This is a genomic window from Actinoplanes sp. NPDC026619 (genome assembly GCF_040638295.1).
In the GTDB taxonomy this organism is placed as follows: Bacteria; Actinomycetota; Actinomycetes; order Mycobacteriales; family Micromonosporaceae; genus Actinoplanes.
Genome location: NZ_JBEZYA010000027.1, coordinates 56,169 through 113,296, shown reverse-complemented (window position 1 = coordinate 113,296; position 57,128 = coordinate 56,169). Strand labels below are relative to the sequence as shown.

Below are 57,128 nucleotides of genomic sequence, written 5' to 3'. Positions count from 1 at the left end.
TGCTCACCGTGCTCCTCGACGGGGTCGCCGCCCAGATCGGCATCTGGATCGCGCTGCGCCGCGCCGAGCGTCTCGGCCACGAGCTGGGTCGCGCGCAGGACGACTTCATCACCCTGGTCGGCCACGAGTTGCGGACGCCGCTCGCCTCGATCACCGCGCACGCCGGCATGCTGCACGACGAGGCGGACGACCTGACCCCCGATCAGCGGGAGATCGTCGCGGCGATCAACCGCAACGCGATGAGCCTGCAGAGCACCGTGGACCTCCTGCTCGACCTGGCCGGCCTGGAGTCCGGCCACCTGCCGGTGCGGACGGAACGGGTCGACCTGTGCCGGTTGATCGCCGACGCCACCGGTGCGGCCCGCGCCGACATCGCGAAGAGCGGGCTGCGCCTGCACACCCGGCTGCCCGAGACGCTCTGGCTGACCGGCGATCCGGCCCGGCTGCGCCAGGTCATCGACGACATCCTCGCCAACGCTGTGCTCTACAGCCCGATCGGCGGCGAGATCCAGATCAGCGCCACCGTGGACGACACGTCGGCCCAGGTCCAGTTCACCGACACCGGCATCGGCACGCCGACCGACGAACGCGCCCGCGTCTTCGACCGCTTCTACCGCGGCAGCAACGTGCGCCACCACGGCACCGCCGGCAGCGGCCTCGGCCTGAGCCGGGCCCGCGCGATCATCACCCTGCACCACGGCCACATCTGGCTGACCGGCAACTCCCCAACCGGCACCACCGTCACGATCCGCCTGCCTGCCTCTCCTGCTTTATGATCTTGGCGCCGCGCGACCACGAGGTTGCCGGATCCTGGGGAGGGTCCCGGCAAGGGCTGCAAGAAGGTCAAAGGCGACAAGACCAGGGTCAGGTGTACGCCGAAGAAGACGCCCATCCGGGTCCGGGTCTACACCTACGACCGCAACGACTCCATCGTCGACCGGACCGACCTGGCGATGACCGCGGACGGTGGCACCGGCAACGACCGGATCGCCGGCGGGCCGCGCGGCGACCGTGGCAAGGAGCCGGCAACGACAAGTACTACGGCGACGACCTCTTCCAGCCGTTCGAGCCGTACCAGGAGCGGATCTAACGACTGGCTCGACGGCCGCGACGCCGGCACGAGCAACGACAAGGACCTGCTCGACGGCGGCGCCAACACCGAGGGCGGCGACAGCTGCGCGACCACCCGCAGCGACACCACCGTCGGTTGCGAGGTGGTCAACTAGCGGGGCGCGGCGAAAGCGGACACGCCCATCTCGCCGAGCACCGCGGTGGCGGTCGTGTCCGCGGTGTGGTTGAACGCCTCCAGCACCATGCGCTGGGCGGCCGGCGCGACCACGGTCCGGCGCGGCCGCTTGCCGTTCGGTGTTTCGACCAGGGCCACGACCGCGTCGGAGACCTCGCTCGGGTCGCCGGCGACGCCGTTTCCGTGGGCGACCACGGCGGCCACGTAATCGCCGAACGCCGCACCGTACGGCGCCAGCCGACGAAGATGCCGCCGGCGTTGTTGACGACGACGTCGAGGCGGCCGGCCGCCTCGATCACCGCACCCACCGCCCGGTCCGCGGAGGCCTGGCCGGTCACGTCGAGCTCGACGACGCGCAGGTCGACGCCCTCGGCCGAGGCGAACGCGGTGAGTTCGGCGGTGGCTTTCTCGTTGCCGCCGCGCAGGCCGGCGAAGACCCGGTGGCCGCGGCGCGCCAGGGCTTCCGCGGTCAGCCGGCCGAAGCCGGTGCTGGCGCCGGTGACCAGCACTGTCTGGGGAGTCATCATGGCCTCCTGAATGAAATGGGGTGGCACCCCGCTTTCGCCTAAGACGCTATCCGGGGTGGCCCCCCGTTTGTCAACCCACTACGATCATCGGCATGCGGGCGGACGCGCAGCGCAACTACGAGCGGATTCTGGCCGCCGCCGTCGCCGAGGTGGCCCGGACCGGGGCGGACGCGTCCCTGGAGAAGATCGCCCGCGATGCCGGCGTGGGCTCGGCCACCCTGCACCGGCATTTCCCGAGCCGCCGTGACCTGCTCGAGGCGATCTTCCACGACCGCGTCGACAACCTGTGCGCACAGGCGCGCGAGCTCGCCGCGGCTGCGAAACCGGGGGAGGCGCTCGCCGACTGGCTCCGCGCCCTCGCGGTCTATTCCGCCACCAACCGCGGCCTCGCCGCATCGCTGCTCGCGCTGGCCCGGGAGCCGGCGCCACCGGCGATGAACAGCTGCGAGGTCCAATTGCACGAGGCCGGCGGCCGGCTGCTGCGTTCGGCGCAGGACGCCGGCGCCGTCCGGCCCCAGGTCGCCATCGACGACCTGCTCACCGTGGTCAACGCGATCTCGCTGGCCACCGAGGACGGCGCCACCGCCGCGCGCCTGGTCACGCTCGCCATCGAGGGGATAAATCCGTAGATGAAGGTAATCGGCCTGGTGGGTGCCGGGCACATGGGTTCCGGGCTCGGCTGGGCGCTGCGCGCGGGCGGGCACGACGTCGTGACCTCGCTGGCGGGCCGGTCGGCCCGGACGGCGGGCCTGGCGCGGGAGGCCGGGCTGCGCACCCTTCCCGGGCTGGCCGACGTGGTGGCCGAGGCGGACGTGATCCTCGTGGTCACGCCGCCCGGCGCGGCGATCGACGCGGCCACCGAGATCGCCGCGACGGGGGCGGGCGCCACCCGGAAGCCCGTGGTCGACCTGAACGCCATCTCGCCGATGACGGCCGGGGCGGCGGCCGAGGTGATCACGGCTGCCGGCTTCGACTTCGTGGACGGCTCGATCTCGGGGCCGCCGCCGACGGTGCGGCCGGGAGCGACGCTCTATCTGTCCGGGCCCCGGGCCGCCGAGATCGCGCAGCTGCGCTGGACGCACGCCCGGCCGGTGGTGGTCGGCGACCGGATCGGCGCCGCGAGTGCGGTGAAGATGTCGACCGCGTCGGTCTACAAGGGATTGATGGGCCTGATGGCGCAGGCGCTCCGGTCGGCGGCGGCGCACGACGTGCTGGCGCCGGTGATGGCCGACCTCGGCGAGGGCTTCGGAACGCCGTACGAGATAGCTCTCGCCTCGACCAAGGCCCACCGCTACGTCGCCGAGATGCGGGAGATCGCCGCCTCCCAGGCGGCGGCGGGCCTCACCCCGGCGCTCTTCGAGGCGTTCGCCGAGGTCTGGGCCGACATCGCGGATCGGCCGCTCGCCGAGGGCCGGCCCGAGACGCTCGCCCGAGAGATCACCGCCCGAGAGGTGACCGACGGCCTCAGCTGAGCACGGCCGTGATGACCGTTTTCAGGCCGGCGGAGAGACGCTCGCCGCCGCCGTCGGCCGCCAGCATCCGCTGGATCGGGTCGCTGTGCAGCGAGGCCAGGATCAGGTGCGCGGTCAGGTCGGCGTCCAGGCCGGGGCGGGCCTCGTGGATCAGGTCGGCGATGTGCCGGTGCCAGATGGCGTGCAGCGGGGGCGGTTCGTCGCCGGGAAGCCGGGCCTGCACCACGGCCTCGGCGTGATCCAGCGCGGCCAGGAGCCCTTTGTTGCGGGCGACGACCGCGATGACGCCGTCGATGAACGCGAGCAGCCGCTCCCGGGCGGGCGCGCCGGGGCCGAGCGGCGGCGGCCCGTCGACCACGGCCTGTTGCAGGGTCATCGCGCGCTCCTGCATCAGGGCTCGCATCAGGCCGGCGCGGCTGCCGAACCGGTGGAAGACCGTGCCCTTGCCGACCCCGGCCGTCGTGGCCACCTGCTCCATCGAGATCTGCTCCGGGGGCAGCCGGGTCAGCAGTTCCTCGGTCGCCAGCAGGATGGCCTGCCGGTTGCGGGCCGCGTCGGCGCGTTCCCGGCGCACTTCGGTCATGGAAAGTCCCTCAAGTAACTGGACCGGCGGTCAAGTTCTGCTATACGGTCGACGGAAGTTGACCGCTGGTCCAATTTAGCAGGGAGGTAGCTGTGCGACGCGTCCGCTATTACCGATACGGTGGCCCCGAGGTGCTCACGGTCGAGGAGGCCGAGCTGCCGGTGCCCGGCCCGGGCCAGGTCCGGCTGCGCGCCGAGGCGATCGGGGCGAACTATGTCGACACGAAGATCCGGGCGAACGCCGGCTCGATCTTCGTCCGGCCGCTGCCCGGCTCGCCCACCGGCGACGTCGTCGGCACGATCGATGCGGTCGGCCCCGGGGTCGACGCCGCACGGCTGGGCGAGCGGGTCACGGCGCTGGTCGACCCGGACGCGTTCGCCGACTTCGCGCTGGCCGACGCCGCGTGGCTGGCGCCGGCGCCGGCCGGCCTGGATGCCGGCCCCGCCAGCCTGCTGACGGTCGCCGGGCCGGTCGCCCTGCGGGTGCTGCGCGCCGGGCGGCTCGCCGCGGGCGAGACCGTGCTGGTCCACTCCGGAGCCGGCGCCATCGGTGGCCTGGCCATCCAGCTGGCCAAGCTTCTCGGCGCGGGGACGGTGATCGCCACGGCCAGCACCGCGGACAAGTTGCGGCACGCCCGCGACCTCGGCGCCGACGTCGGCGTCGACTACACCGCGAGCGACTGGCCGGAGCAGGTCCGCGCGGCGGCGCCCGGCGGCGTCGACCTGGCCCTGGACGCGGTCGGCGGCGAGACCCTGTTCGCGAGCATCGGCCTGCTGGCTCCGCTGGGCCGCGCGGTGACCTACGGCGCGGCCGGCGGCGACCTGATCAGCATCCCGGTCCAGTCCCTCTTCGGGCTCAAGACGGTAACCGGCTTCTCCCTGCTCGCCTGGCGGGCGGCGCGCCCGGAGCAGGCCCGGGCCGAGATGACCGAGGTGGCCGGCTACCTCGAGGACGGCCGGCTGCGCACGGAGGTCGCGGCGACCCTGCCGCTGACCGAGGCCGCGAAAGCCCACCACCTGCTGGAGGATCGCTCCACCATCGGCCGCGTCCTCCTGGTGCCCTGAGAGGCTCAGATCCGGGGCGGGCTCGAGCCGACCGCGACATACCCGGGACCGGCTACTTCACCAGCTTTTTCGCCGCCAGGTTCGCGCCGATGCCGGCGGCCGCGGCGACCCAGCCCGGGCCAGGGATCAGCAACAGAAATCCGATGGTCACTACCGCCTGGGCGCCCCCGGTCACCAAGCCTTTGCCTCCCGCCCAAGCGACATCGCTGCCCGTGGCGTCCGGATTGTCGCGCTTGGCCTTCACCATGGCGGCCACCGGATCGATCAGCAGGCTGCCCACCTGCCCGATGCAGGCCGAGGCGGCCTTCGCTGCGGCGACGTTGACCGCGGCGGTCTTCGATGCCTGCATCAGCGCGACGCTCGCGGCCTCACCGGCGGCCCTCCTGGCCACCGCCTGCACCGGGGCGGCGGCCAGAGCCCGGGCCGTCTCGGCGGCGACATATGCCGCCCCGGCTTTGGCCACCCGGTCGTTGACCAGCCCTTTGAACATTTCCTTGCCGACCTCGAACGGGATGTCGTCCTCGTTGGCCATGTCGGCTCCTCTCAAGCTTGAGAATGACCGTGCCGGCGCCACGTCGTCGTGGGCAGCAGGCGGTGGGCCGGACCGTCACCGTGGAGGTGACCCGGTCTGGCGTTGACAGCGTAACTACTGAGAGAGATCGACTGACTACCCAACGTGTCGTGTTCTCTGTGGGCAGAACGGCGCCGTCAGGAGCCGTAGTCCTCCATCACCTGGGCGGCCGGGCCGCCGTTCCAGTACGCGGTGATGGTGGAGGCGTGGCCGAAGGTGGCCAGGCGGACCACGACGATCGTGTCGCTGCGGCGGGCGGCGCTGACCGCGTAGCCCGGCTCCGGGTCGGCGTCCACCACGTCGACGCGGGTCGACGAGTAGGCGACCAGGATGCTGCCCCCGTCGGCCGGCACCCGGTAGCGGGGGCGGCGGTCCACCGTCGGGGTGGGGGACGGGGACGCGGACGGGGTGCGGGAAACGGTCGGGTGGGTGGTCGGCGCCTTGGTGTGGGACGGGGTGGGGCGGGCCTTCGAGGTGGTGGTGGCCGGGGTGGGCAATGTGGTGGTCGCGGCCGGCTCGGGGTCGCCGAAGCGGAGCTCGGTGTAACGGCGGTTGGCGTCGATCGCCACCGGGGGGTCGGCGGTCAGCGTGGGGGCGACGCCGAGGCGGACACCGAACCAGGTCACAGTGACGGCAGTGACTGTCACGCTGAGCCATGCGGCGATATATTTCCAGCTCCGGCCCATGATTACATTCTGCCTCAGCGATACCGTGGATAGATGTCGCGAGTGCTGGTGATCGAAGATGACGCGGATGTACGCGAAGCACTGGGCCGACTACTGAACGCAACCGGCCACCTGGTCCGGCTGTGCGAGCGGGCTCTCGACGGGCTGCGTGACGCCGCTCAGTGGAATCCCGACGTGGTGGTTCTCGATCTCGGTCTGCCGGATCTGGACGGCGCCACCGTGCTGCGCAACATCCGGCTGGTCTCGCAGGTGCCGATCGTGGTCGCGACCGCGCGGGAGGGCGAGTCCGAGATGATCCGCCTGCTGCGGGCCGGCGCGGACGACTACGTGGTCAAGCCGTACTCGGCAGAACAGATCGAGGCGCGGATCGCGGCGGTGCTGCGCCGCAACCATGTCGCCGAGTCCCGGGTCCTGACCGTGGGCGGGCTGACGCTCGATCCCGACGCGCGGGCGGCCTCGCTCGACGGCGCGCCACTGCAACTGTCCCGGCTGGAGTTCGACCTGCTGGCTTACCTCATGCAGCGGCCGGGCAAGGTGGTCAACCGCCGGCAGTTGCTCGCCGACGTCTGGCCGTTGGAGAGCCGCTCGGTGGAGACGGTCGACGTGCACGTCACGTGGCTGCGCCGCAAGCTGGGCGAGCGGGCAGCGAATCCCCGCTACTTGCACACCGTCCGCGGAGTGGGCATCCAGTTGTCCGCGCCTAAGGAGGGCTAGATCCGGGCGTGTGCGCCGCCGCCGAGCCGCCACCATCGGCGGCGTGGCGGTTCAGATCCAGGAGAAACCGGAGAAACGACCCCGAGTGCCAGTACGACCCGGGCCCCGCCCAGGTCGCTGCGCTCGATCCGCAGCTCCCCGCCGGTGTCCACGGCCAGCCGCTGGGCGATGTTCAGGCCGATCCCGGTGGAGTCGGCGCCACTGACACCCCGGGCGAGCGCGGCGGCTGGGTCGGCAAAACCCGGCCCGGCGTCCTCCACCACGACCTCGGTCGATCCTTCCGAAGACCGGACCGCCACGTGGCACGCGGCGTCGTCGGGGCTGTGATGGAAGACGTTGCCGAGCAGCACGTCCAGCGCCTCGGCGACCACCGAGAAGGCGGCCGGCACGGTGATCCCGGCCGGCGGCGGCGCGGCCTGCCACGGCCGGCCCTGGTCCTCGGCGAGGGCGCCCCAGAACGCGGTGCGGTCGGCCACCACCGCGCCGAGGTCGCACTCGAGCCGGGGCCGGGCCACCAGCGGCCGCCCGGCCTCGGTGATCACCGCGTTGATCTCCTGCTCCAGCCGGTCGACGACGCGCAGTTGACGCTCCCGGTCGTCGCCGGTGGGCATCGCCTCGGCGTTGAGCCGCAGCGCGGTGAGCGGCACCCGCAGCCGGTGCGAGAGGTTTCCGGCCAGCGCGCGTTCGGCCGCGAGCAGTTCGCCGAAGCGGTCGGCGAGCACGTTGAGAGCGGTGCCGACCTCCTCGATCTCACTCGGGCCGCTGGGCCGGGTGCGGGCGTGCAGGCGGCCGGCGCCGAGGTTGGTGGCGGTGCGGGCGAGGTCGCGGGTGGCCCGCACGACCTGGGCGGCCAGCCGGTCGGCGAGGAAGGCGCAGAGGGCGATGAGAACGACGGCCACCAGGACAAGGACGGCGAGCGCGGTGTCGACGCCGGCTCGCAGCTGGGTGGCCGGGACGTACACCTCGATCACCGCGATCAGCCCGCGGGGCAGCGCCACCGGCCGCAGGTAGACCCGGCCGCCGGGAACGTCGGCGGTGCCGGCCACTTGGCGTTGCCGGACCACGGCGATCTCTGCCTCGCCGGCCCGGGAGGTGCCGATCGTGCCCAGGCCGGGCAGATGCGCGGCGACCCGGCCCTCGCGGCCGGCGTCGGTGCTCAGGATCGAGCTGAGGACCAGGTCCCGGGTGGTGGCCACCACCACGACCGGGGAGAGGCCGAGCGCCTGCCGTTCGGCCTCGCGGAGGGCGCGGTCCTGCGCGGCGGTGATGACGAGCATGCCCAGCGGGATGCAGAACGCCAGGGCCACCAGGGTGGTGACGGCGAGGGCGACAAGGACGTAGCTGCGTCTCATTCCGACGGACCATAGCCGTCCGCGGTGTGCCGGCGCCATGGTCAGCGCCTGCACACCGCGGCGCCGTCTCAGAACGTCAGACCCCACGCGTTGAGCGTTCCGGTGTCGCCGGAGTAGAGGTCACGGACGCGCAGCCGCCAGGTTCCGGAGGCTTGCACGGCGGAGGCGTCGACGGTCGCGGTCAGCTTGACGTCGTCGCCCCGATCAAGTCGGCTCGCCTTCTTGATCGAGAATTCGGCGCCGTCCGGCGCCACCAGCTGGATCTGCAGGTCGCCGCGGTAGCCGTGCTGGATGTCCACGTCCACCTTCAACGCGGCGGGCGCGGCGCCCGGGCGCTGCACGGTGATCGGCGACTCGATGGCCGACTTGTCGCGGATGAGGAAGTCGGCGCCGTTATCCAGCCGGCTATTCAAAGAAGATCCGGTCAAGGTCCAGGCTGCGTACGCCGCGACATCGGTGTGCCGGTCGAGCGCGGTCGCGTTGACGTTGGTCCGCACGTCGCAGCTCTGGTGGTAGCACGAGTCGTACGGCTTCCCGGCGGTCCCGCCCCAGCGGGCGGCCTCGGCCGCGCTCATCGCCGAGGCGAGGCTGAGCGTCGCGGTGCCACCGGTCGGGATGCCGGCCGCCTTGAACGAGGCGTGGTCCGATCGGCCCTGCACGTCGACGTCCGCGGTGACGATGTTCTCGGCGGTGAAACCGGCCTTGAGAGCCGAGGCGATCGCGGTGCCCCGGGAGTCGTCGTTGTAGACGAAGTAGCCGGCGTTCGGCGACCCGATCATGTCGAAGTTGACGTAGCCGGTGATCTTCGCCCGTTCCGCGGTGGACAGCGACGCGACGTACGCCTTCGACCCGACCAGGCCCAGCTCCTCCGCGCCCCACCAGCCGAAGCGGATGGCCTTGTCGCCCTGGGCGCCACTGCTGGCGTAGGCGAGAGCGACCTCGAGGATGCCGGCCGAGCCGGTGGCGTTGTCGTCGATGCCGGGACCGGCGGCGACGCTGTCGAGGTGCGCGCCGAGCATGACGACCTGGTTCGGGTCGCCCCGCCCGGGCAGATCCGCGATCAGGTTGTAGCCGGTGGCCCCGTTGGCGGTGAACTGCTGGATCCGGGTGGTGAAGCCGGCCGCGTCGAGCTTGCCCTTGACGAAGTCGACCGACGCTTGGTACCCGGGCTGGCCGTGCGCCCGGTTGCCGCCGTTGGCCGTCGCGATCCGGGCGAACTCGTCCAGATCGGCCTCCACCTTGGCGCGATCGATGTCGGGAACAGCGGCCGCCGCAGGAGAAGAGGAAGGGGACGGAGCGGCCGTGGTGGGAACGGGGGAAGAGGGAGCGGCAGTGCACGTCGGGTCGCCCTGGGCGGGCACGGTCACCGCGTCCCAGGCCGCCTTGATCGCGTCGAACTCGGCGCATCCGGACGGGTGCAGCTCGAGGGTCGCTTCCAGGGTGGCCTTGCGGGCCTTGGGGTAGGTCCAGCCGGAGGTCTTGCGCAGCAGCGCGTGATAGAAGACCTCGCCGGCTTTCCACAGGCCGATGCCGGTGACCTTGCTGTTGTCGCAGGTCGGGCTGGCCGGTCCGGTGGCCGGTGCGGAACCCTGGGCGGCCAGGTAGAACCAGTGGTTCAGCGGTCCGGCGGCGGAGTGCACCTCGGTGCCCGGGATGGCGGTGGAGAAGCAGTTCGGTTCGCCGGCCCGGGACGGGTCGAACATGTTGCGGATCGGTCGGTTGCCGGCCAGGTCGACCCGGTCGTTCGGGTTGGCCGCGAAGGCCTCGGCGAGAGTGTCGAAGATGTCGCCGGTCGCCTCGTTGAGGCCGCCGGTCTCGTTCGAGGTGCCACGGCTGCCGCCGGGGGTGTGGCAGAAGACGCCGTGGCCCAGCTCGTGCGCCACCACGTCGATCGCGTTGACCTGGCGGGCGCCGTCGCTGGTCTTGCCGTACTCGGCCTGGTCCTTGCTCGCGTCGGTGGTGCCGGCGCAGTCGGCCGAGATCTCGTCCCACGAGCCGGCGCCGGCGCCGGTGATCGCGTTCACGTAGACGTGTGCCCGGCTCGGGCGGGCAGCATCGCGCGTCTCGGCGAGGACGTCCCAGACGAGCGAGCCACCCGCCCCGGCGACCACGCCCAGCGTCGCCTTGCCCGCGACCGCGCCCGGCCGCCCGCTCAGCGCGAGGGTCTTGGCCTTGTCCGAGGTGATCTTCGGGTCGACCGGCACGCTGATCGGCACCAGCCCGGCCGCGTTGCTGCTGCGCACCTTGCCGTCTTTGTCGGTCACCACCACGACGTCACCGCCGACGAACACCGGCAGGTTCTTGTAGACCCGGGCGTAACTGATGTAGTTGAGGCCCTGGTCGGTTGTAACGACGTCCTGCCGGGTGAGGGTCTCGTCCGGTGACTTCGTGAATCCGGTGGATGTGCCGGTCACGTACTGGTCGGCGGAGGCTACGGCGGTGGTCGCGGCGTCCGACTGCGGCACCGGCCCGGCCGCGGTGTAGCCGGCGGTGATGGCCGCCCCCGCGAGCAGCGAGACGAGCGTGACACTGCTGAGCGTGATTACCCGCAGTGCCTTTCTCCTGGAACGCCTCAACGGTTCCTCCCCAAGGCTGGTGTGTGCCGTGGAGTCTCACCGGGTGTTCCTTAAGGGCGCCGGAAGCCCTGCTATCGGACCGGTAACAACGAGATCTCGACCGTCGCCACCGGGGTGCCGGCCTGGCAGGCATTGACGGCCGGCGAATCGAACGTGAGCTCCACCGGTTCGTCCAGTTCGGCGAAGGCGTGGAAGGTCGCGTTCATGCCGGTCATGATCGTGGCGCACGGAGAGCGGTGAAGCGCGGTCGCGAGCTGGCGGGCCGCCTCGATGAGCAGCGTGCCCGGGATGTGATCGAGCGGGTGATCGAACAGCCCGGTGTGCTCGACCGGCACCAGCAGCCGGGCGCGGTTGCCGGTCAGGTCGGCCAGCACGACGTCGGCCGGATGGGTGCGGCCGACCAGCAACGGGTCGACACCGCCGGTGCGGTCCAGCGGTGGCAGATCGTCCGAGCTGATCAGCGGGCCGGCGCGATGGCGCGTGCGCAGCGCACGGTAGGCGGCCGCGGACAGGTAACCCACCGTCATCCGGGACGAGCCGATCGGCGTGCCGGATATGGCCAGGTCGAAGGACAAGCCGAGGCCGCGGGTGCGCCGGCCGAGCAGCTGCGGCGCCGGCTTCGGCAGCGTCATGGTCAGCAGGCCGGGCCCGGTCGGCGGCAACCGGGTGTACGCGTCCGGAGCGACCCGCAGCGAGAAGGAGTTGAGGATGAAGGCCGCGTCCGCCTCGACCCCGAAGTAGGTGTGGGCCAGGTAGTTGTGGGCCTGCCGGCAGGCTTCGAGAACCAGCATCGGGTCGAGCCGCCGGTTGGCCGCCGCCGTGTGCGCGGAGTAGTAGAAGTGCTCGTCCGGCAGGACCGCGCCCGCCACGAAGCCGTCCGCGCCGTCGGGCTGGACGTCGGTCAGGAACACGGTTTCGGCGTGCCGGCGATGGATGGACGACGGCTCGACAGTGGTGTCAGTCCTCATCGGCAATTCCTCCCAGAAGTGACAACGCCCGCAGGTGCTCTTTCCACGAGGTGAAGCCGGCGCCGAGCGTGCTGACCGCCAGGTGGGTGGCGCCGGAAACCCGCCAGCGCTCGGCGGCCGCCGGCACGTCGCCGTCGGTGATCCGGACCCGGCCGTGCATGCCGATTGCGCCGGGCGACCGGCCCGCCGCCACGGCCGCTTCCCGAACGACGTCCTTGGCCGCCTCGAGCCCACGGCCCGGCGGGACCCGGGGCAGCCAGCCGTCGCCGATCCGGCCGGCCCGCCGGTAGGCCGCGTCCGACGTGCCGCCGATCCAGATCGGGATCGACCGGCCGGGCAGCGGGTTGATCCCGGCGGTGACGCCCGCGAAGGCGACCGACCGCTGTGTCCACAGTGCCCGGAGCAGCGCGATCTGCTCCTCGAGCCGGGCGCCGCGGCCGCGCATCGGGCACTCCAGGGCCGCGTATTCGACGGCGTTCCAGCCGAGTCCGACGCCGAGCCGCAGCCGTCCGCCGGAGAGCAGGTCGACCTCGGCCGCCTGCTTGGCGACCAGCGCGGTCTGCCGCGGCGGCAGCACCAGCACACCGGTGACGAATTCCAGCTCGCAGACCCCGGCCAGGTAGGCGAACAGCGTCAGCGGCTCGTGGAACGGATCATCCACGTCATAGGCCCCGGACCAGCCCGGATGCCCCTCCGGATCGGCGCCGAGCAGATGGTCGTAGGCCAGCAGATGCCGGAACCCCAGCTCCCGCGCCGCCATCGCGAAGTCCCGCAACTCGCGAGGGCCACCGTGCAGCTCCCCCTGCGGAAGCACGACGCCGACCTCCATCAGCCGACCGCCCCGTCGACGATCAGCCCGGCATAGAGCACGATCAGGAACAGCATCGCGGCGGGCTTCGGCCAGGCGGCCACCCGGCGGCTGAGGAACACACCGGCTCCCCAGAGCGGAAAAACCAGCACGGTGTACGCCCACAGCAGGCCGGTGAGGGCACACGCCGCGACCGCGAAACCGAGGGTGAGCAGCGCGCACCCGGTGGCCCCGAGCCCGGTGGACGAGTACATCCGCGACCCTGGCGCCGCATCCCGGGCCGTTTTGCGCGCGAACTCGAAATGCAGAAAAGCAAACGCAAAGACCAGCAGCTGACGTACGCCGTAAGAGCCGGCCGAGACGGCGAGGAAAGCCCCGATCAGCAGCTGGACCGGGTAGACGAAGGCGATGTTGACCAGGGGCCGGTCGCGCAGCAGCGAGAACCGGCGTTCCAACGGGGTCACTACCGCCGCGTAACCGAAGAACGCCGCCGCCACGACCGCCGACGACGGTGCGTAGAACACGTTGGCGGCCAGCACGATGACGATGACGATCCGGCCGGCCCGCCTGAGCTCGGCCGCGGTGACCAGCCCGATCACCAGTGGCCGGTCCGGGTTGTGCACCCGGTCGTAGGCCTCGTCCTTGTGCTCGTCGATCAGCCGCAGATACAGCAACATCGCCAGCACGGTCGCGGCGCGCAGCGCGGTGCCGCCGGTGGGCCGCCAGCCGCCGCCGTGGACGAGCGCCTCGTAGGCCGCGGCCCACAGAACCGCATAGGTGACATGCACGTGAGGAGCGAAGACGGCGCCGACGAAGGCCGCAGCCCGCCCGAGCCCGCCGAACCGGGGCGCCGGAACCGGCACGGCCGCGGCGTTTCGATCGTCTTCGAGCGCGGCGGACCGGAAGGCTGGAACCGGCGCGGCCGCGGCGTTTCGGTCGCCTTCGAGCGCGGTCACGAGAGGGCGGCGTCGGCCGGCTCGCGCCAGCGGCTGATGTCGGTGCCGCGCAGCAGCTGGGCGTATTCCGGCCGGGACAACGGCAGGGAGCCGCAGCCGACGATGGTGAGATCCCAGCCGGTCAGCGGCAGGCCGGACCGCCAGATCAGTTCGACCAGGCCACCCCAGTCGGCCGCGTCCAGGCAGGCGCGCAGCTCGGCCCGCGGACCCGGCGGGAGATCCAGCGCCTCGGCGGCTGCGGCGAGCCTGGCCGCGGCCGGCGCGAAACGGAGGTCCTGAGCCGGGATCTCGGCGTAGAGCTGATCGGCGAGGGCGGCAGCGGCATGATGCCGGTCGGCGCCGGGCAGCGTCACCCCGGCGAGCGCACGGCGTTCGGCAGTGCCGGCGAGTGCCTGCTGGACCAGCTGACGGCGTTCGTCGGCGTCGAGCAGGATGCCGAGCTCGCGCAGCACGTCGGCCGGCTCGTCCGAGGCGTGCACCAGGTTGAGCAGGAAGCCGAAGTTGCCCAGCCGGGAGCGCAGCTGGTCGGGGTGGCGCCGGGCCGGGTCGGCCGGGCCCTTGCGATGGCTGAGCGCCACCGACGGCGGCACGCTGCCACCCGCCGGCGCGTCGAGCAGCAGCACCAGCGAGTCGGAGGCCTGGCACAGGGCGTCGGCCAACCGGCAGCGCGCCGGGGTCGCCCGGTTCAGCTGGTAGTGCCACATCGCGCGGACCGCGCCGCGGGTCATCCGGAACCGGCGGGCGGCGACGATCCGGAAGCCGGACGCCCGCACCCAGTCGAGCACCGGGCCGACCGAGCGCGAGGCGATGGCGTCCGGCTTCAGCAGCAGCAACGCGTGGCCGGCGGCGAACTCGACCGCGTCGCCGGTGAGCTCACCCAGCTGCTCGTACGACTCCAGGAAGTAGCTGTCGGTGCCGAAGTAGCGCTGCTTGTCGGCGTCGTGGGTCAGCCCGTCCGGGAACGGCGGTCCGTAGCTCATCGCGCCCCGATCCCGGCCAGCGCTTCGGCGATCCCGGGCAGCGGCGTGCCGAGATATCCCGCCCGTACCGCGTAATCGATGATCTTCCGCAGTTGATCCGGTCCGGCGGCGGCGCGTTTGTGGCGGCGGAAACCGGCCGCGACCGAGTCGTCGAAGTGCTGCCGGCGGCGGAAGTAGCTCTCGTAGAGCGACAGCATCCGCTCCCAGTAGGCACGTTCGGTGGCGGTCAGCGAGGCGGCCGAGAAGGTCGCCGGGGCCACGTAGCGCGGGACCCGGAACGACGGATATTCGGCGAGCACGTCCGACATGTTCCGCATCGACACCGACGAGCCGACCGCGTGCAGGGTCAGCCCGTCCGCCCGCTCGAGGTTCTCGGTCACGTCGGCGATCAGCGCCGCGACGTGGTCGACTCCGACCAGGTCGACGCACGCGTCGAAGTGGCCCGGGATGGAGGTGACCCGGCCCTCGGAGAGCAGCTTCAGGACCACGTAGATGTTCTTGAACTCGCGGACCACGCCGGTGCGGGCGGCGCCGACGACGACGCTGGGGCGGACCACGGTGACCGCGAGCCCGTCCGCGGCGGCCTTGCGGACCAGCAGCTCGGCGTCGAACTTGCTCTGCTCGTAGTGGTTGCCGAAGCGCTGCCCGGCGTCCAGCGAGGACTCCAGGATCCGGCCGTCCTGCTCGCCGCACACGTAGGCGGTGCTGACGTGCACGAGCCGGGCGTCGCTCGCCGCGGCCAGTTCCAGCACGTGCGCCGTGCCGGTGGTGTTGACCGCCTGATAGACCTCGCGCGGCCGGCCGAAGTCGGTGATCGCGGCCGAGTGCACGATCAGGTCGACCTGCTCGGTGAGCATCCGCCAGGTCGGCTCGTCGAGACCGAGCCGGGTCTGGGTGACGTCGCCGGGAATCAGGTCGACCTGACCCTTGACCGGGCGGCCGTTGTTGGCGACGAGTTCGCGGACGTGGTGGACCAGCCCGTACACCTGATGGTTGTTCTTGATCAAGCGCGCGCAGACCTCGGCGCCGACCAGTCCGGCGGCGCCGGTGACCAGGATTTTCATGCCTTCACCCGGCGGACCAGGTCGGCGACGTCGCCGGCGGTGACCACGTCGACGCTCTCGCCCATGTCGAGCGGGGGGAGCCCGAAGTGCTGTTCCAGGGCCATCGCCAGCTCGATCAGCCGCAGCGAGTCGAACATCAGCTCGTCGCGCAGCCGGGTGCTCGCGCCGATCTCGTCGAGCCGGTTCGGCGCCATCGCCCCGATCACGGCATACACCTCGGTCGTCATCCGGCCTCCTTCGCGCTGGTGGGGTGCGGCTGCGCGCCTCCGCTGGACAGCAGGTCCTGTGCCTCGTCGAGGGGGAGCTGCTGGTCGAGGTAGGCGCCGAGGCGCAGCCAGTCGTAACCGATGTCCAAAGTGCGCTGCCAGCCGTCGGCCGAGTCGAACGAGGAGGGGAACGCCTCGCCGCCGGCCGCCGCCCGGACCGCGGCGATGAATTCGGCCAGCTCGTCTCCCCGGTTGCCGGCGTCCGGCAGGCGCCGAGCCGGCTCGTCTCCGCGGTGGTCGGCGTTCGGCAGGTCGTGTCCGCGGGGGTCGGCGTTCGAGAGACGCCGGGCCAGTTCGGCGATGCGCGGCTGCGGTGCCGGCAGCAGGTCGAGGCAGCCGATCAGCTCCGGGTCGCTGGGCAGCGGGCTCACGCCGTGGGCGCAGAGCAGGGCCCGCAGACCGCCGTTGACCGCCCGCGCGGTAGCGAGCGCGGCGACCCGCCATTGCTCGCGGTCCAGGGCGCCGCGCAGGTCCTCGACGGCGTTCTCGACCATGACGTTGCCCCAGATCAGGGCCATCGCCGCGGCGGCGAACCGGGGCGCCGGGAGCGGCACCAGGTCGATCGAGCGCGGGTGCGCGGGTGTGGCGCCGGCGATGCTCAGGATCGGCATCGTCATCGCCGGCGGGGGAGTGACGCTGCCGAGCGGCGCGGCCATCGGCAGTCGCGGCGTGATGGTGGCGCCCTTCCAGGACACCCGGATGAGTCCGTAGCGGACGAACGTGGCGATCAGATCGCCCTCCTCGCCCAGCGTGCTCAGCGGACGGCCCCAGACGATCCGGCGCCACACCCGGGCGGCCGCGGCGCCCAGCACGAATACGTCCTGCCGGTCGCGGACCAGGTGCACCCGGTCACCGATCTGCCACGTGGTCACCTCGCGGGGGCGTTCCACGAGGAGCCGGTCGGGGGTGTCGGCACAGCCGGTCACCCCGAGAGCCGCGGCGAGGCGGATGCGGTCGGCGGTGGTCTCGGCCTGCCAGTAGCGCGCCACCAGCGGGTCGGCGGCGAGCCGGTCGAGCTGCAGGGACAGCCACTTCGGTTCGAGGTAGGTCTCGCCGTTGCGGGCCGCCCAGCTCTTCGCGGCCTGCTGGAGCCCGGCCTTCGCCCACACCGCGGCCTGCTCGTCCTGCCCCAGGGAGTTGAGCACGACGGCGTGCCGGACGGACTGGCGGGCGTACTCGGCCCACCACTTCGTCATCACGGTGGCGAAGGCGTCGTAAGCCAAATTCTCCCGGACCTTGGTGATCAGGTCGGGGCGCCGCACCGGATAGCCGCGCAGGACGCGCTGGCACCGGTTGAGCAGGTGTTCGTCGAGCTTGGTGACGCGTCCTTTATGTCCGCCGACCTCGAGGAGATGGCGGGTGATCTGGCCGACCGACCGGGTGCGGATCTCCACCCGGCGGCCGTCGATGAAGAAGATCGTCGGCATGGTCGGCATGTCGGCTTCCTGATCGGCGATCAGCAGGAAGTCGATGTCGGACCGGGAGTTGCCGAAGCCCTCCGCGATCGAGCCTTCGAGCAGCAGGGCCGCGTCGGCCGGGGCGTCGATGCGCGCGAGGGTCTGCTCGGCCAGCGACTCGATCTGCGCCTCGGAAAGGATCATCAGGAGACCTCGATGGTTTCGGCGGCGCCGTCCTGAAGCTGCTGCCAGAGCGCTCGGCGGCGCGGCTTTCCGCTGGTGGTGCGCTTGATCAGACCGGGCCGGCCGAGCACGAACCGGAGCCGGGCGCCGGGGCCGAGCCGGGCCCGGAGCACGTCGCGGGCGGCGGTCTCCCACTCGCCGCCGCGGCCCTCGACGAACAGCGCCACGCCGGCCCGGTCGGTCTCCGGCGCGCTGACCACCACGCAGCGCGACGCGGGCAGGCCGGTCGCCTCGATCACCGCGGCCTCGAGATCCTCGACGTAGACGGCGCGGCCGTTGACCTTGAGGCTGTCGCCCATCCGGCCGAGCACGAACAGCTCGCCGTCGTGCCGGAAGCCGGCATCGCCGGTGTGCAGGCGCCCGGGGGCGAAGCGGGTGCCGCTCGCGCCCGCGTCGCCGAGATATCCGCCGGTCAGGGTGGCGCCGCTGACCACGATCTCGCCGAGGTAGTCGTCCGGCAGGGCCGAACCGTCCTCGTCGACGATCCCGACCGCGGTGTCGAATCGGGGGGTGCCGCAGCCGGTGAGCCAGCCGCTGCGCGCCGGAACCGGCCGCTCACCCAGCCGGAACTGGCTCTCCAGCTTGACCGGCCGGCCGAACCGCAGCGTGTCCGGCTCGGGCTGCACCACGAGCGGCCGGGTGCCGGGCACGGTGCCGGTCACGCCGAGCGTGGTCTCGGCCATGCCGTAGGCCGGGCGCAGCGCGGCCGGATCGAACCCGGCCGGGGCGAAGGTGGTGGCGAACCGGTCGAGCACCGCCGGGTCGACGATCTGGGCGCCGACGAACAGCGTCCGCCAGCCCTCGAAGTTCCAGGTCGCGATGCGCTCGGCCGGGATCCGGGCGGCCGCGTACTCCAGGGCGAACGGCGGCGCGGCGGTCACTGCGGCGGTCGTCATGCATTCCAGCCAGCGGGCCGGGTCGCGGAGGAACTGGGCGGGCCGCATCAGCGACATGTCGCCCTGGCTGCAGATCGTCACCAGCAGCGTGCCGATCAATCCCATGTCGTGGTAGAGCGGCAGCCAGGAGGCGCACGAGTCGCCGTCCGTCCAGCCGCACCAGGCTCGCGAGGAGGCGATGTTGACCGCCAGGTTGCGCCAGCTCACCGGGATGCCGCGTGGGGTGCCGGTCGAGCCCGAGGTGAATTGCAGAATCGCCAGGTCGTCGTCGGCGACCGGCGGCACGTCGATCGGCTCGTCCGCCTCGCGGTGCAGATAGGGAACACCGACCTGGGCCGCCACCTCGGCGTACTTCTCGTCGGTGACCAGCAGCGCGGGCCGGGCCTGCCGGACGATCCCGGCGACCAGCTCCACGTACTCGGCGGTGCTGGTGAAGCTGGGCGGCGTGATCATGCACGGCGTCAGCCCGGCCGCCCACGCCCCGAAGAAGGCGCACAGCGTCGGATAGCTGGTCGGCATGAGCAGGCAGACCACATCGCCGCGCCGGGCGCCGGCCTCGACCATCGCGGCGCCGCTGCGCCGGGCGGCAAGAGCCAGTTCGGCGTACGAGTGTGACTCCCACCCGCCGTCGTCGGCGGCGAACCGCACACCCCGGCCCGCACGTGGCTCGGTCAGCCAGTCGCGAATGTTCATGCCTGCTCGAGCACCGTGATCGTGGCGGTGCCGCCGTCCATCCGTACGAGCATCCCGGTCTGCAGTTCGCGGGTGGCGCCCTTGACCTTCACGATCGTCGGCACGCCCAGCTCCCGGGCGACGATCGCGACGTGGGTCAGCGGGCTGCCGCGCTCGATGATCAGGCCGGCCGCCGACGGCAGCGCCGCCACCCAGCCCGGATCGGTGCTGTACGCCACGAGGATGCCGCCGTTGACGTCCTGCGGCCGGTCGGCCACCACCACCCGGCCGGTGGCGACGCCCGGCGCCGACGGGGTGCCGCGCAACTCGGTCACGCCCTCCCTTTTTTCCGGGGAAGCCCAGCCGGCCAGGTTGCCCTCCCAGTAGGGCGCGCCGCGCGTCTCGAACCGTGGCGGCGCCACCATCGCCAGTTGCCTCTCCTGCGAGCGGCGGCGCACCTGCACGATGTCGCGCAGCTCGTCGTGGGCGATCCGGCCCTCGTACGCGCCGCTCAACTCGTCCAGACGCAGCAGGAAGACGTCCTCGAAGCGGTCGATCGCGCCGACCCGGTGCAGGTGCCGGCCGAGCGCCCGCAGGATCTGCTTGGCCGACCCGAACGCGCGGGTCCGGCAGAACCGCAGCCGCTCCCGATGGGCCAGCGAGGTGGCGGCCTTGCGGCGCACCAGTTCGTAGATCCATCGCCTCGGCCCGCGCAGATGCTGGTCCAGGTACTCCTGGGCGGTGTCGTTGCCGGCCGTCTCCGGCGGGGCCTGCAGGGCGTCGCGCAGCATCAGGTAGAGGCTGGCCGGGTCCTCGCGCAGGTCCGGCACCTCGAGTTTGAGCTCGTCGGGGCTGCGGTAGCCGTGCTCGGCCACGTATTCGGCGACCGCCGCCTCGAATTCCGGGCTGTTCACGGCGGCGGGGATCTCGGCCGGCGACGTCTCCTCGATCAGGCGGCGGAGCTCGTCGTCGGCCTTCACCATCTCGGCCAGGGCGGCCATCGCGCGGGCCGGCTCGGCCGACTCGACCTCGGCGCCCGGCCGGGCCGCCGCCCAGGTGAGCCACTGCGGAGCATCGGCCGGCAGCCACTTCTGGCCGAGCACGGTGAGCACGCCCATCGACAGCAGGATCGTCGAGTCGAGCATCTGCATCGGACCCCAGCGCAGCAGCAGGTCGCGATGCAGCTTCTGGAACGCCCGGTAGACCTCGTCGGCCGGCATCGAGGCGTAGTCCCGCTTGTCGAACACCGCGTACTGCTCGTAGAAGTAGGCGGTGAATCGCTTGACGTCGTGACTCATCCGGAAGAACTTCCAGAAGAACGTCGTCGTGGTGACCGCTTTGGCCCAGTCCTTCTTGATTGCCGAGTCGAACTCGTACGGGTAGAGCGTCTCGGCGATCTCGTCCGGCAGCGACTCGTCGACACCCATCGCGACCTCGAGCAGCCGCCGGTTGATGTCGTAGAACGGGGGGATCCGCTGCAACCGGTACCAGTTCAGCAGGTTGTAGTAGACCCGCCCGTGGAAGCTGCCGAGCAGGGACGGCAGCCACTCCTGCATCTGCCGCAGTTGCTGGTCGGGGACCCGCAGCGACCGGGCGAAGCTGTCGTAGACGGCGCCGTAGACCATCGCGGCGAACGTGAAGGTCAGCGGCGACGTGACGCCCCGGAAGCTCTCCACGATGTTGGAGTTGTCCCAGATGCGCAGCTCGCCCTCGGCCGTCAGTGCGGTGGTGATCGGCCGGGCCTGCAGGATCCACAGTTGCCCGTCGGCGACCGCCCACTCGATGTCCTGCGGGCCGCCGAAGGCCGTGCTGATCGCCCGGCCGGCCGCGTGCAGCTCGGCCAGGTCCACCTTGGCCAGCGACAGCGCCGCGCGCTCGGCCTCGGGCACTGCGGTGATCGTGCAGCCGTCGCCGTCGGCCGCGTAGTCGTAACGCTCGGCCTTGTCGCCGAGATCGGTCTCCAGAACCGCTCCGCTGCCGGCGTCCAGGATCGCGGTGTCGGCGTCGACGGCGCCGGAGACGATGCCCTCGCCCAGGCCGTAGACCGCGCTGACCACGAACCGGTCGCGCCCGCCACCGACCGGATCGGCGGTGAACAGCACGCCACTGACGTCCGACCGGACCATCTGCTGGATCAGCACGCCCATGCCCGCGGCGGTGGCCGGCAGCCCGTTGGTCGCCCGGTAATGCAGCGAGCGCGCCGAGAAGGCCGACGCCCAGCAGGCCTTGACCCGGTCGATGACCTGGTCGAGGCCGGAGACGTTGAGGTAGGTGTCGAACTGCCCGGCGAACGAGTGCTTGGCGCCGTCCTCTTCCAGGCCTGATGAGCGTACGGCGACCCGGCCCCGCCCGGCCGTCTCGTAGGCCGCGCGAACCGTCTCGACCAGCTCCGGGGGAAACTCGGCGGCCATGATCCGCTCGGTGATCAGGGCGGCGGCCTGCTCCGGACCGGCCGTGCCGGCCTCGGCCACCACGCCGTTCAGCCCGGCCACCGCCAGGAACCGCTCGAACGCCTCGCTGCGAATCGCGCTCCACGCCGGGATGCGCACGCCCGAGGCGCTCAGGGCGGCCAGGTTCGCCGCCTTGGCCCCGGCCGGCCGCCGGGCCTCGGCGGCACTGTCCACGGTGACGAGATAGCTGTCGGCCACTATCGAGTCCTCTCGACGCCGGATATGCCACCGCTCATCCATCCACAGTCGACGTGGCGTTCACCACCCCTCAATTCCCCGATTCCGGAATTAGGGGTGGCTGGGAGCGTGATCCGTTAACAACGGATTACAAAATGGCGCGTCCGGTCATGTCGCGGTTCGCCGGCAAACGGTCTGACATTGCCGTTGTGCGATAGGTCATACGGCGAAACCGGTCCGCCCAATATGGTGTTTCGGTCGAGGTGGGGGACGGCAATGATTGTGCACTGCATGGGCCCGGATCAGAGATCTTTCGGCGACCTCGAGAGCCCGCTGGCGCTGCTCGGCGCCTGTCTGCCGGCCATGCCCGAGCCCGCCCCGGCCGATCTTCCGGCTTTGATCGAGGATGTCTCCCCGGCGGATCTGACCGCAGCCGTCCATCAGCTGCTCGGCGCCGAGCTCATTTCCGTCACCCGGGCGATCGCGATTCTCGGCGAGTACGGCGATCCATTCGTGCTGAGCCGGGTCCTCGGCCTTCCGCTGTATCGGATCGGTGCGCTGTTCGACGAGCTCATCGCGGCCGGTGTGCTCGCGCCCGACCATTGTCTGCGATCCCGGGTGCGGGCAGCCGTGCTGGCCGGCACCGCACCGGACGTGAGCCGCCGGCTGAACATGCGCGCCGCCGAAGTGCTCTACGAGGACGCCGCCCCGGCCCCGGTGGTCGCCCGGCACCTGCTCGCCGCCGGCGTCGCCCCCGAGTCCTGGGCGACCGGCGTGCTGAGCGAGGCGGCCACGCAGGCGGTCCGGGAGCGGCGTTTCGACGACGCCGCGGCCCTGCTCGGCCTGGCCCTGAACTGGTCGGCCGGGCCCGCCGGCCGGGCCGAGATCCGGTTCCGCCTGCTCGACGTGCGGTGGTGGTCGGATCCGGACCAGGCCGCCGACCTGCTCACCGCGCTGGCCGCGGCCGCTCGCGTCGGTCACCTCGCGCCGGACCGGATCGCCCGGCTGTCCCGGCTGATGGCCTGGCAGGGCCGCGCCCAGGACGCCCGCGACCTGCTCGCCATGACCGGCGACCAGCAGACGATCGGCGGGCGGTGGATCCGGCATGTCTTCCCTGGATCGTTGGGCGCCGCGGTCGAACCCGATGCCGCGGCGGCCGAAGCGGTCGAGATGCTGCGCCGGGTGATGCCGCACGAGCCGGATCTGGAGGCCGCCCAGATCGCCGTCTGCACCCTGCTGACGCTGGACCGCTTCGACCCGGACGAGATCTGGTACCCGCCGTTCGCCCGCGCGGTCGCCGCCGGCGGGTTGCCCCCGTGGCAGTCGCTGCTGGCCGGCGCCCGCGCGACGGTCGCCCTGAACGGCGGCGAGCCGGCCCGGGCCGCCGCGCTGGCCCGGCAGGCGCTGGCCGGGCGGCCGGTCGGCGACGGCCGGTGGAGTGTGCTGCTCGCGCTGCCCCGGGCGGTGTTACTGATGGCGCTGACCGAGCTCGGCCGACACACCGAGGTCGCTGCCGCGCTCGCCGTCCCGCCGCCCGCCGACCTGACCCGAAGCCCGTACGGACTGCTGCATCTGCGCGCCCGGGGCCGGCACCACCTGGCCACCGGCGCACCGCAGTCGGCCGCCGACGACTTCCGGGCCATCGGCGACGCCCTGACGTCGTGGGGGATCGAATCACCCGGCCTGCTGCCCTGGCGCACCGACCTGGCCGAGGCCGTCCTGCGGCTCGACGACCGGCCGCCCGCGCCGCGGCTGTCCCGGGCCGAGGGCAAGGTCGCCCGGCTCGCCTCGCAGGGCTACACCAACCGCGAGATCAGCGGAATGCTCTACATCACCCGGAGCACGGTCGAGCAGCACCTGACCCGGGTCTACCGCAAGCTGGGGATCGACCGGCGCGACGAGCTCTGCGACCTGCTCTGACCCCGGCTCAGTCGGTGTTGACGACCAGGGTGCCGACGCCCCCGGCCGCGTCCAGGTCGACCCGGTGGGACGAGTCCTCCCAGCCGGCCGAGGTGATGACCTTGCCCGGCGTGGTGTCGGTGAAGATCACGCCGTCCATGATCACTTTTCCGGCGCCGATGCGCAGGGTCATCCGTACCGGCGAGTCGTTGCTCTTGATCTTCAGTTGGTTCATGCCGTGGGTCAACCGCAGTGGCAGGGTTCCGGTTATCGGGGGCAGCGACAGGTCGAAGACGTGGGCCCCGCCGGCCAGTTCGAGCGAGGTGAGCCGGGCGCCGGTGAGGTTCACGGTGGTGTCGGTGTTGCCGGCGGTCATCCGAAGGCTCCAGCGGATGCGGGCGTTCAGCAGGATGGTGACCGGCGGTGCGGTGGTCTTGACGTCCTTGACCAGGGTCAGGCGGTGGTTCGAGCCGCTGTCGGTGATCTTCGCGGTGACCGGGGCGGGGGCCTTGGCCAGCGTCACGCGGTAGAGGTTGGCGCCGAGGTCCTGACTGCGCACGGTGACCGAGCCGGCGGTGGCCGCCACCTCGAAGTTCGCGGTGGCCGGGAGCTGCACGGCGGCGGCGGAGGACCGGATCGGAGTCGTCGGCACGGCTGACGGGCTGGTGGGCGCGGGCGTGGTCGGCGACGGGCCGGCAACCGGCGGGCTCCAGGCCGGCGCGACGGCGTAGTTGTACTCCTTGGCGTCGCCCTTCTTCATGGACGCAGCCAGAACTCCGACGGTCGCCGCGAGCAGAAGTGCCAAGGCGGCGCCGCCGCCGCGCGCCAGCCGGATCCGGCGACGACGATCCACGATGCGTCCCTTCTCAGAGGTCCACCTATGGGTACGGACGCCGGGCCGCCGCGGATCGATCTTTACTGCCGGTCGTGCCAACCTCCGTCGCCAGCTCGGAAAATAGACAAGAGTCATTGTGTCGCAGCGATGAACATGATTAATTCTCACTTAAGTCCGCCTCCGCTTTCCCGCTCGCTCACGGGAGACGCCATGCGCCTGCGACTTCTCGTCCTGATTCCCGCCCTTCTGGGCACGCTCCTGGCCGGCCGTCCCGCGATCGCGGCGGACCCCTCGGCCGCCCTGATCACCGTCGACGGCACCCGCTTCGTCGACAGCCACGGCCGGGAGGTCGTGCTGCGCGGCTTCAATGTCTCCGGCGAGGTCAAGCTGGCCGAGAAGGGCGGCCTCCCGTTCGCCGGCCCCGCCGACGCCCGCACGTCGGCGCTCGCGATGCGCAACCTCACCAACGCCAACACGGTGCGCTTCCTGCTCTCCTGGGCGGCCGCCGAACCGGCCCGGGGCGTCCTCGACACCGCGTACCTCGGCCAGGTGGCCGAGCAGGCCGGCGTCTTCGCCGATCTCGGGTTCGAGGTGCTCTTCGAATTCCACCAGGACCTCTTCTCCCGCTACCTGTTCAACGCCGGCAGTTGGTACACCGGCGACGGCGCGCCGAAATGGCTGGTGGCGGCGGGCGGCTATCCGGCGGAGAGCTGCGGCATCTGCGTCAACTGGGGGCAGAACATCACCCAGAACGCGGCGGTCCAGCAGGCCACGTACGACTTCTGGCACTCTCCTACCGAGTTCAAGTGGCAGGCCGAGCAGGTTCTCCGCTCCCTGCGGTCGGGTCTGTCCAGCAGCCAGTTCGCGCACGTGCTCGGTGTCGACCCCTGGAACGAGCCGTACGCCGGCACCTACGACAGCGGGCAGAACAGCCGCACCTGGGAACGGGACGTGCTGTGGCCGTTCTACCAGTCGTTCCGGGCCATGATGGACGGTGCGGGCTGGGTCGACCGGCCGGCGTTCGTCGAGCCGAACCTGTTCTGGAACGGCAACGTCTCCAACCAGCCCGGCGGCTTCCTCGACGCCGGGGCGATCGGGCCGCGCTACGTCTTCAACACCCACTTCTACGACCAGGCCGCGATCTCCGGCGTGCTGATGTGGGGCAAGGCCACCGATGGGCAGGAGAGCGACGACTTCGCCAAGATCCGGGACCGGTCGGCGGCGCTGTCGGCGCCGGCCATCGTGACCGAGTTCGGCCATCCGCTCGGCGGCTACACCTCGGACCAGGCGCCGAGCGTGGACAAGGCGATGTACCAGGGCATCGACTCGCGGCTGCCGGGCGCCCAGTGGTGGGGCGGCGTGGCCGCGTCGGGGCCGGTCCTGTCCGGCACGCAGTGGCACTGGGACATCTACAGCGGCCGCCACCAGGAGCTGATGAACGACAACCCGTCCAAGATCCAAACCGCCGGCGACGCCTGGAACGGCGAGGACTTCTCCGCGGTGGCCCTGGACGGCGCCGGCGCGGCATACCTGCGCCAGGACGCCCGCCTGCTCGACCGGATCTACCCGTCCGCGGTAGCCGGCCGGACCCTCGCCTTCGTTTACGAGGACCGCTCCCGCGACGGCAGCACCGTGCTGGCCTGGAGCCCGCCCCCGCCGAGCCTGCCGAACGTCAAAACGACCATCAACAGCAGCCGGTACGCCGTCCTGGTGTGGCGCTCCGGCGGGGACGGGGCCGCGACCGAGGTGAAGCTGCCGGCCGGCTACCGCAACACGGTCGTAGCCGACGTCGCCTACACGATCGCGGCGGACGGCCGCACGCTGTCGCTCTCCGGCGCCGGCCCGGCCGGCGTCGTGCACTACGCCCTGATCGCCGACTCCGCGGTCCCGTCATCGACCGTGCTGGCGGCGGCGAAGACCGAACTGGCCGGCTGGGCGGCGGCCGCATTCCCCGGTTGAGCGACCTCAGCGCTCGATGGCGATGAGGTAACCGCGGACCAGCACGACGACCTGGTCCGCGGTCACCGACAGGATGCGGAAGATCCGTTGCGGGACCTCGGCGGACCAGATCAGGCGGCCGGTCTCGATCTCCCAGATCCGCAGGTGGTTGTCGGCGCAGCCGGTGGCCACCAGCGGAACCCCGCCAACGGTGGCCGGCCGGATCTCCCAGACCCGGTCCGGATGAGCCAGGACCGGGCCGGCCGGCTCGCCCGAGGCGATGTCGGAGCAGACGACGTTGCTGCCCTCGGCGCTGAGCAGCGTAGCCCCGAACAGATCGAGCCTCCGGACCGCTCGGGGACCGGGCCGGTCCATGCCGTCGCTCTCGTGGTCGGCCGGCCCGGTGCGCCCGGCGAAGAGGCCGGGCGGGCTGATCTCGGCCAGGTCGCTGCCGTCGAACCAGCGGATGCCCCCGCCGTCGGTGCCGACCAGCACGACCGGGCGACCGTCGAGGCCGGCGATCGCCATCGAGGTCGGATCGAGGTTCGCTGTCGTCCGGGCCCGAAGCGTCAGCGTGGCCGCCTCCCAGACGCCGATGGCGCCGCCGAGGTCGACCGCTGCGATGAGCCCACCACCCGTGGCCGCCGCCGAGAGGAAGGTCGGAGTGAGCGGCTCGCCGGCGGTGCGGGTCGCGCCGGTGGCCAGGTCCACGGTGGTGGGTGCGAGCCGGATCAGCACCGCCAGCGAACCCGGGAGGTGCTGCAGCCGGGGATAGCCGCCGCCAAGGTCCACCCCGCCGCCGAGGTCCTCGAGCCGCTGCCCGTCCGCCGCGTCGAACACCTCCAGCGACCCGAGCTGCTCCTGCGCGACGATCACCGCCCGCCCGCCGATCGTGGTGGCGATCGCGTCCAGGAAGTGCGACCGGTCCGGCGCGTCCCGCGGCAGCGGATCGGTGAGCTCCAGCAGGTTGATCCGTCCTTCGCTGCTGCTGCCCTCCGCCGCGAGGACAAACGACCCGTGCACCGCGATCTCGTCGGCGTGGCCACCGAAGTCGGCGCGGACCGTGCCCGGCACGGTCCCGTCCCGCAGGTCCACGATCCGCAGGGCGGACCGTTCGGCGAGCACCGCCCGGCCGTCGGCGAGGAAAGCGGGCGCCGACCGCGGCCGCGTCGTGGTGTGGAAGTGGCCGACCAGCCCGGCCGTGGCCGGATCCCAGACGTTCACCACGCCGCCGTCGTCGACGGTCATCGCGCGTCGCTCGCCGCCCAGCGCCGTCCAGCCGGCGGTGGCGATGTCCGCGGTCCCGGCCACCTCGCTGATCAGCCGCAACCCGTCCAGATCGGAGAAGCACAGCTTCCCCGCGCCGGCGCTCAGGATGGTGCCGTCGGTGCTGATCGCGGTGGCGGAGACGTAACCGCCGTGCACCGCGCGCCGGGCCAGCAACCGGCCGTCGGCCAGCCGCCACTGCAGCAGATAGCCCTCATCGGTGCCGGTGACCGCGGTCCCGTTGCCGATGGCGAGGCTGCAGAGGTCGCCCGCCCGCCGGGGGATGTCGTCGGGGTCGGTGGCCAGCCGCAGCGCCCCGGTGGCGAGATCCCAGACGAGCACCCGTTCGCCGTCGATGGCGGTGAGGGTGCCGCCGCCGAACACGGCCTTCCAGTAGAAGGCGCCGGGCTTGCCCTCCAACTGCAGCCGCTGCGGCTCGCCGCCGTCCCGGGGGATGCGGTGGACACTGTCGCCGGCCAGCGCCCACGCGTAGGTGTCGTCCAGCGATACCGCGCTGATCAAGCAGTGGAGCAGGTGCGTCTGCCGCAGCGCCGGGCTCAGCGACTCACCGGCCGTCCACCGCGGCCGGCCCGGCCCGGGCTCCTCGACCCGCCGGCCGCCGCGCAATCGGGTCAGCATCCGCTCGAACGTATCCACGGCCTGGAATTCTGTCGTACCCCGCGGGCAGACTTCCACCATGGATCGAGACGAGCTGTGCACGGCCCTCGCCCACGTGCTCGACCAGGTCAAACCGGAGCGATATCGGCTGGTCGGCACCGGTGCGGCGCTGGCGCAGGGTGTCCGGCTTCCGACCGGAGACATCGACATCCTGGTCGAGCGGCGCAGCGACGTCGACCGGTTCGCCGCCGTTCTCGGCGGCACCGATCCGGTGTGGATGTCCGAGCCCCGGCAATACTTCACGCACACCTACGTCGGCGAGATCGAGGCGGGCATGAGCACCGTCGAGGTGCCGACCGAGTCCGACGGCTTCGAGTGCATCGGGCGCGGCCCCTGGGAGCATTACGTCAACGTCCAGGTGGGGGAGCACGTCGTCCCGGCGGTCGCCCTCGAGCTGAGGCTGGCTTCCGAGCTGGTCCGCGATCGTCCCGACCGTTACTCCGCCCTGATCGGGCACCTGCGCTCACACGGCGCCGACCTCGACCTCGCGGCCCGGGCGATGCGTGACCGCGGCCTGAGCGCGGAGCTGCGGAAACGGGTGATCGATGAGTTGGCGAGGGGAGGAGAAGACACTCCCGGCCACTTCTAACGTATATCGCACTGGGGGGCTTGCGGCAAGACCCCGGTGGTGACGGAGAATCGTCGGCCTCGGCCTGAAACCTGCCTAAAACGGGAGCTGACGACGTGAGTCCAGTTACTGCCAGTGCTTTTGATCTTGAACAGCACCCGGCCAAGGCCACCCCGGCGCTGATCGCTGCGGACGAGCGGCACTTCGCGGAGATCGCCGGCAGCGTCGAGCGGCTGCTGGCCGAGCTGGGCGGCCGCCTCGACGCCGTCCGCAAGGATGCCGCCGGCAAGGGGCGGCAGGCGGTGGACCGCGACCAGGAGGTGCGGCGGCTGAGCGCCCGCCTGCGCACCCTGCGCCGGTTCAGCCTCGACCTGTGCCTCGGTCGCATGGCCGGCCCGGACGGGCCCATCTACCTCGGGCGGCTCGGCCTCACCGACGGCGCCGGTCGCCGGCTGCTGGTCGACTGGCGCTCACCGGCGGCCGAGCCGTTCTTCGCGGCCACCCACGCCCACCCGATGGGTCTGAGCAGCCGGCGGCGATACCGCTGGACCCGCGGCCACGTCACCGACTACTGGGACGAAGCGTTCGGCCCGGTCGACGGCGCCGACAAGGCCCTCGACTACGAGTCCGCGTTCATCGCGAGCCTGGGCAACAGCCGCGACGCCCGGATGCGGGACGTGCTCGGCACCATCCAGGCCGACCAGGACGCGATCATCCGTGCGGGTTCCGGCGGCGCCCTGGTCGTCGACGGCGGTCCCGGCACCGGCAAGACCGTGGTGGCCCTGCACCGCACCGCCTACCTGCTCTATGCCGACCCGCGGCTCAGCCAGCGCCGGGGCGGGGTGCTGGTCGTCGGCCCGCACCAGCCGTACCTGAACTACATCGCCGACGTGCTGCCCAGCCTCGGCGAGGAGGACGTGCAGACCTGCACGCTGCGTGACCTGGTCGCCGAGGGCGCGACGGCCGGCCCCGAGCCCGACTCCGAGGTGGCCCGCCTGAAGTCCTCCGCCGCCCTGGTGCGGGCGATCGACGCGGCGGTCCGGTTCTACGAGGAGCCGCCGGCGGCGACGACGGTCAGCACCGACGAGGCCGACCTCCGGGTGACCGCCGGCGACTGGCGCGACGCGTTCGAAGCGGGCGAGGGCACCCCGCACAACGAGGCCCGCGAGCAGGTTTGGGACGAGCTGGTCGCAGGCCTCGGCCCCACGGCCGGACAAAACCGCGATCTGCGTACGGCGTTCAACCGTGCCTGGCCGATCCTGAAACCCGACGACCTGGTCGCCGACCTGTTCACGGTCCCGGCCTACCTGCGCAAATGTGCTCCCTGGCTGGCCCCGGCCGAAATCCGGAAACTCCAGCGCGCCGACCCCCGAAACTGGACCGTGGAGGACCTGCCGCTGCTCGACGCGGCCCGGCAGCGTCTCGGCGATCCCGAGGTGTCCCGGAAGAAGCGCCGCGACGACGCCACCCTCACCGCCGAGCGCAAGCGGATGGACCAGGTGGTCGACGACCTGCTCGCGGCGAACGTCCACGACGACGGCGAGGGCCTGTGGTCGATGCTGCGCGGCGAGGACATGCGCACGTCCCTGGTCGACGAGTCGGTGCTGACGGCCACCGACCCCGACCGGCTGGCCGGCCCGTTCGCGCACATCGTGGTCGACGAGGCCCAGGAGCTGACCGACGCCGAGTGGCAGATGCTCCTTCTGCGGTGTCCGTCCCGCAGCTTCACGATCGTCGGCGACCGGGCCCAGGCCCGGCACGGCTTCACCGAGTCCTGGCCGGAGCGCCTGGCCCGGATCGGTCTGGAGCGCGCCAAGGTGGCGTCGCTGACCATCAACTACCGCACCCCGGCCGAGGTCATGGCCGAGGCCGAGCCGGTCATCCGGGCGGTGCTCCCGGACGCCAACGTGCCGGCGTCGATCCGCAGCAGTGGCCTCCCGGTGGTGCACGGCGCGGTGTCCGAGCGCGACGACATTCTGGACGCCTGGCTCGCCGCGAACGCCGAGGGGATCGCCTGCGTGATCGGCGATCCGACCTGCCGGGCGACCGGCCGGGTCCGGTCGCTCACCCCGGAACTGACCAAGGGCCTTGAGTTCGACCTGGTGATCCTGGTCGACCCGGAGAACTTCGGCGCCGGCATCGAGGGCGCCGTCGACCGTTACGTGGCGATGACCCGGGCAACCCAGCAGCTGGTGCTGCTGCACACCACTACTTGACATTCTCCAGTACCTGCCTTTGTATAGGAGTGTGACCGAGACCCACGACCCACAGCTGCTGAAGGGGGTGCTGTCCCTGCTGCTGCTGCACCTGCTGGCCGAGCGCGAGTCGTATGGCTATGAGGTGGTGCAGCGGTTGCAAGCGGCCGGCTTCGCCGACGTGCTCGAAGGCAGCGTCTACCCGGCCCTGACCCGCCTGCAGCGCGAGGGCCGGCTGGCCACCCGCCTCGTGCCGTCACCCAGCGGCCCGGCCCGGAAGTACTACCGCCTGACCCCGGCCGGGCATGCCGCCCTTGCGAGCGGGTCCGACTCCTGGGCGCGGCACATCACCGCGGTCGACGCCGTGCTGTCCCGCCCCCTGCCCACACCAGCGGAAGGAAACTGACATGCTCGACCGACTGCGCATCGAACGTCTGGTCTGGAGTCTCGACCAGCAGCTCTACGACCTGCCGCGCGCCCAGCGCATCGCCACCCGCCGTGAGGTGCGGGCCAATCTGCTGGAGGCGGCCGGTGACGTCGGCGCCACCGAGGCTCTGCGCCGGGTCGGCGGCAGTCGCCGGCTTGCCGAGCAATACCTGGTGGCCGAGTTCGGCGACGGGCCGCGGCACTCGTGGATCGGCGCCGCCTACGCGGCGGCGACGATGCCGCTGCTGCTCAACTTCTTCCTCGGCGAGGCCGCCGGCTCCTTCCGGGACGGGGTGACCGCCGCCGACCCGCACGCCACCGGCGCCTTCACCTGGTCCGGAGTGAGCTGGCTGCAGTCCGCCACCACGTTCACCTTCAGCAACGGGGCGGCGGATTCGCACGGCGGAGCATGGACCCCGCTCACGTACGCCCTGTGGATCCTCGTCACGGTCGGTTTCGGCCGGCTCTGGCGGGTGCGCCTGCGCCGCCGCGCGGCCGTCGCCACCGCCTGACCGCCGCTACCGGCCGGATTCGCCGAAGGCGGCCGCGAGAGCCTCCGCGATCAGGCCGGCCAGGTCGGTGCGTCCGTCGTCCCTGGCCCACCGCGCCAGCGCGATGTGCATGGCGGCCAGGCAGACGCTCGCCGCCGCCTCGGCGCGGAACTGGGCTTCCGGGTCGGCGGCGTCGATGTCCAGACCGTCCGCGATGGCCTGTTGAAGGACGTATTGATTGTCCAGGTGCCGGGCGCGTAACGCGGGCGTCGAGATCTTCAGCCGCAGGCGGGCCAGCAGGAACCGGTCGGTCGTCATCCGGGCCGAGTCCACGAGCGCCGTGCCGATCCGCTGCGCCAGTGTCCGGCCGGCCGGCGTCGCGGCGATCCGTTCGGCCACCAGCGGGCCGTTCTGGTCGGCCAGCATCAAGTCTTCCTTGGTCGGGAAGTGCCGGTAGACGGTCATCGGGGGACGCCCGCGGCGTCGGCGACATCGTTCACGGTCGTGCTGTCGTACCCGCGGTCGGTGAGCAGCCGCACCGCAAGGGCCTGGATCAGGCGCTGCGTCTCGAGCCGTCGTTGCTCCCGCCGGCGCGGCGGCGACGCTCGGCGAGATCGAGCGGGCCGGTGGCGCGGACCATGCTGGCCGGGCGGAGCTGGGTGGCGACGGCGACGGCGACACGTTGTTCGCCGGGGTCGAAGCGGCCCTGGCCGGGCGGCCGCTGGACATCCTCGTCAACAAGGCGGCGGCGCCGCCCGCGGGCCCGCGGGGCGCGACGACCCGGGCGCAATTCGACCACCTGTTCGCGGTGAACGTGCGAGCGCCGTACTTCATAGCGCCGTACTTCATCATCGAACGGGCCCGCCCCTGCTCTGCGACGGCGGCCGGATCATCACGATCTCGTCGGCGGCGGCCCGGATGCCCAACGCCACCCAGACGTCGTTCGCGGTGAGCAAGGGCGCGGTCGAGACCGTGAGTCGAATCCTCGCCAATCAACTGGGCGCCAGGGGCATCACGGTCAACGCGGTCACGCCCGGCGCCACCCGCACCGCCACCAACGGAGCGGTCTTCGACACGCCGGGCTTGGCCCACCTGACCACCGGCATGACGGCGCTCGACCGGCTCGGCACTCCCGGCGACGTCGCCGACGTGGTGGCGTTCCTCGCCTCGGACGCCGGCCGCTGGGTCACCGGTCAGGTCATCGACGCCGGCGGCGGCCTGTTCTCGGCCCGTACGCCGTTAGAGGGATTGCCAAATAGCGCGTATTGCCAGGTAGCCGGGCGGATGTCGGCCGCCGCGCCATGGCGAGCAGGATTTATAGGCCGGCGTGCGCTTGCGGCGCTAAGGAAAACTTCGAAGTGTGTCCTTCTCGCGATTGTCCCGATGCGGCGCTGGCTCTAACCTTGGCCGGTCCGTCGGCCGCTGCCCGCCCTCGGCGGGCAGCCGGGATCCTCGTGCCCGGCAACCGCGCCGGCTCTTCCCTGCATGCCGCGCTTGTCGACCGGGTGAGCGGCGTGGGAGGCACTCATGACCATCAGCTCGTCTTTCGAACGGCCCGATGTTGTCGCTAGGCTAGGGCGGTCCAGGCGTCGTCAAGGAGCCGGGGGTTTATAGTGCCGAATTTCTTTCTGAGTTCGGCGGCCGGCGACGACGATCCGTACGTTCGGCAGTTCTTCGATGATCTCCGAGACCGGGTGTCGGCCGCCAGTTCCGATCACGGTGCCGATCTGTCCTTTCTCGGCACGGCCGGAAATCGGGACACCAGCTTCCCGCCCGACATGCTGTTACGGCTCGCTTCGTGCGACGTCTTCGTGGCGCTGACCTCGCCACGTTATTTCCGCAACGCGACCTGCGGCCGGCAGTGGGAGGTCTTCGCGCGGCGGTTCGGGCCCGGTGACGACCGGTCGGCGATGATTCCGGTCGCCTGGTCCATGGACGCTGTGGTGCCGGACTTCGTCGGTGTCCCGTTGGCCGCGCCGCCGCGGGATGCGCCGCGCGGGCTGCGACGGCTGATCCGTCTGCGCGGCCATCGATCCGAATACGAGTCCTTCCTCGACGACCTGACGCAACGGATCGTCGCCGTCGGCGAGGCTGCTCCGGCGCCGGCCGCTGATCCGGTTGCCGACTTCTATGCCGTGCCCGACGCTTTCTTGTCGTCCACAGTGGATCTGCGAGTGCACTTGATCGTCGCTGCCGCGTCTCGCGAGGAGATGGATCGGGTCCGCAAGGATCTGGCCTATTACGGCGCCGAGGCCCGGGACTGGGCGCCGTACCTGCCGGAGGTTCCCGGGTCGTTGGCGAGCCGAGCCCGGCTGCTCGCCGCGGACCAGGCGCTGCAAGGCGAAGTGGCGGCCCTTGACGACGTTCTCGATCGCATCGAGAGGGCACGGGTCTCCCACGAGATCGTGGTCATCCTCTGTGACTGGTGGTTAACGCAGCTTGATGCGTACCGGAACATCCTGGCCGAGATCGATCGCCGTGGGCTGGGCGAAGCCGTCGTGCTGATACCGGCGAACCGCACTGACCGTGAGTCCATGGAAAACCTTGCGGAACTCCGCTTCGGACTGCGGACCACCTTCAAGCAGAGTTGGCGGCAGTCGCAGGCGCTCCTGCACCGGGACATCGGAACCGGGGAGGCCTTCGACGCCGACCTTGCCGGCGTTCTCGAGGAAGCCCGCAACCGGCTGTTCCGCACCAGCGGACCCCGGCCCGGCGGCGATGAAACGATGATCGAGCGGCCGATCCTCCATGGCCCGTGATGGCGCGGGGAAAGTACACTGAGTGATCGACTCCTCACGATCAATCGTCCTCGGGAGAAGGCACGTGGGATCGTCAGTCACCCAGCCCCACTTCTTCATCAGTTACGTGCACGACTCTGGTGAGGACGACCGGCATGTCCATCGGTTCTACGCGGATCTGAACCATGATGTGCTGATGTTCGCGGGCCGCAGGCAAGGCGAGTCGGCCGGCTTCTGCGACTCCTCGATCAAGCTCGGCCAATTGTGGTCCCCGACGCTCATCGAGAGCCTCAGCACGGCGCAGGTCTTGATTCCGCTGATGAATCCGGCTTACTTCACGAGTGCGGCATGCGGCAAGGAGTGGGCGATCTTCGTCTCGCGCCTCGCCCGCAGCGGCCGACTCGACTCGCCGGACTCGTCGATCATTCCGCTCCTCTGGGTGCCGATGGAGCTGCCCACGATCGCCTTGCCGTACCAGTTCAAGGAAGCCGCCTTCGGCGTCGCGTACGAGCGGGTCGGACTGCGGGCGCTGATCCGCGAGGAGCGGCGCCGCGACGACTATCACGCCTTTGTCGAGCGGCTCGCCCAGCGGGTGGTCACTCTCAGTAGAACCGCGCCGGTCGTCGAGGCTCCGGATCGCCCGGGCTTCGACGACGTCATCTCCGCCTTCACCGCGCTGCCCGGGCCGCGCCTGAACGGAAGCACCGGTCCGGGCGACGCGCCGGCCCGAAACCGGCCCCCGATGTCCACTCGAATCGACCGACCTATCCTCAATACCAATCTCCCCGAGGACCCCCGATGAGCGTCAGCGCCGACAGCGGCCCCGCCGGCCGGATCATCACCTTCTACAGTTACAAGGGCGGAACCGGCCGCACGATGGCGCTCGCCAATGTCGCATGGTTGCTCGCGACGAATGGCTACAAGGTGCTGACCATCGACTGGGACCTCGAGTCGCCGGGCCTGCACCGCTATTTTCACCCCTTCCTCCGGGACAAGAACCTGCGCAATTCCGAGGGCATCCTCGACCTCGTCCGCAAGCATTCCGAGTCCACCCTGCGAGCCGCGGATCCGGGCCCGACCTCGGTGCAGATCCACGAGTACGCCGCCTCCCTGGAGTGGGATTTCCCGCGCGGTGGCCTGCTCGACTTCGTGCCCGCCGGGCGGCAGGATCTGGGGTACACGGAGGCGGCGAGCACCTTCGACTGGGACACGTTCTGGCGTAAGCGTCAGGGGCGTCAGCTCCTGGACGCCCTGCGTGTGGACATGGCTCGTCACTACGACTTCGTGCTCATCGACAGCCGAACCGGCACCAGTGACACTGGCGGCATCTGCACGGTGCACCTGCCGGACACGGTGGTCAACTGCTTCACGCTGAATACGCAGAGCGTCAACGGGGCGGTGGCGATCACCGCGTCGATCCGCAAGCAGGCGCCGGAGATAACGGTGCTGCCTCTGCCGACCCGCATTGAGGACGGTGAGAAGGCGAAGCTCGAGCGCGGTCGGGTGTTTTCGCGCAGCAGCTTCGAGCCTTACCTCGGCTTCCTGGGTGGCCGCCCCGCCGACGAGTACTGGAACAGCCTGGAAGTCCCTTATATCCCGTATTACGCGTACGAGGAGATCTTGGCGGTCTTCGGCGATATACCCCGTCAGAACGGTCCGCTGCTAGCTCCGTACATGAATCTGGCGTCCCGGATCGCCGGCGCCAGCTGTCCGGCGGTGGTGATCCCGGAAGTGGATCGCAGCCGGGTGTTACGCGCTTTCGAGCAGTCCGCTCCCCAGCAGAAGCGGACGATCGTGGTGGCGTACGCCCCGCTCGACCGCATCTGGGCGGAATGGTTGCGTGATCGTCTTCGCGGCACCGCGCACCGGGTAATCCTGCAGAGCGTTCGCGAGTCCGTGCCAGACGTCGACGCCCTCGACCACCTCCTGGTGATCTACTCCCGAGATCTGGTCGCCCGCGAGGGTGGCCTGCGACTGCTCCGGACCGCCCGCGACCGCATCGTCCAGGGTGAGGAAAACCTGGTAGCGGTGCTTCGCGTGGACGCGACGGCGTTGGAGAGCCGGGTTCCGGCGCGGGTGCTCGTCGACGTGATGGGCGCGAGCGAGGATCGTGTCCTCGAGTCGGTGTCGGCAGCCCTGGCGCTCGACGCGGCAGGCCTGCCGAGCGCCCGGCAGGAACCGGGCGAGGTGCGCTACCCAGCCGACCTTCCGCCCCATTTCCAGGTGAGCCTCACCCGCAACCCGCGGTTCTCCGGCCGGGGCGGCGTCATCGAGAACATCCGGGAGCGTCTGCTCGGCAGCGAGGCGAGCGGCGCCCGGCTGGCCCTGATCGGCCTGCCCGGCGTCGGCAAGACCCAGACCGCCCTGGAGTACGTCTACCGCTTCGCCGCCAGCTACGACGGCATCTGGTGGATCTCGGCCGGCCAGCCCGGCCGGGTGCGGATCGCCCTCGCCGAGATCGCGACGAAGCTGTCCCTGCCGGGCGGCACCGTCGAGGAGCAGATCGCCGCGGCCCTGGAGGCGTTCCGCCGTGCCGTCCCGGTACGCCGCTGGCTCGTGGTCTTCGACAACGTCGATGCCCCGGCCGATCTTGAAGGCTTGCTGCCGTCCGGCCCCGGCCACGTACTGGTGACCTCCCGTAACCCCCAATGGGCCAACGAGCTCGACGCTGTCGACGTGGGGGTCTTCAAGCGGGCCGAGAGCGTCGAACTGCTCGGCCGCCGCGTCGAGAACCTCGGCCCGGCCGACGCGGACCAGTTGGCCGGCCGCCTGGGCGACCTCCCGCTGGCGCTCGAACAGGCCGGCGGCTGGCTGAGCAGCACGGCCATGGCCGTCCCGGACTACCTCGAGCTGCTCAACCGCAGCACCGCCGAGGCGATGGGCGAGAGCGCTCCGGCCGCCTACAACCAGACCGTCGCCTCCACCGTCGGGGTCGCCTACGACCGGCTGGCCCAGACCAGCCCGGCCGCGACACGCCTGATCGAGCTTCTTGCATTTATGGCGCCCGAAGTCATCCCATATCGCATGATTAGTAATAAACAACTGACCGTTTTGCTCGCTCCGATCGACCAGCGGATGTACGACCCAGCGCGACACGGATCGTTGATTCAGGACATCGGGCGTCTCGGGCTCGCCCGGGTCGACGCGGGCACGAACGAAGGGAAACCCGCCCCCGGGAGGCGTGGCGTCGTGGTCCATCGGCTGACGCAGGATATCGTCCGGTCGCGCTTGTCCCCGGCAGACCAGGACGAGCGCAGGAGGGAAATCCAGAGCGTGCTGGCAGAAGCGGACCGGGGAAACCCGGACAACCTCGAGAACCGGGCGGCCTACGAGGCTATCCGCCCGCACCTCGAGCCCAGCGGCGCGCTCACCTCCGACCGCCCGGAGACCAGGCAGCTGGTCATCGACATGACTCGTTACCTCTTCATGCGCGGTGACTTCAAGGGCTGCCGGGATCTTGTCGAGGCCACCCTCGACGAATGGCTGCCCCGCTTCGGCCCCGACGACGTGTGGGTGCTGCGGCTGAAGCGGACCCTCGCCCTTGTCCTCCGCGAGCAGGGCCATGAGGCCGAGGCGTACGACATGAACGCCGACAGCCTCGAACGTCTTCGTCGTACACAGGGCGACGAAGACCCGTACACCCTCTCGACCGCCACGATCTTCGGCGCAGATCTCCGCGCCCGTGGCGAGTACGAGAAGGCGGTCAGCCTCGACGAGCAAACCCTCAAGGGCTACCGCCAGGTCTATGGCGATGATCACCCCGAGACTCTCAACGCGGCCAGCAACCTCGCTGTCTCCCTGCGCTTCGTCGGTGACTTCGAGCAGGCAGCCGAGCGGGACCGTGACACGCTCCAACGCCGTCGCGAAGTGCTTGGCTCACGGCACTTCTTCACACTAAGTTCGCAGGAGAACCTCGGCACCGACCTGATCGAATTGGGTGAGCTCGTGCCGGCACGCAACCTCCTCGAGGAGGCCTACGAGGCGACGCGGACGGACTACGGAGAGGACCACCCGCGAACACTGCGGATCGCCAACACCTACTCGGTCGCTCTTCGTCGCCTCGATGAGGTGATGAAGGCCGCACAGGTCATCGACGACGCGGTCCTGCGGGCCGTAGCCGTCCTGGGGCGTCAGCACCGCTCCACCCTCACCAACCGGCTGGAACAGGCGGATGTGCGCTGGGCGGAGAAACGGATCAACGAGGCACGCGAGGTCGGGGAAGACGTCTATGCCGACTTCCGGAAGTTCCGGGGGGAGCACCACCCTGACACCATCACCGCCGGGAACGACCTCGCCATCTTCCGGCGGTTGTCCGGTGACGTGCCTAGTGCCCTGACGCTTGCTGAGCAGACGTTCGAGCTTCTCGACAACTTGTTCCGTCCGGGCCACCCCTACACCCTCGCAGCCATGATCACGCTGGCCAACGCCCAGTTCGCGGATGGGTCGCATCATCTGACTCAGGAAACCGACACCGGCGTGCTACAGCGGGCGCGCCGGACCTTCAAGGATTCACATCCGACCGTTCTCGTCACGATGGTCAACTGGGCCGTCAGCCACCGTGGAATTGACCCCGACACAGCCACCCGTAGACGGGACGAGGCGCTGCGAATGCTCGAGGAGACCCTGGGGCAGCACCACCATTGCACCGCTGCCGCCCGCGATTGGCAGCGCATCGACCAGGACATCGCGCCGTTCCAGGTCTAGCGCGTCGTCAGGCCGGCTGGCCGCTCAGCCACGTGTGCAGGGCGGTCAGGCCGGGTCTTCGGCCCTTGTCGCCGAGCCGGTCGAAGACAGCTCTCAGCAGTTCCGGTCGCCGGTAGGAGAACGCCGCCGCACCCATGTGCGCGTGCAAGGCGACGGCGGCCGCGGTCCACTCGCGATCGTCGTCGGGGAAGGGCACAAGGCGAAGGGCGGTCTCATGATCGCCGTCGAGAAGTGCGCACTCGGCCTCGGTCGCACGCGCGCGTCCCGCTTCACCCCAGGCGGCTTGCTCCTTGAGAAGCTCGGTCAATTCACTCGACGCGGATCCGGCCACGACGGTGGGTGGTTCGAAGGCAGGGACGGCGGCCCCCGCGGCCCAGGCAGCCGCGAGCGTGGCGACGTCGGCCGGCTCGGGACGGTGGTGGGCGAGACGCCAGGACACCTGTGCGGCGGCGGTGTAGAGCCGAACGGCCGTCGGCGTCGGCGTCTCGTCGCGCCACGTCGCGAGCGTGGCGTCCAGGGCGTCGAAGAAGACTTCGCCCACCGGGGTCAACTCGCCCGAGCTCAACAGTTGGTCGAGGGCGTAGTTCACCTGGTCACGCCAGGAGTAGTAGCGGAAGTCGGCGCCGTCCCGGCGTGACCGGCGGGCGCGCCAGAAGCCGGCCACTGCGGTAAAGGCATAGACGCCCTGCATCAGGGCCTCTGCCGGGCGTGGATCCGGCCGCCACGGGGCGTGGTAGCGTGCCCGGCCGCCAGCGGTGCAGAGGTCGACGAGGTCTAGCAGAGCGCCCAACTTCTCGTGCTGAAACTCGTGCACCATGAGTTCGGCGAGGGTCTGTGGATCGTCGGGTATCGAGAAGCCCAGAGCGCCGAAGCATCCGCGGGCGGAGGCGCTCACCTGAGACGCGCCGGCCGGGGCTCGCAGCGGCACCAGCGCACGGAGAGCAATCCGCATGCCCGCCGCGTGTATGGGCTGTTCGTCGTCCAGAATCTGCCAGGCTTCGCGTACCAGCCGGTCGAACCGGGCCGTGCCGGACGGGGGTAGCGAATTCAGCGGCGCCGCCGAAAAGCGGTCCCGGAGCGGGTCCGCATCGACGATTTCCAGCGTGTGGCCGGGCAGTTGGACGAGGTGGGCGGGACGCCAGCCGGCGCGGTTCTCGTCGCCGGGTACCGGCAGTTCGAGTGCTTCCCCGATCGTCACGGTGGTGCCGTCGCTCTGCACCGGCACCTGAGCTGGGCCGACGCCGATCGCCGTGCCGATCCGCGGAAGCACAAGATCTGGCCCGGCACAGGGGACGACTATCTCGAAGGGGAGGCCCGCCGAGATCGCGATGGCAGCGGCTAGCGACCCCAGACCTTCCGCAGCCCGGGCGGCGACCGGCTCCTCGAGGCGGCCACCGGTCAATGCGGGTACCAAGGTCGTGAACCAGGCACTAAGGAACGGATAGCGCAGCAGGTCGACTCCGGCGTGGGGAGACGCGCGATCTATCTCGATCACGAGCGAGAGAGCATCCTGGAGCGCGGCAGGCAGATAGTCCCGTCGTTCGGCGGCGGCGAGAAGGCAGAGGCGGCGGCCGGAGAGTTGTGCTTCGGTCAGCAAACCGATGGCGTCCGGTGAGCCGCCGCCCCCGGCCAGGCTGCGGAACTGTTCGTCGGTCAGCGCGTACTCCCGCACTCAGCGCTACCTTCCGAGAGCCTGGACAGCGTCGCCGACCCGGCCTCGAATGTGGGTGATCAGGTGGTAAAGGTCGCGGCAGTAGACCGACGGGTGGGCGAAGCCGAAGTCGGGGCCGAAACGGTGCGAATATTGACCACCTCCGCAGACAGAGGATATTGGGCATATCTGGCATCCGGATCCCAGGTTCTCGACCACCCGCCGGGTGGCTCGCACCGCGGGGTGACGTGCGGCTTCATCAAGGGAATGGAGGTGCACCGACATCCCCAGCGCGCCAAGGCCGGGAGCAGTGGTCTTCAGCGCATCGGTGACCTCGAGGCTCCCGTCGGTCTCCACCGTGATCGCCGCCGGCGAGTCAAGACCGACGGCCTCGGTGTCACTGGCGCCGCCGAGAGCAAGCATGACGATCGACTCGAACAGCCGGATTCCGGTCTCCCGGACCGGCGAGTCGAACCATCGATCGAAAACCTTGATGAGCCACTCGGCGTACGGCGTTGCCGCCGGATCATGGCCGGGCGGCCGGTGGACCCAGTTGGCCAGTGGGAGCAGGAGGTCGAGACTCGGCGGTTCGAGGGTCAGTAGGTCCTCGTACACCTGAATCGGGTCGTTGGCGAGGTCGACCGCGCAGAGCAAGCCGGTCCAGACGCCGTCGGCCGCGCGCAACCGCGCGATGCCGGCTTCGACAAGAGCGAAGCTGGGCCGTCCATCGGCGAAGCGGCGGTGTTGGTCGGTCGCGGCACGTCCACCGTCGAGGCTCACCCCGACGCCAACCTGATGTCGGCTGAGGACATCGAGGAGGTGATCGTCGACCAGGGTGCCGTTGGTCTGTAGCGTGACGTCGACCGTGGTATCCGCCGGGATGCCGCACCGCACCGCCTCGATGACGTCGGTGATCACTGACGGCCCGGCCAGCAACGGCTCGCCGCCGTGAAGGACCAGGAAGATCTTTTCGATTTGGTGGTCGCGGGCGTGGTCCCCGATGCGCGCCGCAAGGGCCGCGATCGTGCGCGCGCTCATGACCATGGGCCGGTCGCGCCAGCTCTGGTCGACGTGGTGATAGACGTAGCAGTAGTCGCACGACAGATTGCACCGGCTGTGTATCTTGACGACGAACTGCCGAAACGGCTCGACGGGTGCCGCCAGGTTCGGCCTCCTGCCAGGCATGCCCAGGTCGGTGGCAACCATGGGAGGTCAGGAGCGGCGCAATGGCGCGGCGTTGAAGGCGGCGACGCTCTCCTGCTTTCCGGAGGCGGCGCGCTCGATCACCCGGCGCAGGCAGTGACCGAGCGCCGTGTCGCCAGCTTCCCGCAGGGCCAGGAGTTGGTCGAGCGGCACGTCGGCCACGCGCACGAGTCCGGTCTCGATGGGCGTGGCGTTGGGTGGCGTCATCGCTTCTCGCTTTCGTCGCCTGTGCCGGGACGGGGATTTGGGCACACGGGTCGCCGGTGGGTCAACCAGCTTTTCGCGAAACGTACCGCTTCGCGAATTGAGAAAAGGTGACTCGTCGCTGCGCCGACCACCCCTCGACGTACAGAGCCGTCCTTATCGTACGCAGCCTCGTACGCGGCTCCCAGGTCACCGAAATCGTGATCATTGAGTGCGGTCGTTTCGTATCCTACCCACTCGCGTCCGTTTTCGGTTCGGACGACGGCGGTCAGCTGTACGACGGATGGGTTCGGCAGGCGTGACTCCGCGAGGTGGAATGCGGTGCATTTCTCGAAACCGACGCCGAGGAGCAGCACTCTTGCGTCAGCGCGCTCCAGAGCGACCAACGGCGAGCCGTCGCCGAGCAGGGATTCGAGGTCGTGCCGGGCCATCAGCGCCTCGGCCGCCGGACCGACCGCGGCGAACGAGGTCAGCGGGTGTCCGCTCCGGACGGAGCCCGGCCAGGTCCGGATTCGCTCCGCGAGCACGCCCATGCCGGCGCTGGGCGTCAGGTCCGGTTCGAAGGCGGGAAGGTGCGCACGAACCGTGTCCCACCACTCTTGCGGGACTACGCAGTGTGACCATCGGCTGGGATCGCGGTTATCCGGCGTCTGAGCCGGCACGACGATCGTCCCGGCCGGCCCGACCGCATCGATCAGTGCCTGGACCAGCACCGTGGCACCGCCACATATCCAACCGATCGACCGCAGCGAGCTGTGCACGAGCAGCACGTCACCGGACCGGACGCCGAGGCACGTGAATTCTCGCGTGAGTGATTCACGTGTCCTCGGTGGTCTGTCGGATGACATCATCACCGACTCCTTACTTGTTCTTGCCAAGCCCGTTCTCGCACTTCACGGCGATGCCTTTATCGTCGTTTACCCGACGGGTGCCGAGCCCGGTTCTGCCATCTCCACACACAAGTTGACGACTATTGGCATCGGGCCTTCCAATGGACTTCCAACATCTGGCAAAACTTGACGTCTGTTGGCGCACCACGCTGACGAACGGGGGCTGATTGTGGCGACGGCACCTAAGCCGGGCGCCGTCGCCGACGGTCCTATGGGCGATCTTCTAGGCGCCCTGCACGAGTTGTACCGTGCGGCCGGAAAGCCAGGCGCGCGGCGGATCAGCGCGGCCATCCGGGCCCGCGAGGACATGCGCGACACCGTCAGCCACGAGACGATCGGCGCCATGCTACGCGGCAGTGGCCTGCCGAAGTGGGTGAAGGTCGAATGCGTGGTCCGGCAACTCGCCGAGTGGTCGGTGACCGGACATGATCCCGATCAGGAGGTCCGTCGTTTCCACCAGCTCTGGCTGACGGCGGACGACGATCCCGGCACCGCCGTTCCGGACCGCGTGCGCAACGACTTCGTCGTCCAGCCCCGCCCGGTTCCGGCACCGCCGGTTCCGTCCGTGTCCACCGGCGCGATGCTGACGAATGTGCCCGCACCGGCCGGTCATTTCACCGGCCGCCAGGAGCTGCTCGCCGAGATCAGAGCCGTGCTGACCGGCCCCAGCCGGATGCCGCTGTCGCTGGTTGGCCTCGGCGGTGTCGGAAAGACCCAGCTCGCATTGCAGTACGTCAACCAGTGGGCAACCGAGTACGACGTGCTGTGGTGGGTGCCAGCCGAAGATCCCTCACAAGCGATAGCCGCCATTGCCGCCCTCGGCGAGCAATTGGGCATCAATCCCTCCAACGACATGCGGCAGACCGTGCGCGACGTGCTCACCGCGCTCGAAGCGAGTGCCCTGCGCTGGCTGATGATCTACGACAATGCCGATCAGCCGCAGGATCTGACTGCGCTCCTCCCAGCAGCGGGCGGTCAGGTACTCGTCACGTCGCGCAACTACGCCTGGGCGTCGGCGGCAGGGACTCCGTTCAGTGTTGGTGTCTTCTCCCGCGACGAGAGCATCGCCTTCATGCGCGAGTGGGGCGTTACCGCACCCGCCGACGACTGCGACACCCTTGCCGACCAGTTGGGTGACCTCCCGCTAGCCGTTGATCAGGTTTGCGCGATGCAGACCGCGACGGGCATGCCGCTGGGAGAGTACCTGCGATTGTTCGCCGAGCATCTCGACGAGCTGCTGGCGGCCGGGCTCCGGCCGGGCTCGCGGACCACAACCGTGGCCACGTTTGTCAACGTCGCCGCCGGGCGGCTCCGGTCGGAGTCCGTTGCGGCGTCGCAACTGCTGGAACTCCTGGCCTTCATGGCGCCCTCGCCGGTGTCGATCTATCTGCTGCATCGAGGGCGTGGCGCCGAGGTCACCGCGCCGCTCGGCCGCCTGCTCTACAACACCGGTGAGCTGAGCAAACTGGCGCTGCAACTGAGCCGGTACGGCCTCGCCCAGGTGAGTGACGATGCGCAGCAGATCCAGATGCATCGACTGGTGCAGCTCATGGTTCGGGAGGGCTTGAGCGAACAGTACGCCGACGTCCGTCGCCTCGACGTTCATCGACTGCTCGCTGCGGCCGGCCCCGGGAAGCCCAGCGACTCGAGCACCTGGCCGCAGCACGGTGAGATCGGTCCGCACCTGGTCGCTTCCGGCGCGATGTCTTCCACCGAGATGGCGGCGCGGGAGGGCGTTGTCGATCAGATCCGGTATCTGGAGCGGATCGGTGATTTCGAGGCATCCGCACGGTTGGGGCGGACCGCCGTTGACTCCTGGCGGGCAGATGGCGGGCTTGGGCCGGAGCACATGTTCACGATTCGTGCCACCCGCAATCTCGCGAACGCGCTGCGATCGCTCGGCTCGTACGATGAGTCACGCAATATGATTGTGGACCTGATGGACCTGCTCCGGGGTAGTGACAACTACGGCCCGGATCATCCCGAGACTCTCGCGACGGCTGCCGTCCTGGCGTTCTACTTGAGATTCGCGGGGGAGTTTCAGGAGGCCTTGGCAGAGGACAGTCGTCGAGTCGAGGTCCTGCGACGGTTACATGGTTCTGAGGACACACGCACGACCGATGCCATCGGCAACCTCGCGATCAATCTCAGATGGCTCGGCGACCCAGCGGCTGCTCTTGAACAAGACGCGGCGCTGGTGAGGACGCTCAGCAAGATTGTCGGTCCGGGGAACGAGCGCACGCGTGTCGCCGCCCGAAACCAGGTGTGGGACCTGCTCGGTCTGGCGCGGTTCGGCGAAGCGGTCGGCTTTCAGCGCCGGAACATTCCCCGCCATAACGCCAGTGACATCGTGCTGGCTGAGCGGGCGGTCGCCGTTGGGTTGAGGAAACTCGGGCGGTTTGACGAAGCGCTGCAGACCGCTGCCGACGTTTATCGCACCTGCCAAAACCGATACGGGCCCGACAACCACCTGACCCTGGCATCGATCATGACCTATGCAAATACGTTGCGTTCCGTCGGGGACGGAATGGGTGCCCGACGGCTGGCGACCGAGGCGCTCGACCGGTACCGACGGCTGTTCGGGCCGCAGAATCCGCTCACCCTCGCCGCCTCGACGAATCTGGCCGTCGTGTTACGAACGCTGGGCCAATGGCGGGAGGCGCACAACATCGACGAGCTGACGCACGAGCAGACGGCACGGAAGCTCGGGCCTGATCATCCGCATACGCTGGTCACCGCGATCGGGCTCGCCAGCGATATGGCGCACCACCACCTCGATAAGGAAGCCATCGCCCTGGGTGCCGAGACCCTGGATCGCTTACGGCAGATTCGGGGCGACGAGCATCCGGAGACCTGGATGTGCGCCGCGAACCTCGCGCTCGATCGGGAGGCGTCCCGGCGGGAGGTCGCCGACCGGCTTGCCGCGCTGCTGGGGGCCGATCATCCCGACGTCCGGGCCGCTGTCGCCGGGAAGCGGCTGGAATGCGACATCGAACCGCCGCCGACCTAGGCGTCTCTCGCCGTGACCGCCGGTGGCCGGTCCCGCACCACGTCCCACACCGCCTTGCCGCTGGCCAGGTAATCGCGGATCCACTTCGACGTGTGCAGCGTCCACGAGCAGTGGCACGGCGCCACCACGCCGTCGGCGTCGATGTCCAGGTGGCGGCAGAGCGTCACGGCGCGGTCGACGTGGTAGGACTGCGTGACCACCAGGGCGCGCCGCACTCCGAAGACGTCGCGGGCGCGGATGCACGAGTCGTAGGTGTCCAGGCCGTAGGGGTCCTGCACGATGCGGTCGGCGGGCACGCCCAGCCCGACCAGGTAGCCGGCCATGGTCGCCGGTTCGTCGCCGGAATCGCCGTGGCCGTCGCCGGAGACCAGTAGCGTCCGGGCCTGGCCGCCGGCCACCAGTTGCGCGGCGGCTTCGAGCCGGCCGGCCAGGCGCGGCGACGGTTTGCCGTCCACCACCTCGGTGCCGAGCACGATCGCGACGTCGGCGACGGGTGCGTCACTCACCGCGTACACATGGCCTCGGGCGGAAAGCGAGGTCCACGCCCAGGGTGAGCTGACAAAGATCGCCGTGGCGATAGCTGCGACGCAGGTCAGGCGTTTGATCTTCATGACGGAGCCGAGCGTAGCCGCCGCGCGCGACCGGCCAAACTGGTATACATCGATGCATGGGGAACGATGACTGACACCAATGTGCTCGCCGTTCAGCAATGGGTGAACGCTGCCTACCAGTCCGCGCCCGGTTACCTCCGCTGCCCGGAGGACGGCTCCACCGGCTGGGCGACCGTGCTCTCGCTGACCCAGGGCCTGCAGTTCGAGCTGGGCATCACGCCGACGGTGCAGAACTTCGGGCCGGGCACGTTCGCGGCGGTCAAGAAGCGCAACCTGCTGCCGATCGCCGAGACCAACGCCAACCTGATCCGCATCTACAACGCGGCGCTCTGGTGCAAAGGTTACTGGGCGTCGAGCGACCTCGGTGTGTGGAGCGACCAGTCGCAGTCCTCGCTGGCGCAGCTGTTCGAGGATGCCGGTCTCGTCTACGGCAGCCAGGCGTGGCCGCACATCTGCAAGGCCCTGATGCGGATGGACCAGTTCCGTCTCGTCGGCACCGGTGACCTCGCCGTGCAGCGGCTGCAGCAGCGGCTCAACTCGCGATACACGGTCGGCCTCGGCATTCCCGCGATGAGCCTGGTCCCGTGCGACGGCGTGCCCTCCCGCGACCTGCAGAACGGCCTGCTGATGGCGGTCCAGTTCGAAGTGGGCGTGGACCTCACCGCGATCAACGGCTATTTCGGGCCGGGCACCCAGGCCGGCCTGCGCAGCAAGGGCACAGTCGTGCCGCTCCCGGCCGACCTGCGTTACCTGTTCCGCTCGGCCTGTTACCTCAGCTCCCCGGTGCCGCCCGGCGTGGAATACGCCGCCGGCGACATCGACACCGGCGACGAGACGCTCACCCATCTGGCCTGGCTGCGCGCCTTCCAGCAGTTCACCCAGATCCCGCAGACCGCCACCAACGACTTCATCACCTGGGCCGAGCTGCTCGTCGCCAGTGGCGACACCAGCCGGCCGGGCACCGCCACCGACGGCATCGCCGAGATCACCGCCGAGCGGGCCCAGGCGCTCTACGCCGCCGGTTACCGCATCGTCGGCCGCTACCTCGACGAGCACCTGCCGCCCACCGACCCCTATTACCTGGGCAAGGCGCTCAAGCCGGGCGAGCCGCGCACGATCCTGGACGCCGGGCTCCGGCTGTTCCCGATCTTCCAGTACAACGGCACCGTTCTCGCCAACTTCACCTACGAGAAGGGATACGACCAGGGCGCCGTCGCCCACAACAAGTCGGTCGAGCACGGGCTGCCCGCCGGGACGTGCATCTACTTCGCGGTCGACTACGACGCTCTCGACGCCGATGTGGACACCAGCATCAAGCCGTACTTCGAGGGCGTGAAGGCGGCACTGGCCGCGGCCGGCAACCGCTACACGTTCGGCGTCTACGGCTCCCGCAACGTCTGCACCCGGGTCTCCCGCGAGATCGGCGCGACCTGGTCGCTGGTCGCCGCGATGTCCTGGCAATACTCCGGCAACCTGGGCGTGCGCATGCCGGAGAACTGGTCGTTCAACCAGATCCGGGAGTTTGACTTCCAGCCCGGCTGGGGCATCGACCACGACGTGTGGCGCGACGGCGGCGATCCCGGCGTTTCCACCCTCGACCAGACGATTCCGGAGGCCTGATCGTGGTTACCCGACGCACCCTGTTCGGCGCCGCTCTTGTCGCGGTGCCCGGCACGTCTGCCGCCGCCCGGACTTCGATGAACGGCTGGCGGATCGACCCCACCGAGGTGGCCGAGCACCGGATCGAAGGCTCCCGGGCATCGGCGACGCTGCGCACCGGCGCGGCCGCCGCCGTACTCCTGCATGTGGCTCGCCGTTGGCACTATGAAATCGCCCCGCTGGACACCGGCGAAGGCGGCGGCATCGCCGCCTTCACGACCGACCGCACGCTCGGCCCGGCATTCGAGTCGGCCTACCTTTCCGGTACGGCGATCGCCCTCCACCCGCACGCCTATCCGCTCGGCGGCAGCGAGCGACTGTGGCCGCACCAGGAGGCGATCGTCCGCGACATCCTGGCCGACCTGTCCGGAACCGTGGCCTGGGGCGGCGATCTGACGCCCGCGAAGGTCGGCCACTTCCACATCGCGGTCGCCCCGGACAGCGAGGTTCTCCAAGAGGTGGCCGCGCGCGTCGACACCAGCCGCCCGTTGCTGGTGAAGGCACAGACCGCCGGAGCGGTAGCGGACCCGGCTAGTCGCTGAGCCGGCTACTCGTTGGGCCGGCCGGGGTGATCGCCCAGCAGCGCGGCGCCCAGCGGGGTGATCGTGTGCAGCACCGCCTTGCCGACCCGGCTGGTGTGGATCAGCCGGGCCTCGCGCAGCACCGCCGTGTGCTGACTGACCGAGGCCGCGCTCACCCCGACCCGGCGGGCCAGCTCGGAGGTGGTGCTGCCGTCGCCGATGGATTCGAGCACCGACGTGCGGGTCTGCCCGATGAGTGCGGCCACGGCGTTCGCCGGCATCTTCCGGTCGGCGACCACCCCCGGGTCGCGCGGCACCGGGTAGACCAGCACGGGCGGCAGCGACGGGTCGCGGAGAACGTCGGGCTGACCCCAGGAGAAGTACGACGGGACCAGCCACAGACCGCGCCCGTCGAGCGAGATGGTCTGGTCGAACGGGGTGGCCACCTCGAGGACCGGCGAGTTCCACTGCATCATCGGCCGGAAGCTGCCGAGCAGCCCCTCGTAGCCGTGGTCGAGCAGCGCCCGCGCCCGGCGGGAGCGGTCGGCCTCGACGTGCGCCTGCGCCACGGCCCAATAGGGCTCGACCACCGCCTGGTAATGCGAGTGCATGGCGCCGGCGAGGCGCTGCAGCGCGGGCCGGTCGCCCTCGGCGAGCTGGCGCATCCACGACGGGGTGGGCTCACCGAGCCGGGCCAGCTCGACCATGTCGTGCTTGAGCCGGGTCTTCGGGGTGGACAGCAGCGCCTCGATGCCGTCGGCCATGCCCTGCCGGCCCTCGGCCGGGGTGAGGAAGTCGGGATAGTAACGACCGCGGATCAGCGGAAGCAGAATGTCGAGGTCGGCCCGGCGCACGGCCCGCACGGCTCGTTCGCGCCACGGCCCGTAGATCGGGGCCGGACCGGGTCGCTGGAGCCGGAACACGCTGAACACCGTCTCCCACATCGGATCCGGCTCACCGGCGATCCGGACGCGGCCGACGTCCTGCGGCGTGAAGATGATGCGCAACACCCGGCAACATTACTCGGGGGTAGCGAGCAGCAAAAATGCCGAGCCGCCGCCGCACGTGCCCCGGCCATGACGGTCCCCCGTATTACCCAACCGCCACCGCCGCGAGCTCGCCCGGTGGCCGGCTCGACGAGACGACCATCCCCGGATCAGGGCGGCGGCAACAAGACATTTAACGCCTCGCTGAATAGTTAACACTCTGAACTGTACGGTTTCGTAGGCTTCCGATGGCCGATGTCCGTTCCCAACGGGGGAGCCCCACATGTCAACCGCGATGATCTACGCAGAGTTCGCGGCCCGGGAGGCCCACGACGTCTCCCCGGCCTACGAGAACCTCTCCATCGCCGTCTCGCACGACCCGGAGGTGCTGGCCCGGCTGGACACGCTGCCGCCGGCCAAGAGGCAACCCAATCTGCTGTACGCGGTGGTCACCTACCTGGGCGGCCCGGTCACCGACCCGCCCGCGTTCCTCGACTTCGTGCGCGCGAACTGGCCGCGGATAGAACCGGAGATGCGCACCCGAGCGACCCAGACCAACGAGGCAGGCCGCTGCGCGCTGCTGCTGCCGGTGCTGGCGGCGTTGCCCCAGCCGCTGGCGCTCCTGGAGATCGGCGCCTCGGCCGGCCTGAACCTCTACCCCGACCGATACGCCTACCGCTATGGCGGGGCCACCCTGGGCGACAGTCCGGTGGACCTCGACTGCGACCTGACCGGCCACCAACCGCCGGCAGCGTTGCCCGAGGTGGTGTGGCGGGCGGGCCTGGACCTGAACCCGCTGGACATCACCGACCCGGCCGACGCCCGCTGGCTGGAGTCCCTGATCTGGCCCGAACACCACCACCGCCGGGCCCGCCTGCGCGCCGCCGCCCAGATCGCGGCGGCCGACCCGCCCCGGCTGCAACGAGGCGACCTGGTCGACGACCTCCCCGCCCTGGCCGCCCAGGCGCCGACGGACGCCACGCTGGTCATCTTCAACACGTCGGTGCTCTACCAGGTGCCGCCGGCCCGGCGGCAGGCATTCACCGATCTCGTACGCACCCTGCCCGGCCACTGGCTCTCCGTGGAAAACCCGGCGACTTTCCAGTACGCCGAAATCCCGCCCCCGCCAGCCGAAACCCTCTACAACATCATGGCCCTGGACGGCCGCCCCCTGGCCTGGACCCGCCCCCACGGCCAGGCGATGACCTGGTTCGCCCCGGCCTGACCGCGAGCAGGAGTGCAGCGAGAGCGGCACGATGTTGCGCTATGTTCCTGCGCATGCCGTCACCCGCCGTCGAGGAACGTCACGCTACCTGGTTGGAGCTCTTCTTCGACCTGGTCATCGTCGTGGCCGTCGCGCAGCTGGCCCATCTTCTGCACGACGGCCCCGGGCTGCGCGAGGTGTTCCTCTTCGTCGTCTGCTACTACGCGATGTGGAGCGTGTGGACGTCGTTCACCCTCTACGCCAACGTCTCCGGTGACCTGACCCGGGTCCGGTCGATGCTGCTGGCCATGTTCGGCATCGCCATCATGGCCGCGGCCGTGCCGCAGGTGCTGCACGGCGAACCGAGGTGGTTCATCGCGGCGTACGTCTATTGCCGCCTGATGGGCGCCGGCTCCTGGAAGCGCACCAGCCGCATCATGACCGAGTGGCCGGGCGTGCAGCAGGCGGCCGGCGTGATCCCGTGGATCGCGTCGATGGGCTTCCAGCCGCCGGTGCGTTACTACCTGTGGGCGGCCGGCATCGTGCTCGACGTCGTGGTGTCGGTGGTCAAGTCCCGGCACCCGGAGCAGTTGCTGGCCGAGGAGCAGCGGGAGCGCGAGGAGGCGCAGCGCAACCACATGCGGCGGATGCGGTGGCTGCGCCGGCCGTCGACCGAACCGGCGCCGCCCCCGTTGCAGGCGGCCCGGCCCGACCGGCCGCACCTGGGCGAGCGCCTCGGCCTCTTCGTGATCATCGTGCTCGGCGAGGCGGTGGCGCAGCTGATCGACGCCGCGTCCGAGGTGGAGCACTGGGAGCGCGGCCTGATGGCGGCGCTGGTCGCGGGCTTCGGCCTGCTGGTCGCGCTGTGGTGGCTGACTCTCCGGTACGGCGCGGGCGGCGCCCCGACGTACGGCACCCGGGTCTTTGCCCTGCGTCTCACCATGCCGGCGCATTACCTGATGACCGGCTCGATCGTCCTGATCGCGGCCGGGCTCGGCGTCCTGGCCGGGCATGCCGACGAGCCGATGCCGGAGGCCAACCGCTGGGTGCTCTGCAGCGGCGCGGCGCTCTACTTCCTGACCGTCAGCCTGCTCGGCGCCCGCGGCGGCGCGCCGATCGCCTGGATCGCCGGCTGGGGCCTGCCCGCGGTCCTGGCGTCGGTGCTGCTGGGCCTGTTCGGCGGCTCGCTCCACGGCTGGGCGCTGGCCGCGATCCTGTTCGCGGTCGCGGGGTGGCACGTGCTCTACCGCCGGAACGCGGAGGAGACGCAGCCGGAGGCGGAGAAGGTAGTGGCCGAGAGCTAGAGCCTCGCCAGCAGGCCGTCGACCAGCAGCTGCAGCATCCGGCCGGCCTGGGCGACGTCGGCCGCGGTCAGCATGATGCCGGCCATGCTGGCCGAGACGTCGGCCGGCTCGACGTCGGTGCGCAGGCTGCCGTCGGCCCGCCCGGCTTCGAGGATGGTGGCGATCGCGCCGTTGAGCCGCTCGCGGGTCTGGCCGGAGGTGATCGCGCCGCTCGCGATCACCGCCCGCAGCGCCTCGGCCATCCCGTGCTTGGTGGCGACGAAGTCCTGGTAGCGACGCATCCACTCGCGCATGGCGGCGGCCGGCGGATGCTCGGCCACCAATTGCTCGGCGACGGCGCAGAGCCGGGTGAGCTCGCTGCGGTAGACCTCTTCGACCAGCGCTTCGCGGGACGGGAAGTTGCGGTAGAGCGTGCCGACGCCGACCCCCGCCTCCTGGGCGATGGTCTCGATCTTGACCGGCTCGGGGCCGCCGGCAGTGAGAGCGCGGGTGGCGGCGTCGATGATGCGCTGCCGGTTGCGCTGCGCGTCCCGGCGCGCGCTGGGGCGTGGCTCGGAAACTTTCCCCACCTCCGAAAAGCGGAATCGATTCCGCTTCTGCTACGGTCGAATGAAGCTAAGCGGAATCGGTTCCGCTTAACCCATCGTATCGGGAGGTCAGATGTACGGGAAACTTGGCGACCACGAGGTCCTGCGAGTCGGCTTCGGCGCCATGCAGCTGGAACACGGCGATCCCGCCGATGCCGTCAAGGTCCTGCACCGGGCGATCGAGCTCGGCGTCAACCACCTCGACACCGCCCAGTTCTACGGCCCGGGCACGGTCAACAGCCTGATCAAAACCGCCTTGCATCCGTACGCCGCGGATCTGCAAATCGTCACCAAGGTCGGCGCGGTCACCCATCCCACCGAGCGCCTGGCCGCCGCCCAGAAACCGGCGGAGTTGCGGGCACAGGTCGAGCAGAACCTGCGCGCCCTCGACACCGACCACCTCGCGGTGGTCAACCTCCGCCGGGCGGACATGGCGCCCGGCATCGTCGCGACCGGCGACCAGGCCGTCGACCTGGACAGCCAGCTCGCCGAGCTGATCGCGCTGCGCGACGCGGGCAAGATCGGCGGCATCGGCCTGAGCCACGTCAGCCTGGCCCAGCTGCGCCAGGCGCTCCCGGTCGGCATCGTCTGCGTGCAGAACCTCTACAACGTCCTCGACCGCGGCCACGAGGACCTGCTGGTCGAGTGCGCCCAGCACGGCATCGCCTGGGTGCCGTTCTTCCCGCTCGGCTCGGCCTTCGACGGGTTTCCCAGCGTGTCCGGCAACCCGGTGGTCATCGCGCACGCCGAGCGCCTCGGCATCACCCCGGCCCAGGCCGGCCTGGCCTGGCTGCTCGGGCACAGCCCGGTCACCCTGCTGATCCCCGGCACCCGCGACCTCGCCCACCTGGCCGACAACGTCGCGGTCGCCCGGATCGAGCTCGACCAGGAAGCGACAACCGCCTTCGACAGGCTCTAATGTCGGCCGCATGCTGACGCCGCTGATCGTCGCGCCGATGGCCGGTGGTCCGACCACCCCCGAGCTGGTCCTCGCGGCCGCCCAGGCGGGGGCGACCGGGTTCCTCGCGGCCGGCTACAAGACGCCGGAGGCCGTCGAGGCGGAATTGCGGGCGGTCGCCGGGCAGCCGTACGGGCTGAACATCTTCGTCCCGATGCCGCCGCCGGCCGATCCCGCGCCGATCGAGCGTTACCGGCAACTGCTGCAGACCGAGGCCGACCGGTACGCGGTGGACCTGCCCCCGTTGCGCCTGACCGACGACGACCACTACGCGGCCAAGGTCGAGCTCGCGATCGCGTACCGGGCGCCGCTGGTGAGCTTCACCTTCGGCGTACCGGATCCGGCTCTGGTCAAGGCTCTGCGCGCGGCCGGCAGCGGCGTGCTCATCACGGTGACCTCGGCCGATGAGGCCCGCGCCGCGCTCGTCGCGCAACCCGACGCCCTGATCGCGCAGGCCGGCTCGGCCGGCGCGCACTCGTCCACCTTCCACCCGGCGGGTTATCGCGGCGCCACCACCGCGCCCGAGGTCCTCGCCGCCGTCCGGGCGGTGGCCGGGGTGCCGGTCGTCGCGGCCGGCGGCGTCGGCGCCGCCGCCGAGGTGCGGGCCCTGCGCGACGCCGGCGCCACGGCCGTGCAGTGCGGCACCGCGTTCCTGCTCGCCGACGAGGCCGGCACCCGGGCGGCCCACCGCGCCGCCCTGCTCGCAGGCGGCCACCGGGAGACCGTGGTGACCCGGGCGTTCACCGGCCAGCCGGCCCGCGGCCTGCGCAACCGCTTCACCGACACCTACTCCGACCGGGCCCCGATCGGCTATCCGGCGATCCACCATCTGACCGCGCCGATCCGCGCCGCGGCCGCCGCCCGTGGCGACGCGGAGGCCCTCAACCTGTGGGCCGGCACCGGTTTCGCGGCGGCCCGGCCCGGCCCGGTGGCCGCGATCATCGACGCGCTGAATTAGTTCGGGACGGCTGACAACCGCCCGGTCCGCCGCCCCCGTCCAAGGAGTGACGGAACCTACGGAGGGCTGGGCGATGCGGGATGGTGCGCATGAGGACTACGTGGAATACGTCGCGGCGAAGATTCCCGCGCTGCGGCGACTCGCGTACGTCCTGGCCGGCGACCCACATCGCGCCGACGACGTGGTTCAGCAGACCATCACCACGCTGTACGTGAAATGGCGGCGGGCGCGGACCGCCGACAACCTCGACGCGTACGTGCGAACCATGCTGGTGCGCACGTTCCTGGACGAGAAACGGCTGGCGTGGGCGCGGGTCCGGCTGTTCCGCGAGCTGCCCGAGCCGCCGCCGTTCGTCGACGGCGGCGCCGAGGACCGTCAGGTTGTCCGGGCCGCGCTGGCCGAGGTGCCCCCGCGGCAGCGAGCCGTGCTGGTGCTGCGGTTCTTCTACGACCTGCCGGTCGAGGAGGTGGCCGCCGCGCTCGGCTGCTCGGCCGGCACGGTGAAGAGCCAAACCGCACGAGGGCTCGCCACGCTGCGCCGCCTGCTCGGCGAGCGCGAACCCGCCCTGAAGAACTGATTCGCCTCGAAGAACTGAGAGGAGCTGACACATGCCTACCGAGATCGAACTGCTGCGGTCCCTCGACGACGAACCGCCCGCTCCCTCGACCGTGGACATCGACCGTGCGATCAGGTCCGGGCGCCGCCGCAACCGGCGCCGGGGCCTGGGGTACGCCGGTGTCGCGGCCCTGACCGCGCTGGCCGTCACCGGGGTGGCAGTGGCGAACGCGAGAACGACCAAGACGCCGGCGCGCCCGGTGGCGACCGCGAAGCCGTCGGTCAAGCCGAAACCCGCGTACACGATCCCGGGCACCCCCGGCTGGTCGGTGACCGCCGCGATCGCGCCGACCAGTTGCACGCTCGAGCATCTGCCGGTGCCCGCGAAGGAACCGATGGCGCTGGTCTCGGCGGGCGACCCGACCGGGCAGTACCTGGTCGGGCGCACCTATCCGAAGGGCGGCGGCTACCAGGCGGTGATCTGGCACGCCGGCACGGTGCGGAAGGTGATGCTCCCCGGCGATTCGGAGGAGTCGCTGCGCGGGGTCAACTCGTCCGGCGCCGCGGTCGGCTGGAGCTACACCGACGACGGACAGCAACTGCCATTTGCGTACGTCAATGGCAAGGTTCTGAAGCTTCCCGGGGTCAAGGCCGGCAGCGCCGAGGCGATCAACGACGCCGGGGCGATCGCCGGCTCGGACCTGACCGCGGGCGACCCCGGCTCGCACGCGGTGGTCTGGCCCTCGGCGACGGGGCAGCCGATCAGGTTGCCGGTGCCGGCCGGAGTGAAGGCGTCGACGGCCGACGACATCGACGAGGACGGCACCACGGTCGGCAACCTCGACCTGAAGACGCCGTACGTGTGGTTCGCCGACGGCACCCACCACGCGCTGACCCTGCCGACGTATCAGGGCAAGAAGGCGCCGAGCGCCCGGGTCTTCTCGATCCGCAACGGGGTGGCGACCGGCGTGGCCGACGAGTCCGAGAGCAAGGACGGCCGCGACGGCAAGTTGTGGGCGGTCAAGTGGAACGTGCGCACCGGCGAGGCCACCGTCTCCGACCGGTTCGACATGAGCTCGGACGCGATCAACGCCCAGGGCTGGGAGGTCGGCATCGACAAGAAGGGCTACGCGATCCTGTACGCCGACGGCCGAGCCGTGCCGCTGCCCATGCTGGCTGACCACAAGCCGGGCAACCTGACCAACATCGCCAACTCGATCAGCGACGACGGCCGGACCATCGGGGGTCAGTCGGACGACGCGAAGGATGTCATCCAGGCGGTGGTCTGGCACTGCAAGTAGTTGTAGGGCACAGCAGCTGCTCAGGGGCCTCACAGGAAGTCGACGCACAGTAGAGGAGCTACCCCGCTCGGTAACTGGAGGAACGATGCTCGCCCTGCTCAGCCTGCTGTTGCTGCTGTT

Annotated in this window: 53 protein-coding genes and 1 pseudogene (2 of these 54 cut by a window edge); 26 read left to right on the top strand and 28 right to left on the bottom strand. The window is 70.6% G+C overall.

Features of this window, described 5'->3' with window-relative positions:
• Together AB0E90_RS41250 and AB0E90_RS41245 are read left to right on the top strand one after the other, a co-directional pair.
• Positions 1-776, top strand: the 3' portion of a protein-coding gene (locus AB0E90_RS41250; protein ID WP_360417749.1) for an ATP-binding protein. The gene continues 934 nt to the left of window position 1, outside the view; the window shows 776 of its 1,710 coding nt (coding positions 935-1,710); its start codon lies off the left edge, out of view; its stop codon occupies positions 774-776.
• A gap of 24 nt (positions 777-800) precedes the next feature.
• Entirely contained in the window at positions 801-1,226 is a 426-nt protein-coding gene (locus tag AB0E90_RS41245; RefSeq protein WP_360417748.1) for a hypothetical protein, read from the top strand.
• Here AB0E90_RS41245 and AB0E90_RS41240 read toward each other — a convergent pair.
• Both AB0E90_RS41240 and AB0E90_RS41235 read right to left on the bottom strand, forming a co-directional pair.
• Complete coding sequence (locus AB0E90_RS41240) at positions 1,223-1,441, bottom strand: hypothetical protein (RefSeq protein WP_360417777.1); 219 nt, start codon at positions 1,439-1,441, stop codon at positions 1,223-1,225. The genes AB0E90_RS41245 and AB0E90_RS41240 overlap by 4 nt on opposite strands.
• 95 nt (positions 1,442-1,536) lie before the next feature.
• A pseudogene (locus AB0E90_RS41235) lies at positions 1,537-1,770 on the bottom strand (SDR family NAD(P)-dependent oxidoreductase); the annotation flags it as partial.
• Between the two features lie 95 nt (positions 1,771-1,865).
• Here AB0E90_RS41235 and AB0E90_RS41230 point away from each other — a divergent pair.
• Entirely contained in the window at positions 1,866-2,402 is a 537-nt protein-coding gene (locus AB0E90_RS41230) for a helix-turn-helix domain-containing protein (protein WP_360417747.1), read from the top strand.
• Positions 2,403-3,245 carry an NAD(P)-binding domain-containing protein gene (locus tag AB0E90_RS41225; protein ID WP_360417746.1) on the top strand — a complete coding sequence of 281 codons (843 nt, stop codon included), beginning with the start codon at positions 2,403-2,405 and terminating at the stop codon, positions 3,243-3,245.
• On the opposite strand, the gene AB0E90_RS41220 is transcribed toward AB0E90_RS41225, so the two are convergent.
• Complete coding sequence (locus AB0E90_RS41220; RefSeq protein WP_360417745.1) at positions 3,238-3,828, bottom strand: TetR/AcrR family transcriptional regulator; 591 nt, start codon at positions 3,826-3,828, stop codon at positions 3,238-3,240. The two genes, AB0E90_RS41225 and AB0E90_RS41220, sit on opposite strands and share 8 nt — an antisense overlap.
• Positions 3,829-3,920: 92 nt before the next feature.
• Here AB0E90_RS41220 and AB0E90_RS41215 point away from each other — a divergent pair, with 92 nt between their 5' ends.
• The gene (locus AB0E90_RS41215; RefSeq protein ID WP_360417744.1) at positions 3,921-4,892 is read left to right on the top strand and encodes a zinc-binding dehydrogenase; all 972 of its coding nucleotides are present in this window, start codon (positions 3,921-3,923) and stop codon (positions 4,890-4,892) included.
• Between the two features lie 52 nt (positions 4,893-4,944).
• Here the strand turns inward: AB0E90_RS41215 and AB0E90_RS41210 are convergent, their stop codons facing one another.
• Together AB0E90_RS41210 and AB0E90_RS41205 are read right to left on the bottom strand one after the other, a co-directional pair.
• Complete coding sequence (locus tag AB0E90_RS41210) at positions 4,945-5,424, bottom strand: hypothetical protein (protein WP_360417743.1); 480 nt, start codon at positions 5,422-5,424, stop codon at positions 4,945-4,947.
• A gap of 176 nt (positions 5,425-5,600) precedes the next feature.
• A complete protein-coding gene (locus AB0E90_RS41205; protein WP_360417742.1) occupies positions 5,601-6,110 on the bottom strand; it encodes a hypothetical protein in 510 nt (169 codons plus the stop codon).
• 81 nt (positions 6,111-6,191) lie between these two features.
• Between AB0E90_RS41205 and AB0E90_RS41200 the strand changes: the two genes are divergently transcribed.
• The gene (locus AB0E90_RS41200; RefSeq protein WP_360417774.1) at positions 6,192-6,863 is read left to right on the top strand and encodes a response regulator transcription factor; all 672 of its coding nucleotides are present in this window, start codon (positions 6,192-6,194) and stop codon (positions 6,861-6,863) included.
• Here AB0E90_RS41200 and AB0E90_RS41195 read toward each other — a convergent pair.
• From AB0E90_RS41195 to AB0E90_RS41145, 11 genes are all read right to left on the bottom strand, one after another.
• A complete protein-coding gene (locus AB0E90_RS41195; protein ID WP_360417741.1) occupies positions 6,860-8,215 on the bottom strand; it encodes an ATP-binding protein in 1,356 nt (451 codons plus the stop codon). The two genes, AB0E90_RS41200 and AB0E90_RS41195, sit on opposite strands and share 4 nt — an antisense overlap.
• 68 nt (positions 8,216-8,283) lie before the next feature.
• On the bottom strand, positions 8,284-10,758 hold the full coding sequence (locus tag AB0E90_RS41190; protein WP_360417773.1) for a M28 family peptidase: 2,475 nt from the start codon (positions 10,756-10,758) through the stop codon (positions 8,284-8,286).
• 104 nt (positions 10,759-10,862) lie between these two features.
• Complete coding sequence (locus AB0E90_RS41185) at positions 10,863-11,759, bottom strand: ScbA/BarX family gamma-butyrolactone biosynthesis protein (protein WP_360417740.1); 897 nt, start codon at positions 11,757-11,759, stop codon at positions 10,863-10,865.
• Positions 11,749-12,588, bottom strand: a complete 840-nt coding sequence (locus AB0E90_RS41180) for an LLM class F420-dependent oxidoreductase (protein ID WP_360417739.1) — start codon at positions 12,586-12,588, stop codon at positions 11,749-11,751. Before AB0E90_RS41180 ends, AB0E90_RS41185 begins: the two co-directional genes overlap by 11 nt.
• Positions 12,588-13,523 (bottom strand): hypothetical protein, encoded by a 936-nt coding sequence (locus tag AB0E90_RS41175; protein ID WP_360417738.1) that lies wholly within the window; start codon positions 13,521-13,523, stop codon positions 12,588-12,590. The genes AB0E90_RS41180 and AB0E90_RS41175 overlap by 1 nt, the downstream gene beginning before the upstream one ends.
• A complete protein-coding gene (locus tag AB0E90_RS41170; RefSeq protein ID WP_360417737.1) occupies positions 13,520-14,503 on the bottom strand; it encodes a nucleoside-diphosphate kinase in 984 nt (327 codons plus the stop codon). The genes AB0E90_RS41175 and AB0E90_RS41170 overlap by 4 nt, the downstream gene beginning before the upstream one ends.
• Positions 14,500-15,567, bottom strand: a complete 1,068-nt coding sequence (locus AB0E90_RS41165; protein ID WP_360417736.1) for an SDR family NAD(P)-dependent oxidoreductase — start codon at positions 15,565-15,567, stop codon at positions 14,500-14,502. The genes AB0E90_RS41170 and AB0E90_RS41165 overlap by 4 nt, the downstream gene beginning before the upstream one ends.
• Positions 15,564-15,794: an acyl carrier protein gene (locus AB0E90_RS41160; RefSeq protein WP_360417735.1), complete on the bottom strand. Its 231-nt coding sequence runs from the start codon at positions 15,792-15,794 to the stop codon at positions 15,564-15,566. The genes AB0E90_RS41165 and AB0E90_RS41160 overlap by 4 nt, the downstream gene beginning before the upstream one ends.
• The gene (locus AB0E90_RS41155) at positions 15,791-17,434 is read right to left on the bottom strand and encodes a hypothetical protein (protein WP_360417734.1); all 1,644 of its coding nucleotides are present in this window, start codon (positions 17,432-17,434) and stop codon (positions 15,791-15,793) included. The genes AB0E90_RS41160 and AB0E90_RS41155 overlap by 4 nt, the downstream gene beginning before the upstream one ends.
• Positions 17,434-19,062 carry an AMP-binding protein gene (locus AB0E90_RS41150; RefSeq protein WP_360417733.1) on the bottom strand — a complete coding sequence of 543 codons (1,629 nt, stop codon included), beginning with the start codon at positions 19,060-19,062 and terminating at the stop codon, positions 17,434-17,436. Before AB0E90_RS41150 ends, AB0E90_RS41155 begins: the two co-directional genes overlap by 1 nt.
• Complete coding sequence (locus AB0E90_RS41145; protein ID WP_360417772.1) at positions 19,059-21,665, bottom strand: phosphoenolpyruvate synthase; 2,607 nt, start codon at positions 21,663-21,665, stop codon at positions 19,059-19,061. The genes AB0E90_RS41150 and AB0E90_RS41145 overlap by 4 nt, the downstream gene beginning before the upstream one ends.
• 294 nt (positions 21,666-21,959) lie before the next feature.
• Between AB0E90_RS41145 and AB0E90_RS41140 the strand changes: the two genes are divergently transcribed.
• A complete protein-coding gene (locus tag AB0E90_RS41140; protein WP_360417732.1) occupies positions 21,960-23,588 on the top strand; it encodes a helix-turn-helix transcriptional regulator in 1,629 nt (542 codons plus the stop codon).
• A 7-nt stretch (positions 23,589-23,595) separates the two neighbouring features.
• Here the strand turns inward: AB0E90_RS41140 and AB0E90_RS41135 are convergent, their stop codons facing one another.
• Positions 23,596-24,420 (bottom strand): hypothetical protein, encoded by an 825-nt coding sequence (locus AB0E90_RS41135; RefSeq protein ID WP_360417731.1) that lies wholly within the window; start codon positions 24,418-24,420, stop codon positions 23,596-23,598.
• A gap of 192 nt (positions 24,421-24,612) precedes the next feature.
• Between AB0E90_RS41135 and AB0E90_RS41130 the strand changes: the two genes are divergently transcribed.
• Positions 24,613-26,361 (top strand): endoglycosylceramidase, encoded by a 1,749-nt coding sequence (locus tag AB0E90_RS41130; RefSeq protein WP_360417730.1) that lies wholly within the window; start codon positions 24,613-24,615, stop codon positions 26,359-26,361.
• Between the two features lie 6 nt (positions 26,362-26,367).
• Here the strand turns inward: AB0E90_RS41130 and AB0E90_RS41125 are convergent, their stop codons facing one another.
• Positions 26,368-28,263, bottom strand: a complete 1,896-nt coding sequence (locus AB0E90_RS41125; protein ID WP_360417729.1) for a hypothetical protein — start codon at positions 28,261-28,263, stop codon at positions 26,368-26,370.
• A gap of 40 nt (positions 28,264-28,303) precedes the next feature.
• On the opposite strand from AB0E90_RS41125, the gene AB0E90_RS41120 reads away from it, so the two are divergent.
• The 4 genes from AB0E90_RS41120 to AB0E90_RS41105 all read left to right on the top strand — a co-directional run bounded on the left by AB0E90_RS41120 (position 28,304) and on the right by AB0E90_RS41105 (position 31,985).
• Positions 28,304-28,873, top strand: a complete 570-nt coding sequence (locus AB0E90_RS41120; RefSeq protein WP_360417728.1) for a hypothetical protein — start codon at positions 28,304-28,306, stop codon at positions 28,871-28,873.
• Positions 28,874-28,944: 71 nt separating this feature from the next.
• Positions 28,945-31,068 carry an RNA polymerase recycling motor ATPase HelR gene (gene helR, locus AB0E90_RS41115; RefSeq protein WP_360417771.1) on the top strand — a complete coding sequence of 708 codons (2,124 nt, stop codon included), beginning with the start codon at positions 28,945-28,947 and terminating at the stop codon, positions 31,066-31,068.
• A 31-nt stretch (positions 31,069-31,099) separates the two neighbouring features.
• Positions 31,100-31,453 (top strand): PadR family transcriptional regulator, encoded by a 354-nt coding sequence (locus AB0E90_RS41110; RefSeq protein ID WP_360417727.1) that lies wholly within the window; start codon positions 31,100-31,102, stop codon positions 31,451-31,453.
• 1 nt (position 31,454) lies between these two features.
• Complete coding sequence (locus tag AB0E90_RS41105; protein WP_360417726.1) at positions 31,455-31,985, top strand: hypothetical protein; 531 nt, start codon at positions 31,455-31,457, stop codon at positions 31,983-31,985.
• A 6-nt stretch (positions 31,986-31,991) separates the two neighbouring features.
• Here the strand turns inward: AB0E90_RS41105 and AB0E90_RS41100 are convergent, their stop codons facing one another.
• Genes AB0E90_RS41100 through AB0E90_RS41090 form a run of 3 tightly spaced genes read right to left on the bottom strand, consistent with a single transcriptional unit; the run spans position 31,992 to position 32,763 of the window.
• The gene (locus AB0E90_RS41100; protein WP_360417725.1) at positions 31,992-32,429 is read right to left on the bottom strand and encodes a hypothetical protein; all 438 of its coding nucleotides are present in this window, start codon (positions 32,427-32,429) and stop codon (positions 31,992-31,994) included.
• Positions 32,426-32,503: a helix-turn-helix domain-containing protein gene (locus AB0E90_RS41095; RefSeq protein ID WP_360417770.1), complete on the bottom strand. Its 78-nt coding sequence runs from the start codon at positions 32,501-32,503 to the stop codon at positions 32,426-32,428. Before AB0E90_RS41095 ends, AB0E90_RS41100 begins: the two co-directional genes overlap by 4 nt.
• 14 nt (positions 32,504-32,517) lie before the next feature.
• On the bottom strand, positions 32,518-32,763 hold the full coding sequence (locus AB0E90_RS41090; protein ID WP_360417776.1) for a hypothetical protein: 246 nt from the start codon (positions 32,761-32,763) through the stop codon (positions 32,518-32,520).
• Here AB0E90_RS41090 and AB0E90_RS41085 point away from each other — a divergent pair.
• From AB0E90_RS41085 to fxsT (AB0E90_RS41070), 4 genes are all read left to right on the top strand, one after another.
• A complete protein-coding gene (locus tag AB0E90_RS41085) occupies positions 32,754-33,365 on the top strand; it encodes an SDR family oxidoreductase (protein WP_360417769.1) in 612 nt (203 codons plus the stop codon). The two genes, AB0E90_RS41090 and AB0E90_RS41085, sit on opposite strands and share 10 nt — an antisense overlap.
• Before the next feature lie 293 nt (positions 33,366-33,658).
• Entirely contained in the window at positions 33,659-34,723 is a 1,065-nt protein-coding gene (gene fsxC / locus AB0E90_RS41080; protein ID WP_360417724.1) for an FxsC protein, read from the top strand.
• Positions 34,724-34,745: 22 nt separating this feature from the next.
• Positions 34,746-35,504, top strand: coding sequence for a TIR-like protein FxsC (locus tag AB0E90_RS41075; RefSeq protein ID WP_360417723.1), 759 nt, complete (start codon positions 34,746-34,748; stop codon positions 35,502-35,504).
• The gene (gene fxsT, locus AB0E90_RS41070; protein ID WP_360417722.1) at positions 35,501-39,406 is read left to right on the top strand and encodes an FxSxx-COOH system tetratricopeptide repeat protein; all 3,906 of its coding nucleotides are present in this window, start codon (positions 35,501-35,503) and stop codon (positions 39,404-39,406) included. Before AB0E90_RS41075 ends, fxsT (AB0E90_RS41070) begins: the two co-directional genes overlap by 4 nt.
• 7 nt (positions 39,407-39,413) lie before the next feature.
• Here the strand turns inward: fxsT (AB0E90_RS41070) and AB0E90_RS41065 are convergent, their stop codons facing one another.
• Genes AB0E90_RS41065 through AB0E90_RS41050 form a run of 4 tightly spaced genes read right to left on the bottom strand, consistent with a single transcriptional unit; the run spans position 39,414 to position 43,234 of the window.
• Positions 39,414-41,078 (bottom strand): HEXXH motif-containing putative peptide modification protein, encoded by a 1,665-nt coding sequence (locus AB0E90_RS41065; RefSeq protein ID WP_360417721.1) that lies wholly within the window; start codon positions 41,076-41,078, stop codon positions 39,414-39,416.
• 6 nt (positions 41,079-41,084) lie between these two features.
• Positions 41,085-42,242 carry an FxsB family cyclophane-forming radical SAM/SPASM peptide maturase gene (locus AB0E90_RS41060; RefSeq protein WP_360417720.1) on the bottom strand — a complete coding sequence of 386 codons (1,158 nt, stop codon included), beginning with the start codon at positions 42,240-42,242 and terminating at the stop codon, positions 41,085-41,087.
• Between the two features lie 27 nt (positions 42,243-42,269).
• Positions 42,270-42,467, bottom strand: a complete 198-nt coding sequence (gene fxsA / locus AB0E90_RS41055) for an FxSxx-COOH cyclophane-containing RiPP peptide (protein ID WP_360417719.1) — start codon at positions 42,465-42,467, stop codon at positions 42,270-42,272.
• A complete protein-coding gene (locus AB0E90_RS41050) occupies positions 42,464-43,234 on the bottom strand; it encodes an AAC(3) family N-acetyltransferase (protein ID WP_360417718.1) in 771 nt (256 codons plus the stop codon). The genes fxsA and AB0E90_RS41050 overlap by 4 nt, the downstream gene beginning before the upstream one ends.
• A gap of 331 nt (positions 43,235-43,565) precedes the next feature.
• On the opposite strand from AB0E90_RS41050, the gene fxsT (AB0E90_RS41045) reads away from it, so the two are divergent.
• Positions 43,566-46,364 carry an FxSxx-COOH system tetratricopeptide repeat protein gene (gene fxsT / locus AB0E90_RS41045; RefSeq protein ID WP_360417717.1) on the top strand — a complete coding sequence of 933 codons (2,799 nt, stop codon included), beginning with the start codon at positions 43,566-43,568 and terminating at the stop codon, positions 46,362-46,364.
• Here fxsT (AB0E90_RS41045) and AB0E90_RS41040 read toward each other — a convergent pair.
• Positions 46,361-46,975 (bottom strand): ElyC/SanA/YdcF family protein, encoded by a 615-nt coding sequence (locus AB0E90_RS41040; protein WP_360417716.1) that lies wholly within the window; start codon positions 46,973-46,975, stop codon positions 46,361-46,363. The two genes, fxsT (AB0E90_RS41045) and AB0E90_RS41040, sit on opposite strands and share 4 nt — an antisense overlap.
• A 66-nt stretch (positions 46,976-47,041) precedes the next feature.
• Between AB0E90_RS41040 and AB0E90_RS41035 the strand changes: the two genes are divergently transcribed.
• On the top strand, positions 47,042-48,595 hold the full coding sequence (locus AB0E90_RS41035) for a glycoside hydrolase domain-containing protein (RefSeq protein WP_360417715.1): 1,554 nt from the start codon (positions 47,042-47,044) through the stop codon (positions 48,593-48,595).
• Positions 48,596-48,597: 2 nt separating this feature from the next.
• Positions 48,598-49,176 (top strand): hypothetical protein, encoded by a 579-nt coding sequence (locus tag AB0E90_RS41030; protein WP_360417714.1) that lies wholly within the window; start codon positions 48,598-48,600, stop codon positions 49,174-49,176.
• Positions 49,177-49,181: 5 nt separating this feature from the next.
• Here AB0E90_RS41030 and AB0E90_RS41025 read toward each other — a convergent pair whose 3' ends face one another.
• On the bottom strand, positions 49,182-50,165 hold the full coding sequence (locus AB0E90_RS41025) for a winged helix-turn-helix domain-containing protein (protein ID WP_360417713.1): 984 nt from the start codon (positions 50,163-50,165) through the stop codon (positions 49,182-49,184).
• 259 nt (positions 50,166-50,424) lie between these two features.
• On the opposite strand from AB0E90_RS41025, the gene AB0E90_RS41020 reads away from it, so the two are divergent.
• Complete coding sequence (locus AB0E90_RS41020) at positions 50,425-51,366, top strand: DUF2332 domain-containing protein (protein ID WP_360417712.1); 942 nt, start codon at positions 50,425-50,427, stop codon at positions 51,364-51,366.
• Between the two features lie 53 nt (positions 51,367-51,419).
• On the top strand, positions 51,420-52,649 hold the full coding sequence (locus AB0E90_RS41015; protein ID WP_360417711.1) for a low temperature requirement protein A: 1,230 nt from the start codon (positions 51,420-51,422) through the stop codon (positions 52,647-52,649).
• Here AB0E90_RS41015 and AB0E90_RS41010 read toward each other — a convergent pair.
• Positions 52,646-53,218: a TetR/AcrR family transcriptional regulator gene (locus tag AB0E90_RS41010; protein ID WP_360417710.1), complete on the bottom strand. Its 573-nt coding sequence runs from the start codon at positions 53,216-53,218 to the stop codon at positions 52,646-52,648. The genes AB0E90_RS41015 and AB0E90_RS41010 overlap by 4 nt on opposite strands.
• A 91-nt stretch (positions 53,219-53,309) precedes the next feature.
• On the opposite strand from AB0E90_RS41010, the gene AB0E90_RS41005 reads away from it, so the two are divergent.
• The 5 genes from AB0E90_RS41005 to AB0E90_RS40985 form a co-directional block, all read left to right on the top strand.
• Entirely contained in the window at positions 53,310-54,155 is an 846-nt protein-coding gene (locus AB0E90_RS41005) for an aldo/keto reductase (RefSeq protein WP_360417709.1), read from the top strand.
• 10 nt (positions 54,156-54,165) lie between these two features.
• Entirely contained in the window at positions 54,166-55,152 is a 987-nt protein-coding gene (locus tag AB0E90_RS41000; RefSeq protein WP_360417708.1) for a nitronate monooxygenase, read from the top strand.
• Positions 55,153-55,225: 73 nt separating this feature from the next.
• Positions 55,226-55,729, top strand: a complete 504-nt coding sequence (locus AB0E90_RS40995; protein WP_360417768.1) for a SigE family RNA polymerase sigma factor — start codon at positions 55,226-55,228, stop codon at positions 55,727-55,729.
• Positions 55,730-55,760: 31 nt separating this feature from the next.
• Positions 55,761-57,008 (top strand): hypothetical protein, encoded by a 1,248-nt coding sequence (locus AB0E90_RS40990; protein ID WP_360417707.1) that lies wholly within the window; start codon positions 55,761-55,763, stop codon positions 57,006-57,008.
• Positions 57,009-57,093: 85 nt separating this feature from the next.
• A protein-coding gene (locus tag AB0E90_RS40985) for a YggT family protein (protein WP_360417706.1) crosses the window boundary here: on the top strand, positions 57,094-57,128 show its start. Its footprint extends 235 nt past the window's final position; only the first 35 of its 270 coding nucleotides appear in the window; it begins with the start codon at positions 57,094-57,096; the stop codon falls past the right edge of the window.

Coding starts and splice junctions, on each gene's coding strand:
- AB0E90_RS41230 (WP_360417747.1), top strand. CDS start 1,866: ATGCGGGCGGACGCGCAGCGCAACTACGAGCGGATTCTGGCCGCCGCC.
- AB0E90_RS41225 (WP_360417746.1), top strand. CDS start 2,403: ATGAAGGTAATCGGCCTGGTGGGTGCCGGGCACATGGGTTCCGGGCTC.
- AB0E90_RS41220 (WP_360417745.1), bottom strand. CDS start 3,828: ATGACCGAAGTGCGCCGGGAACGCGCCGACGCGGCCCGCAACCGGCAG.
- AB0E90_RS41210 (WP_360417743.1), bottom strand. CDS start 5,424: ATGGCCAACGAGGACGACATCCCGTTCGAGGTCGGCAAGGAAATGTTC.
- AB0E90_RS41195 (WP_360417741.1), bottom strand. CDS start 8,215: ATGAGACGCAGCTACGTCCTTGTCGCCCTCGCCGTCACCACCCTGGTG.
- AB0E90_RS41185 (WP_360417740.1), bottom strand. CDS start 11,759: ATGAGGACTGACACCACTGTCGAGCCGTCGTCCATCCATCGCCGGCAC.
- AB0E90_RS41180 (WP_360417739.1), bottom strand. CDS start 12,588: ATGGAGGTCGGCGTCGTGCTTCCGCAGGGGGAGCTGCACGGTGGCCCT.
- AB0E90_RS41170 (WP_360417737.1), bottom strand. CDS start 14,503: ATGAGCTACGGACCGCCGTTCCCGGACGGGCTGACCCACGACGCCGAC.
- AB0E90_RS41165 (WP_360417736.1), bottom strand. CDS start 15,567: ATGAAAATCCTGGTCACCGGCGCCGCCGGACTGGTCGGCGCCGAGGTC.
- AB0E90_RS41160 (WP_360417735.1), bottom strand. CDS start 15,794: ATGACGACCGAGGTGTATGCCGTGATCGGGGCGATGGCGCCGAACCGG.
- AB0E90_RS41155 (WP_360417734.1), bottom strand. CDS start 17,434: ATGATCCTTTCCGAGGCGCAGATCGAGTCGCTGGCCGAGCAGACCCTC.
- AB0E90_RS41150 (WP_360417733.1), bottom strand. CDS start 19,062: ATGAACATTCGCGACTGGCTGACCGAGCCACGTGCGGGCCGGGGTGTG.
- AB0E90_RS41140 (WP_360417732.1), top strand. CDS start 21,960: ATGGGCCCGGATCAGAGATCTTTCGGCGACCTCGAGAGCCCGCTGGCG.
- AB0E90_RS41130 (WP_360417730.1), top strand. CDS start 24,613: ATGCGCCTGCGACTTCTCGTCCTGATTCCCGCCCTTCTGGGCACGCTC.
- AB0E90_RS41120 (WP_360417728.1), top strand. CDS start 28,304: ATGGATCGAGACGAGCTGTGCACGGCCCTCGCCCACGTGCTCGACCAG.
- AB0E90_RS41105 (WP_360417726.1), top strand. CDS start 31,455: ATGCTCGACCGACTGCGCATCGAACGTCTGGTCTGGAGTCTCGACCAG.
- AB0E90_RS41100 (WP_360417725.1), bottom strand. CDS start 32,429: ATGACCGTCTACCGGCACTTCCCGACCAAGGAAGACTTGATGCTGGCC.
- fxsT (WP_360417722.1), top strand. CDS start 35,501: ATGAGCGTCAGCGCCGACAGCGGCCCCGCCGGCCGGATCATCACCTTC.
- AB0E90_RS41060 (WP_360417720.1), bottom strand. CDS start 42,242: ATGCCTGGCAGGAGGCCGAACCTGGCGGCACCCGTCGAGCCGTTTCGG.
- fxsA (WP_360417719.1), bottom strand. CDS start 42,467: ATGACGCCACCCAACGCCACGCCCATCGAGACCGGACTCGTGCGCGTG.
- fxsT (WP_360417717.1), top strand. CDS start 43,566: ATGGGCGATCTTCTAGGCGCCCTGCACGAGTTGTACCGTGCGGCCGGA.
- AB0E90_RS41040 (WP_360417716.1), bottom strand. CDS start 46,975: ATGAAGATCAAACGCCTGACCTGCGTCGCAGCTATCGCCACGGCGATC.
- AB0E90_RS41035 (WP_360417715.1), top strand. CDS start 47,042: ATGACTGACACCAATGTGCTCGCCGTTCAGCAATGGGTGAACGCTGCC.
- AB0E90_RS41020 (WP_360417712.1), top strand. CDS start 50,425: ATGTCAACCGCGATGATCTACGCAGAGTTCGCGGCCCGGGAGGCCCAC.
- AB0E90_RS41015 (WP_360417711.1), top strand. CDS start 51,420: ATGCCGTCACCCGCCGTCGAGGAACGTCACGCTACCTGGTTGGAGCTC.
- AB0E90_RS41005 (WP_360417709.1), top strand. CDS start 53,310: ATGTACGGGAAACTTGGCGACCACGAGGTCCTGCGAGTCGGCTTCGGC.
- AB0E90_RS41000 (WP_360417708.1), top strand. CDS start 54,166: ATGCTGACGCCGCTGATCGTCGCGCCGATGGCCGGTGGTCCGACCACC.
- AB0E90_RS40995 (WP_360417768.1), top strand. CDS start 55,226: ATGCGGGATGGTGCGCATGAGGACTACGTGGAATACGTCGCGGCGAAG.
- AB0E90_RS40990 (WP_360417707.1), top strand. CDS start 55,761: ATGCCTACCGAGATCGAACTGCTGCGGTCCCTCGACGACGAACCGCCC.